Origin of the sequence: Corynebacterium sp. J010B-136 (assembly GCF_002967075.1) — a bacterium.
Classification (GTDB): Bacteria; Actinomycetota; Actinomycetes; order Mycobacteriales; family Mycobacteriaceae; genus Corynebacterium.
Genome location: NZ_PUGE01000008.1, coordinates 56852 through 105924 on the forward strand (window position 1 = coordinate 56852; position 49073 = coordinate 105924).

Here is a 49073-nt window from a genome sequence, read left to right on the forward strand (position 1 = left end):
CGAGGGTGCAGCCGATGCAGAAATCTCCGCGCTAAAAGACCAGGTCGCTGGCATGGCAAAGGGCTACAAGGCATTCGGCCCAGTCCTTTCTGCACAGGTCGCAGAATCCTTGCGTTGTATTACCGGTCCTGCTGGTAAGAAGCCTGCGTACATCGCACAGCGCGTATCCGAGACCTGGGGTCTGGGTGCGGGTTGGGTCGACCGCGTCACCGCGGAGCTGGTGTTGGGTGCGCGCGAGGGAGCATCGCTACGCGGCGGCGACTTGGCGCTGCTTTCGCCGGCAAATCCGGCATCGACAGCTGAGCTCGACGCATTAATTGACGCCGCAGTGGATGCTGCGGGCGCAAAGGTCGGCATTGTTATCTCGAAGCCATCGGCAGGCGGCGGCGCTGGCGGTGGGGTAGTGGACTCCGCGGCCTTGGATGCTTACTCCGAGAAGATGAACTCGGCGCTAGCGACTACCGCGCGTACTTTGCTGGCGCAGTTGGGCCAGCAGGCACCAACCACCGAGTTCGCTGAGGCTGATGACAACGCAGCCATCGTTGACCTAGTTACCGCTGAGCTAGGCTCTGACTGGCCACGTCTGGTTGCGCCTAGCTTTGACGCGGATAAGGCCGTGCAGCTCGATGACCGCTGGGCATCCGCGCGTGAAGACCTCGTGCGTTTGGCACACGGTGAAATCGACTCACTCGACATCACCGGCGCGGGTGAAGAAGCAGCCGTGATGGCCGAGTACTTGGGCTTGGATGCACAGGCAGCGCAAGCGCGTATCGATGCCTCCACCCTGGAACACAACGGCGAAGTCGCTGTTGTTACCGGTGGCTCTCCTGGCTCGATTGCGGCTGAGGTTGTCGCGAACCTGCTGCGCGAAGGCGCAACCGTTATCGCAACCACCTCACGCCTGGGTCACGACCGTCTGGAGTTCTACAAGCACCTCTACCGCACCTCCGCGCGCGGTAATGCACAGCTGTGGGTTGTGCCGGCAAACCTCAACTCCTTTGCTGACCTCGACAACCTGATTGACTGGATTGGCACCGAGCAAACCGCCACCGTCGGCGGTTCTTCCAAGCTGGTCAAGCCAGCGATGGTTGCCAACCTGCTCTTCCCATTCGCCGCACCTCGCGTGCAAGGCACCCTGGCTGATGCCGGCGCACCAGCTGAAGCACAAATGCGTCTATTGCTGTGGAGCGTGGAAAAGCTGATTGCGGGCCTGAGCCAACTTGGCACCGGCACGCATGTGGGCCAGCGCCTGCACATTGTTCTTCCGGGCAGCCCAAACCGCGGCCGTTTCGGTGGCGATGGTGCTTACGGCGAATCCAAGGCAGCACTCGATGCGCTGGTCACGCGCTGGCACGCAGAGCCTGTTTGGGGCGACCGTACCTCGATTGTTCACGCACACATCGGTTGGGTTCGCGGCACCGGTCTGATGGGCGGCAATGACCCGCTTGTCGATGCCGTTGAAGCCAAGGGCGTCACCACCTACTCCACCGAGGAGATGGCGGAGAAATTGGTGAGCGAGGGGGCATCGACAAGCAAGCGCGAAGCCGCAGCGCAAGCTCCTGTGACCCTGGACTTTACTGGCGGCCTGGGCGAAGCCGATATCAACCTGCCGGAGCTGGCGCGTTCCCTATCTTCTCAGCTTGTGACCGAGGAAGCTTCCGAGGTCATCAAGCTGCGCGCTTTGCCGAATATCCGCGAGCGCATCGAGTGGACCGCCCCAGACTTTGCTGGCGTGAGCCAGAAGCTTGATGACATGGTGGTCATCGTCGGTGCTGGCGAAATCGGACCTGTTGGTTCCTCGCGTACCCGCTTTGAAGTGGAAATGACTGGCGACCTTAGCGCTGCTGGTGTCATCGAACTGGCGTGGACCACCGGTCTGATTGCCTGGGACGATGCTGCTGGCGCCTGGTTCGATGCTGACGGCGAGGAAATCGCCGAAGAAGACATCTACGACCGCTTCCACGACGAAGTTCTGGCGAATGTTGGCGTGCGTAAATACCACGACGATTACGGCCCGAACATGCCAATGGTGGACAACCTCGCACCTGAGCTGACCACCATCTACCTTGAGCGCGACATGACTTTTGCCGTGCAAGATGAAGAAACCGCACGCACCTTCGTGGCTGATGTGGAGGGCGCAACTGCGCACTTCGACGGTGAGGAATGGCAAGTTACCCGCCCGGCTGGTTCCGAGGTTCGCGTACCGCGCCGCGTAGCGATGACCCGCTTTGTCGGCGGCCAGGTACCGAAGGGCTTTGACCCAGGTGTCTACGGCATTCCGGCTGACATGATTGACAACCTCGACCGTGTTGCATTGTGGAACCTGGTTTGTACCGTCGATGCTTTCTTGGCTGCGGGCTTTAGCCCAGCTGAGCTGCTCAGCCACGTGCACCCCGCCCGCGTTAGCTCCACCCAGGGCACCGGTATGGGCGGCATGCAGTCGATGCGCTCGCTGTACCTGGATAAGTTGCTTGCGCAGCCACGTCCGAATGACATTTTGCAGGAAGCACTGCCAAACGTTGTGGCAGCGCACGTCATGCAATCTTATGTCGGCGGCTACGGCCAGATGGTACACCCGGTTGCGGCGTGTGCGACCGCGGCTGTTTCTGTCGAAGAGGGCATGGATAAGCTGCGTTTGCGCAAGGCCGACTTCGTGGTTGCCGGCGGTATTGATGACCTGTCTATCGAGGGTATTACTGGCTTCGGTGACATGGCTGCTACGGCGGATTCTTCCGAGATGGAAGAAAAGGGCATTGACCACAAGTACTTCTCGCGTGCTAATGACCGCCGTCGTGGTGGCTTCATTGAGTCTGAAGGCGGCGGCACCATCTTGATGGCGCGCGGTAGCCTCGCTGCTGAGTTGGGCTTGCCAGTGTTGGGCGTTGTGGGCTTTGCGGAGTCCTTCGCCGATGGTGCTCACACCTCTATCCCTGCTCCGGGCTTGGGCGCGCTATCTGCTGCCCGTGGTGGTGCGGATTCGCGTCTGGCACAGGGCTTGGATGAGCTTGGTGTGGGCGTGAATGAAATCGCTGTGATTTCTAAGCACGACACCTCCACCAACGCCAATGACCCGAATGAGTCGGACCTGCATGAGCGTATTGCAGCGTCTATGGGCCGCGATGCTGGTAACCCGCTGTTTATCATTTCGCAGAAGACTTTGACCGGTCACGCTAAGGGTGGTGCCGCCGCATTCCAGCTGGTTGGTCTGACCCAGGTGCTGCGCAATGGTGTGCTGCCTCCGAACCGTTCTTTGGACTGTGTGGATCCGGTGCTGCGCCGTCACTCGCACCTGACCTGGTTGCGTGAGCAGCTCGACCTGCGTGCGACCCCGCCAAAGGCTGGTCTGGTGACCTCCCTCGGCTTCGGTCACGTATCCGCTTTGGTTGCTGTGGTGCACCCAGGTGCATTCCTTGCGGCTCTGCGCGCTGAGCGTGGCGAGCAAGCGGCTACACAGTGGCAAGAAGCAGCTGCTGCACGTGAGGCTGCTGGTCTGCAGCGCCTGACCGCTGCCATCTCCGGTGGCGCGGCGTTGTACGAGCGTCCTGTTGACCGCAACCTCGGCGGCACCGGTGACGCAGTCAAGGAACGCGAAGCCGCAGTCCTGCTTGACGATGACGCTCGTCTGCGCGGCAACCTGCTGGAGCCAAGCGCTAGCGCTGGAAAGCACGCGAAGAAGTAGCGATGGATAAACGCGACGCAATGACCGTGGGAGTGGACTTGGTCCATATCCCCGGCTTTGCCGAGCAGCTTGCTCGGCCGGGTTCTACCTTTGAGCAAGTCTTCTCGCCGTTGGAACGCCGTCATGCCCAGCAGCGCCGCGATGCCGGAGGTTCAGATGGGGTGGCGAATGCCAGCCTTGCGGGCTCGCGCACTGAGCACCTTGCTGGTCGCTGGGCAGCCAAAGAGGCTTTCATCAAGGCGTGGTCGCAGGCTATCTACGGCAACCCGCCGGTTATTGAACCAGACCTAGTGAGCTTCGCTGAGATTGAAGTCTTGCCGGATCGCTGGGGACGGGTGGCTTTGCAATTGAAAGGTGAAGTGGCTGCGAAACTCCAGGAATCCATCGGTGACGTGGAGTTGAGTTTGAGCATCAGCCACGATGGCGACTACGCCACCGCGCAGTGCTTGATGCGCTACCAGCGTTAGGGCATCAATGACATGAAGGGCCTTTCCTGTTAAAGGGAAGGCCCTTTTGGCGCGTTAGTTCTCTTCCTGGAGTGCTGTGTCGAGCTGCTGTTGACTGCGCAGATACGGCTTTATTGAAAAGGGATCGCCGAATTGGCTAACCAGCCTAGTTGACTAGTTAGCTTTTGCTAGCTGCGGGGAGCACCCCGGCTTTAGATGAGGTTCATTGCCCCCATGCTGCTCAAGTCATGCGTGTTGCCCACAAGTTTTCCGCTTGGGGTATGCAGGCGGACTTTGCCGCGGTGGCGTCGCATCCGACCGCGCTTGGGTTTACCCGGACTCGGCTTCCCTTTTCCTCGCTTATTTTTTCTCTTCTGTGACCCGGGATTAGCCGGGTCACCGTCGTCGTTGACGCCGTTGTGGTACTTGCATAACATGGTCAGGTTGGAGGGTTTGGTATGCCCGCCGTGTTTGTGGGCGTCGATGTGGTGGACCTGGCATCTATCCGCAGGCACATTGCAGTCCGGCCACGGGCATACCAGGTTCTCTGCCATGGCTAAGGTACGCAGCTTGTCGGAGGCGAAGCGGGCTTCGTAGAGATTGACTGGTCCGGCGGTGGGGTGGAAGAGACCGACGTAGAGTTTGTCGCCGAGTGCTCCTTCCATCGCAGCGTTGATGAACTCGGCGCCAGTCATCGTGGTGCCATCGGAGAGGCCGATGATAACCTCGTCGCCTTTGCCGCAGGAGACTTTGGCGAAATCGTTAAGACCGATAGCGATGACGGTGCGGTACTCAGGCTTGATGAGCCCGGTGTCGTTTCCTTCGACGAGGTCCCAGAATGGTTCGAGCAATGCTTCGGAGCGTGGCTGGTCATCGTCTTTGATAGTTGCGTCGAGGGTTTTCTCGAGGTCGGTGATGCGGCGTTGGGTATCGGTGATACTGATAGTGCGTAGGCCGTCTATGACGCGGCCGAGACGCACACCGGGTTTCTTTTTGGTGTCGCCGCCTTCTTCGGTCACGCGCTTTTTGGCGTAGGCTTCGACTTCTTCTAAAGAGCCTTCAAGGGCTATGAGCTCTGCACGCAGTTTCCAGGCCGCGCCGCGGGCTTTGAGCTTCCTCGCGTGCTTATTGACCATCAGCAAGTGGTTGGCGCTGAGCTGTCGCTCTTCGGCGAGGGCGATAGTTTCTTGCTGCACACGTGGGGAGTCGCAGGGGCTAAAAAGTTCGGTGGCGAGGCGGGCGTAATTTTTGGCGAGAGAAACTTCTATGCCTTCGTCGGATAGGTCGTGAGGTGAAAGCTCATCGAAAAGCCGCAAAAAGCCTATGCCGTGGCTGGTGAGGAGCTTGAATGCTTGCCATATGTCGTTCATAACTTTGACACTAAAACGGTTATGCAAGTGTGCGCTAGTGCAAGCTCGAAAATCTGTGGATAACTACGTTGACACGTCACGCAACGGCCGAAGTTATCCACAAGCGCTGCGACCGGAGCGATGCGGGAGTGAGTCCTATAAACACGAAAAGGTCTTCCCAAGCTGGGAAGACCTTTATCAAGGGCGGAGTTCTTTGAAAGTTAAAGCTCCGGATCTGAAGTAAGTTGCTGAACGGGGATTTGTTGTCCCTGGGCAACGCTGAAGAGATACGCGATGAGCATACGCTTGATTTCAGTGATGACGCGGTCAATCGCCTTTGGATCGTCACTGCGGATAGCGTAATTGAGCAAAGAGACAACCGTATGGACCAAGAAACCAGCGAGCTCCATGCGTTCTTCCTCAGACATCCATTGCGCCAAAGGTCGAAGAATCTCTGAGAGCGGTTCGAGCATCTCGCGCTCTGTCGCAGCTGCTGTATAGCGAGTAGCAGGAGTAGATTGCACGGCATGCCACACCGCGCGTCGGGACGGGTCTTGCCGCCACATACGCGCTAGGTGGTCAATAAATTCATCCAGTAGGTCCGGCCACTGCAAGGCAGGGACGCGTTGGGAGAACTTATTGAGCTCTTCGACATTGGCTGCTGTGTCTTCTCTGTCCAGCTCGCAAATCAGAACGTATTTATTAGCAAAGAACTGATAGAGCGTACCGATGGGAACCTCAGCACGCTTTGAGACTTCATCGAAAGTAAAAGACTCAAAGCCAAGGTCTACCAGTACGTCACGAGCTGCTTTCAAGATACGTTCGAAACGTACCCGGCTGCGCGCCTGTGCAGGGCGCCGCCGGGGGACAAGCAACTGTGGGTTCTTCTCGGTCATCTGTGAAAATGCAGACTCTTCTTAGTCGAGCTCTTTGATGATGCGGGCAACGTGGCCAGTGGCCTTAACGTTGTACTTAGCAACACCAATTTTGCCATCTGGTTCAACCACAAAGGTAGAGCGAATTACGCCTTGGACCTTCTTGCCGTAGTTATTCTTTTCACCGAAAGCGCCGTAGGCGGTCAGCGTTTCTTTTTCGGGGTCAGACAACAGTGGGAAGTTCAGATCGTGGTCTTCGCGGAACTTCGCCAAAGACTCTGGCTTATCAGGGGAGATGCCCAGGACTGCAACCTCGGAGCCGTTGAGCTGTTCCATAGCATCACGGAAGTCACAGGCTTCGGTGGTGCACCCAGGGGTGTTTGCGCGAGGGTAGAAGTAGACTACAACGCGCTTTCCAGCGTAATCGGACAAAGAGACCGTGTTTCCAGCATCATCTTTCAAAGAAAATGCAGGTGCCGTGTCTCCAACTTCTAATCTAATCTGCTCAGTCATGCCTTTTACTCTATCGTAAGTTAAGTCGCGCTAGACTAGGTGCGAACCTAATATCCAATGTAACTTTTCAGGAGACAATAAACGTGGCACGCAATATTGATGACATTCAGCGAGACATCGAGCGCACCCGTCGCCAGCTCGCAAGCACTTTGGATGAGCTAGCGGATCGCTCCAAGCCAGCTAATTTGGCCAATGATGCTAAGGCAGCGGCAACTGAAAAGCTTTCACAGCAGAACGTGCAAATCGCTTTAGCTTCTGTTGCGGCACTGGTCGTTGGTGCAATTGCATTTAGCGTTGTTCGTTCTCGTCGCAAGAGCAACGATTTGAAGGAACTGCAGCGCCTGCTCTCCGAGCGCTAATTTTTCGCACAATCAACCGGGGCTCACATCGTGGGTGCCCGGCTTTTGGCGATCTGTGAAGCCTGCAAGATTCCAAAAACGCCGCACATGGCAATAATCCATTAGCTAGGCTGGTGAAGGTGCAAACTCCTATTCCTTTTTATCTCGATGAAATCTTGGAGAAAGTTCGTTACCAAGATGGCGGCGCGGTTGCGGATTACATTCCGCAGTTAGCAGCCGCTAACCCGTCCTATCTTGGTGCTGCCCTGTGCACGACCACGGGCCACCTGTATAGCGCTGGTGATGATGAGGAAGAATTCACCATGCAGTCGATTTCTAAGCCTTTTGTGTACGCTTTGGCGCTGCAGGAACTGGGCTTGGATGCGGTTCGCTCCGTGGTGGGTATGGAACCTTCCGGAGAAGCGTTCAATGAGTTATCGCTCAACCGCGATGATCACCGCCCGGTTAATCCCATGATTAATGCTGGTGCGATGACGGTGACGCAGCTGATTAACGGTGTGGATTCTGGTGTTGAAGAACGCGTAGAACACATCCGTAAGTATCTCTCGCGCCTTGCGGGGCGTGAACTGAGCATTGACTATCAAACCTGTGACTCTGAGCTAGAGCATGCTGAGCGCAATCTTTCTCTGGCTCACATGCTGCGCAACTACGACATTATCCAAGATGATGCACACGATGCAGTAATGACCTATACCTTGCAGTGCTCAACGAAAGTCAACGTCAAAGACCTCGCGGTTATCTCCGCGACGCTGGCTAATGGCGGTACTCAGCCGGTAACGGGCGAGAGGATTCTAGACCCAGATGTATGTCGCTTGACCCAGGCGGTGATGAGCTCTGCCGGCATGTATGACGGGGCTGGGCGCTGGATGGCTGAGGTCGGAATCCCGGCGAAATCGGGAGTCTCCGGGGGATTGTTGGGGACATTGCCGGGGCAGTTGGGGATTGCGACTTTTTCCCCGCGCCTTAACTCAGAAGGCAATTCAGTCCGCGGAGTGGAGGCGTTTAAGCGCCTGAGCCAAGATATGGGCCTGCACTTGATGTCAACGGACCAACGCTACGGCATTCACCCCATCCGTGAGGTGGAAGTCATCAACGACGCTTGGGTCGTGCGCCTGCAGGGCGTGATGAACTTCTCGGCGGCAGAATCCATTCTGTACCGGTTGGAAGACTATGACATCACTGCCGATGAAGTGCTGTTGGACTTTAGCCAAGTCACCACCGTTAACCGCATCGGACGAATCATGCTTAAAGAAGGTTTACGGCGCATGCGCGAGGCAGGCTACAAGATCGGCGTTATCGACCCAGAAGAGCTGATTAAAGACCGCACCATGCGGGATGGAACGAAGGTTCGCCGTGATGAAAATGAGGATTACATGATCAACGGGGAAGAACTCTGGTAACTGCGGGCGCGAGCAAGGAGTCCTGCCCACGCCCGCTGGTTAATACCTAGTAGTCGTTCTCGCCAGGTCGTCCGCCTTCATCTTCCCAGCGCTTGAGTTGACGGGCCTTGGAGGCGTTGTAGCGTTTGCGCACTCCATGGCCGATCTGGTCCTCTTCAGCGATGAAAACTACGCCGTAGCTCTCAAGAGTTTTTTGGAGCCGAGTTTTCTCATCAAGGGTGAGGCTTCCCACGCGCTTTTCAAAGTCCCTGACTTGCTGTCTGGTCAGGCCAGCTTCTTCGGAGATGATAAGAGAATTAATTTGAGCTAAGGCACGTCCGGCGCGAGCGAGCCCGGGGGTCAAATCTTGAGGAAGTACACGCACGATCTCATCCTTTCTAGATGTGATTCGAAACACTATGTACCTGTGATTGTACACTTAAACGCCGTGGTCGGAGCGGCGTTGATTGAACCCTCAGTTGGGTGACACTTGGCGGGAGCGCTTCGCCCCCGAATGTGGTTAGGTAAAAACCAAGAAGACCAGGGAAGAAACTTGTGAAAGCTTCCCACCTGGTCTTTAGTGTGCGCCATCAGGGTTTCGAACCCCGGACCCACTGATTAAGAGTCAGTTGCTCTACCAACTGAGCTAATGGCGCGTTGTTGTTTCATGCAGGGCGGTTAAAAGCTGTGCTTTAGCAACTGCCTCGCTGTTCAACGAGAATTAACTCTAACATCAGATTCTGTTTTTTAAAAAATCGGCAGGTAGACCCCAATTCTGGCCGTGTTTAGAGGGTTCGGGGAATCATCGTAAAGCGGCGAATGTGGCGCCGTGTGTGGGTCAGGCGGAAACAGGGTAGTTTTCGCATAAAATATTATTAGAAATAAACCTATTACCTGGGAGTTTCTCGTTGATATTAATTTGGTAACGAAGCGAGAGTCGCGGCGTGGTCTGGCTAGTGTTTTAGCCCATGTACCGATAAGTTGGAGGAGTTGTTTTGAAATGAGGAAGATAGGTCTTGTCCGTTGCTCGGTCTAGGTAAAGTACATGCTCAGCGTTTTAATCGCTCGCTGGTAGCGCTCACAGTCGTTGCAGCTTTGGGATTAGCCGGTTGCACCATCGAAGGCGGAACAGATAATCCGGATGCGCAGTCCGTGGATGCCGCATCTTCTGATGGGGCAGGGCAAGTAAAAGACAAGGTGGAAAAGCTGGCGCCGGAAATTTCTGTGGCTGACGGCGTCGAGGACCACAATCCTTATGAACCGGTCACGGTTACTTCGTTGGGCTCAGGCTTGGATGAGGTCACCATGACCAACGAAGAAGGTTATGTCGTCATGGAAGAGCTTTCCGATGACGGCATGGAGTGGACTTCGGCTGAGACCTTAGGCTTCAACCGCACCTATACGGTGGAAGCGAAAGATGAAAACGGCAAGTCCACCTCGGTCACCTTCAAGACCCCAGAGATGGTTAACACCACGGCGGCGTCTCTTTCTCCGCTGCCAGATTCCGAGGTCGGAGTCGGACAAACCATCGGTGTGCGTTTCGGCGTTGCCATTCCGGACCGCGAAAAGGCGCAGGAAGCAATCACTGTCACCACCGCGCCTGAGGTAGAAGGTGCGTTTTACTGGCTCAATGATTATGAAGTGCGCTGGCGCCCGAAGGAATACTGGAAGCCAGGCACTGAGGTCAACGTTGATGTTGATATCCAAGGCGTGGACCTGGGCGATGGCATCTACGGCAGTGATAATAATGAAACCAACTTCACCATCGGTGACCGAGTGACGGCCATTGTTGATGACGCTACGAAGATGATGACCGTCTACAAAAACGGTGAAGTCTTGCGTGAGATTCCAGTCTCCTTAGGCCGGGATGGCGGACGCTGGGCGACGCCAAACGGCCGGTACATGATTGGTGACAGCCACGAATCTCTGTTGATGAATTCGGAGACATTCGGTTATTCCATCGAAGACGGCGGCTATAAGACGATGGTCAATTACGCGACACAGATGTCTTATTCCGGCATTTATGTCCACGGCGCACCTTGGTCAGAATGGGCGCAGGGCAATACCAATACCTCCCATGGCTGCATCAACGTCACGGAAGAAGCCGCGCAGTGGTTTATGAACAACACCAAACGTGGTGACATCGTGGTGGTTAAAAACACCACGGCGGGCACCTTGCCTGTTTATGACGGTCTGGGTGACTGGAACATGTCCTGGGAAGAGTGGTCCGCCGGCAACGCTTAAGCTGGTAGCGAACTTTTTACCAGGACAATGAGCGCATGAGTACAGTCGTACTTATGCGCTTTTCTGTTCTTGACCGGGCAGCCGGAACCCACAGTGAGACCCCAGATGAGACATTGCGAGGCGTGGCAACGCACGCGCAGCACGTGGAGAAGCTCGGGTTTAGCCGTTTCCTCGTCGCTGAGCACCACGGTGTGCCGGGGGTTCCAGGTTCGCAGCCGGCGCAGCTGGCAACCTATGTTGCGGCAAATACCAGCACTATCCGAGTGGGCACAGGTGGGATTATGGTGCCGAACCATCCGCCGTATCTCATCGCGGAGCAGATTGGTTTGTTGCAGTCGCTGTTTCCAGATCGCATTGATATCGGGTTAGGTTCGTCGGTGGGCTTTACCAAGCCGGTACGCAAGGCACTGCGCCAAGGTGATCCGCACGAATTGAAAGCACGGCTGGAAGAAGACGTCGAAGAGCTCATGGACTACCTTTCAGGCAGTGGTGCGGTGAGTTCGTACCCGGCAGATAATGCGCGCACACCCATCTATATGCTCGCTGGGTTCCGCTCAGCGCTCACGGCGGCAAGGCTGGGCATTGGAGTGATTACGGGTGGGCCTTTGTCCACGCAGGCAGATGCTATAAAGGCCTATCGGGAGAACTTCCAGCCTTCCCAGGTCTTGGATAGCCCGCACGTGATTGCGTCGATGAATATCGCCGCAGCAGATACCACAGAGGCTGCACGGAACTTGCTGTTGCCAGAGGCTTATTCGCAGGTGCTTTCGCGTTCCACGGGTGTGTTTGAGCAGCTCAGGACAGCCTCGGAGTTGGACATTGATTCCTTGACCTCGCAGCAAAAGAAGCGCATTGATGAATCGCTGGTCAATGCGATCTATGGCACAGCGGCAGAGGTGGGAGCATTGCTTGCCGATGCCACCGCGCAGCTATCCGTCGATGAATTCCTCATCACAGGCGACATTCCAGACCGTGAGGGTCGAAGCCGCAGCGAAGAGCTGCTGGCTGGCATCTTGTAGTTCTTACGTGCGCTGCTCTTCGGTCGCAGTCGACATCTGCTCGATGAGTACGAAAATATTGCGAGTGGAAGAGATAAGCGCACCATAAAGTGGCCAGCTTGTTTCAGAAAGCTGATTTTCGGCCACCATTTCTCGCGCCAGTCGGTCTAATTCGTCAACAGAGGGTTCGACATCGGCGTTGGGATCACTGATTCGCTTAGCAATTGTTTTGAGGATCTCCGACCAGCGCTCACGGAAACGCTGGCCTCCGGCTGATTCTGAAGAATTTGTAGTTTCCAGCGTGCGTGTGAGGTTACGAAGGTGTGCGACGGCTTCATCGAGTCCGGTCAAAACCTGTTCGTATTTCTCCCTGCTGGTTCCTTGGAAAAGGAGACGTGGATTTCGTCGCCTGCTGTCTCTTGCAAACTGAACGGTTGACCAGGACTGGTCCAAATCATTACGTAATTGCTGGACAGCTTTTGAAGATTCCCGTGCTTTGTCGCGGTCCCATTCTTCTCTGAAATCATCGCTGATTTCGACCAATATCTCGCCCATACGAACCCGGAGGGATTCCACGGTCTGTGCGGCTTGTTTTTCTCGAAGGGGAGGAACAATAAGTATGTTGACCCCGACACCTATGACCACTCCGATGCTGATTTCTATCATGCGGTCGAGCAATGCCGGGCCATCTTCGGTAAACCCAGTAGAAAGAAGAAACACCGCGGTCGTAGCAATAGTCGCGCCTTCTTGCCGTAGCCCTGGGATCCGTGAGCCCAGCATTCCCAGTACTAATGCCAATGCATAGCTCCATACTTCGACACCTATGTATGCTCCAATCGCATAGGAGAGAAGAACTCCTAACCCTGATGCAATGACTGTTTGCAACCCACTGGTGATAGAACCAGAGACGGTCGGTTGCAATACAAGGAATGCGATCCATGGTGCCAAGAACGGCATCTGTGAATCTAAAAGGTTTACGCAGATCCACCAGGTTCCGGTGGTGGCAATGACCGTTTTGAAGATCTGCAGGGCATCCAGAGTTAAATCGGTTTCTCGCATCTATTTCCTAGCGTCGTGTGCAGATTTTTCTGCGGTGTTGAGAATACTGCGCATCATTGCGGGGAAAATGAATGCATGGAATGGTGCCATTGACCGCCAGTATATTCTTCCTGATAAGCCAGTTGGTGAATAGTAAGCTCGCTGGGTATAAGTGCAACCATTGTCGTTGGCTTGGACATCGAATGTCAGCCATGCTTCACCATCGATTTTCATTTCAGCTTTCAAAATTAGACGATGAGGCCGTTCTAATTGTGCAACGCGCCACCAGTCAACACGGTCTCCGATTTCCAGACGATGAGGGTCACGGCGTCCCCCTAAGCCAGGACCGCCGAAAACTTTGTCCATGAACCCACGGATTCCCCACAGCAACGGCGCCGAATACCAACCATTGTCCCCGCCTATTCCCTCGACGACCTGCCATATATCTTCTGGTGAAAGGCTACTGTCTGCCGAACGGATATCCTCGTAATAAGAATCACCGGACCAATCGGGATCGGTGGCCAGATCATTGGCAGAGTTACCAAATTTCGTCCAGCTTTGGTCCCACGAGGTGGGCACGCCACGGGAATCGTTAGCCTGCACGGCAAGTTTCACGGCGTGCGGGTAGTCAATTAATCCGCCAGGAGGATCAGGAATGATTTCTGCAATGCCGTGTTCCTCTGTGATGGCGTTTTCTGCCATGGATTGTGCAAGTGGAACCGCCAGTCGTGACGGGACCGGGGTGACCAGGCCAATCCACCCACCTGACAATTTATCCATGGGAAGCGGAATGGGGAGAGAATAGATGCGCCGCTTTAGCCCCTGAGAGTTTCCGTAGATGTGTAGGAGGTCGGCAAATTTATACGTGGTTCCGCAGCCAATATCGCATTGTTGATTCACCGCTTTATCTAAGTCTGCCGCGCAAACCAAGTAGTACAGGGCGTCACGAATAGCAATCGGCTCAATGGAATTACTAATCCAGCCCGGTGCCACCATAACCGGAAGCCTTTGGGTTAAATGCCTAATAATCTCAAACGACGCCGAGCCGGAACCGATGAGAGTTGCCGCTCGAAAAACTAGAGCTGGGGTTTGAGCGGCAAGAAAGGTGCGAGCCACGCGTTCTCTAGAGCGCATATGCTTGGACAAGTCTTCTAATGGTTTTCGGCGGGGATGGAGACCGGAGAGGTAGATAATCTGAGCGACATGCGCGCTATCTGCTGCGTTGGCGAAAATCTCAGCCGACTTCTGTTCGGTTTCTTCGAAGTCTTCACCTTTGTCGCCCATGGAGTGGACCAAGTAAAAAGCGATGTCGACGCCCTGCATGACACGCGCTACGTCATCGGCTTTACCCAGATCAGCCTCGGCGAGCTCCACGTCGTCTTTCCACGGAAAGCGGTCAAAGCGTTTGATGTTGCGTGATGTCGCACGGACGCTAAAACCGGCGGCTAAGAGCTCAGGAATTAAACGGCCCCCTACATAGCCGGAGGCACCGGTAACCAAAACGGTCCTGTTGGGATTCTTGGCCAGATAGTCCAGAGTAGGTGTTGGTGAGGAGTTCATTTCACCAGCATAATTAAGTTTTCTTCACTGGGGCAGGAATTATAATTCGACCGTGTTTATGCAGGGCTTTCTCGCAGAGATTTAATTCTGTCGTATTGCTCGAGCGCTGCAGCACGGCTTTCCTTCAAGTCAACCAAGGGCTGCGGGTAATTAGGAGAATTTAGTTCTGGTATCCAGCTCGAAACATATATGCCATCGGGATCAAACTTTTTGGCCTGCAGTTCAGGATTGAATACTCTGAAATACGGGGAAGCGTCGTCTCCACAACCTGCTGCCCACTGCCAGTTGAATGCGTTGCTGGCCGGGTCTGCATCGACAAGTGTTTGCCAAAACCACTCTTCTCCATGGCGCCAATGGATACCAAAATTTTTAGTCAGGAAAGAGGCTACGATCATCCGCACGCGGTTGTGCATGTGCCCAGTCGCCCACAGCTCTCTCATTCCGGCATCGACCAGGCGGATTCCGGTTGTTCCTGAACGCCACGCGATTAGTGCTTTCTCGAACTGGTCTGCTTCCGTTATAGGAAGTTGATGCCTGGCTTTCTTACTCAGAGGGCGGGTTCTTGGATCTGTCAAGTCGTGATGGGTAGTAGCTACATCATTTTCGGAATCCCACAACCAATCGAAGTGATCGAATTCGCTGCGAACGTTAACTTCAGCGAGATTCGGACGATGAAAAAGCCGGTGCCAGGCGAAGTCTCGCCACATGAGCTCACTGAGAAATGACTTTGAATCCTGCGGGGCAAGCGAAGACCGAGTGATACTGTGCCAGATGAACCTCGGACTGATCTCTCCGAATCTCAGGTGAGGGGAGAGTTCACTGGTAACTTTGAGCGCGGGGATATCGCGGCCCTCAGCATAACCTTTACCTTCAGAGTTGTTGAGAAGGGTTGTGATGAAACGCTGGAATCGCTCCTGCGCACCCACTTCTCCGGGTGCCCAACGCGATTGAAGTCCTTCGGTCCACTGAGAACCGGACGGGACAAGGTTTAGGGCATCGATGTTGCTGAGACTGTCGTCGAGTGACGAGCCTGTCCCCGAGAGCGGGAAGTCAGGACCAATCTGCGTAGGAACTGCCGGGTCAGCTGGTTCATCTAGTAATTCCTTCAACTTCTTGCCGAAAGGCGTAAATACTTTATAGGGATTTCCCTGACCATTGGTGATATTCCACGGTTGTAGCAAAAGATGGCCCGGAAATTCATGAACTGGGATTCCTGAAGTCTCAAGCTTTTCCTTCACCGCAGCATCAATGCTGCGCTGGGGCTCATGGTAGCGCTCACTCCAAGCGACAAACGTTGCATTGAGGTCGTTGGCCAGCTGCGGGAGCGCTAGGCGCGGGTCACCATGCTCTGTTAATAGTGGGATGCCAAATGTGTCTAGGCGCTTGGCCAAGTCTCTTAGACTTTGATCCAACCACCAGTTGGATGCACCACCCAGAGCCCTGACGCCCGTGAGATTCGGGTCTTCCACGACATACAGTGCGACGACATTACCTTCAGCTGCCGCAGCGGCAAGGGCGCTATTGTCAGTGAGCCGAAGGTCATCTCTAAACCACATAATTGAGGTGGTATTAGCCGAACTGGTTTGAGTATCCGGGGTTTCTATCTGTTGTGTGCCACATGAATTGTTCATTTCACGAGCATAGTTTCCCTAGAGCTTCTTTGGGGATTCACTTTCTGAGAGAAGTAATTTTTCCAAGCTATTTCTGCGTTGCAGATATTGGTATAACCTGAAAACTACAGCTCAAGCTCGGGCTGACCGACACTCCTTGGAGGAAACATGAGGCGCAGAATCGTTGCAGTACTAGTTGCATTGGCAGTAGGAATAGGCGGGGTGACACCTGCGGTTGCTGCCGCAGATGTGTTTGATGGCGGCCGATTAGGTGGTGCATCCTCCCAGCTTGTACCTCAGGGATCATCGTCCTCAGGCAACGAACTTCCAGAGAACTCTGAACCGGTAGACCTTGAGCGCTATCAGGGAACCTGGTACCAAGTAGCTGCCGTTCCGCAGCCTTTTAGCGTGCAGTGTGCTCATGACACTAAAGCTGAATACAAGGTTATTGATGACACCAAGATTTCGGTGAAGAACTCCTGTGGCACCTTAGTTGGTCCGGATTCCAGTATTGCAGGCACCGCGTCAGTGCGTTCCGATGCCTCACTGAGGGTTAATTTCTCGGGCATTCCATACCAGGACCCAAATGGTCCTGTGAACTACCGGGTAACCTACCTGGACTCTGACTACTCCCTGGCGATTGTGGGAGACCCGCAGCGTCGATCCGGATTTGTACTGTCACGTACTCCGAACCTGGATGCCAACAAGTGGTCTCAAGTCCGCGAAATTGTTGAGCAGCGCGGCTGGTGGTCTTGTTCGTTCCTCACCGTACCTATGGCTAATGGCCGCGGGGATGTAGTACCGCTGTGTACGCAGTAGAGTCCTTGAGCCAATGAGCTAAAGGGGCGACTTCTGGTTCATCGGAAACCTGAACACGGTTTCCGATGGCGTGAGGAAGCACAAAGGGATAATTTCTTGATGCTCAGCAATCTATAAGAATACCCAAGCGAGCGAAATAGTAACCGCCGCTCCGGAGAGGTAATTAAGCAATAAAAACATTCGCCATGAGGAATTGGCTTGTTCGCAAGTTTCGTCAGTAATACTCCAGTAACGAACCGTGATGAGCACGTAGCCAAGGGAAAACAGCGCTACAATTTGGCTCGGAAACGGAAGAAAAAACAGCAGGATTGTGGTTAAAAGATAAAGAGCTGCTGATGCTCTGGTTGTCCAACGCGCTCCAAGGACGGTCGCGACAGAGGATAACCCTGCCTCTCGATCAGCTTTGACATCTTGTACCGCGCCGAATGCGTGACTAGCAACACCCCAAATGAAAAAAGCTACTAGGCCAAGGACAAACCAACTATTAGTGTCTCCAACCGTGATGGTAGAGCCAACTAGCGCTGGTCCGGTGAAGTGTGCTGATGACGTAACAGAATCTAGGATCGGTCTTTCCTTAAACCGCAAGCGGGGGGCGGAATAAGCAATCACTGAGAATATTGTTAACGCGAGCCACAACGCGGATGCTGCAGTGCCGTTCCAGAAAAGATAGGCGAGAAACGGAACTGTTGTCAGTATTGAAGCCCACAGCAGTGGAGCATGCATTTGCTTGGGTAGGACTGCTCCTTCTATACCTCCTTTTCGTGGGTTTCGGATATCTGATTCGTAATCGAATACATCATTAATTCCGTAGAGCGCTATGTTGTACGGAATAAGAAAAAATACGGTGCCAAGGATAAGGATCGAATCAACTTTTCCACCGCTAAGTAGATAAGCAGCTGCGAATGGAAAAGCCGTATTAACCCAGCTAATAGGGCGAGAAGCAGCTAAGATACCAGGAATCAGGGTAGTCATTTGCGCCCTCCTGCGTGCGGCCAGAGTGCGGAGATCACGAGTACAACGAAAAGTGGGTAAAAGAAATCCTCGATGGGCACTAGCCCTATTTTGAGTCCCAGGTTTTGCGAGCTTCCATATTCAATTAGTTGAGCGTGAATCATTAAATTGTCAAAAATGGCCGTCAAAACCAAGAGGACAGCAGCGGAAATTAGCGTGACTAGAACTTGATTACCGGAAAGTTTGCGATTCCGCGCCCAAATCAGTGCAGCCAGCCCTAAGAACGGGATACTTATTAGCAAATAAGTCATTTCGATTGAATCCTCTCCACGAGTCCGCGGACCCCTGAAACGAGATTAATCGTTAAGTATGTAAGGAAAAAGAGGAAAAATGGTTCCTCGATCGGTAATTCGGGAGCAATCTCGATTCCGGTCATATACGGGGAGCTACCGCGGGAAAAGGTGCCAGTTACGATCCCGGAAATATCCCAGATTATGAAGGCAATGACCATCGACAAGCAAAGCAAAGATGCACGCTTAAAATCTCGAAAGAATGCTAGGTTCCAGCGCCAATCACATAGGACCATGCAGCAGATTAAGACTATTAAAATCGATAAATATAGAAGGGTCATGCTGTCGCTCTATTCACAATAGACTCGATCCACAATGCGACTTCGGTCAGCCCAATTGCAACTTCTGTGGGCAAGTCCGCGCGTTCGATGTGTTCGATTGCAGATCGTATGTGGTTTCGAGTTTCATCGGCAACTTGGGGAACAGTTTGAATTGATGCAAGGGTGGCTCGATTGACGGCAGAGTCCAATGCAACGCCGGCGATGTCATTGGCCGCCTGGAACGCTGCACCCAGTTCTCGGGCAATCGGCACTGTTGGTCTTGGATCTCTACCCGCGGCCAACGAACCCAGATGCAATGGGCATGCAAAGCTGTAATCAGAAGTCTTCAATGCGTTTGCCCGTCGAATGCTATCGGGGTCGGGATCAAGCTGATTTCCATTTTCGATATCTAGAATTTCTCCTCGAACGGTTATTTCAGAGGAATGTGCTAATCGATTCATCGCTGATCGCACTAGGGAATCGCTGAGTTGGGAATTGCTAAGCAATTGGAATGAGCTGATGATCCCTAAATCCCCGGCGAGAAGTGCAAGAGAACTGCCTAAATGATTGTTATCGAATTTCACAGCGAAATCTTTGTGAAGCGTTGGGGAGCCTCGGCGGGTGGAATCCCTGTCAATGAAATCATCATGAATCAAGAAAGCGCCGTGCACTAGATCAACACACGCACCAAACACGGTGGCGGCTTCCCGCGCCGTTCCTTCGACACGCCCTGCTGCTATGTGCACCAGCCGTGCCCTGAGATGTTTTCCGGACATTGTGTAACGAGATAGCCCAGAAACAGCTTGCTCAACCATTGGGGAGGTTGCATCTGCGTGCGTTCGAAGATGCCGTGAGAGGAGCGACAGGGATTCACTCACGCGGTTGTCAATCCAGTTGCGGTTCATGAATTTTTCCGTTCCTGTAGTCGGCGGTGCGGCGGACTCGTCTTCCAGTTCACGAAGATTGTGTGAAATCCGCGATGAAACCTTGTGAAGAGTTGTCTAAGCCCGAAGAGCGGACGTGGATCTGTGTCCAAACTTAGATCGTCCTGAAGCCAGATGGTTTCGTTCGCTCGAACCGCAAAGGATATGTGCATATCGTCGTGTACAAGGGGATCGGACAAATCGAGGTGTGAGCGCACCTCGTGCCACCAACTTGTAAGAATTGAGCAGTTGGTCCCGAATAAGGGGACGTGACCTAAGGTTGAACCTACGGCTTTTTGATAGGCCCTTAAGTAGATCCGGCTAATTAGATCCCCCTTCCAGCCCGGAAGTTCGAATCTTGCAGAGCCGGTAATACCTATGACCGACTTCCCAGAGGCTAGTTCTGCTAAGGTCCAAGCTCGATGAACCTGCTCAATGAAGTCACTTGGAATGATTACATCTGCATCGGTTCGAAGAATTACATCAGAACGCGCTGCATCGAATCCTGCGGCTGTTGCACGGAGGACACTTGGCTGGCTTTCGTAGATAATCCGGGCACCATATTTTTTAGCGACCTCCTGAGTCTTGTCTGTGGAGGCATTATCCACGACAATAATCTCATTAGGAGCTAGAGTTTGCAGGCCCAAACTTTCGAGAGTTCTCTCCAGTAATGCTCCGTCATTTCTGCACGGGATAACGACGCTAATAGTTCGGGACACGTCTGAAGTTGGCTGGCTAGAAGTTTCTGGGGCGGTGGTTTCTCTCCCTGAGTGGCAGTTTTTAGAGATCATCATCATCAAGCCGCTCTAAAACGTTTTCTGCAGAAATTAAACAAAGCGGTATCCCAACTCCGGGAACAGTTGTTGCCCCAGCGTAATAAAGACGTTCTACCTTCTTGGACTTGTTTCTCCCTCGGAAAAATGCTGACTGTTTCAAAGAATGGCCAGGCCCAATAGAGCCCCCAGACCAAGCATTGTAGTCTGCTGCGAAATCTGCGGGCCCAATCTCATTCCTAGCAACAATTCGTGCTTGGAGATCATCGATTCCTGCGCGCAACGCTAACAGCTCGAGAGCCGAATCTGACACTTCTTTAACCTTATCGAAACTGGAATCGGCTGCGACAGGAATCAGTAGAAAAAGGTTCTCACAGCCTGTCGGTGCGACCTCAGGATCGGTTGCAGAAGGCTTGCAAACATAAATAGATCGTGACCAGTCGCCCTTGTCTGAAATCGCATCGAAATCTTTTATCCAATCGTCGCTGAAGAACAAATTGTGATGTGCGAGTTCAGGGAGCAAGCCACGGATACCTAACATCACAAGAACTGTGCCAATTCCTGGATCTCGGCGACTGAACCAATCAGCTGGATAAGTCCTGAATTCTTCAGGCAGCAACTGAGTTTCAGTATGGTGCAAGTCTGCACAGCTAACAACGACATCGGCGTGGATGTATTCGCCGTCGACTACTACACCAGTGGCTTGACCGTTTTCGACCGTAATATTTGTAACTTGGGATGAAAAACGGAACTCAACTCCTTCCTTGACTGCTAAGCGGTGGAGCGACTGAATAACGGCGTGGAAACCACCCATCGGGTATCCAACGCCCAGCGTAAGGTCAGTGTGGCTCATAAGGTGGTAGAGCGCAGGAACTTTATCAGGCCGAGAAGATAAGAATACTGCTGGGTAAGACAATATTTGGCGAAGCCTTATGTCTTTGAAACGCCTATTTACATAGTTTTCTAGCGGGGTTAGTAGCAAAGTCGCTAAAAGTGAAAAGTTGGATAGTATTTTGCGCTGCAGGAATACGGAAAATTTAGAGAAAGTGGTGTACAGAAAATTGTCGAATGCCGTGTTATATGCAAACTCTGCACTGGCTAGATATTTTTCCAGCTCTAGTCCGGCACCAGGTTCAATTGATTCGAAAAGCTCCACGACATTTTGCTTTCCAGCAGGAACGTCGATAGGCGAATATCGCTCGGGAAAGACCCGATATGCGGGATTAGAAAGCGGAACAATCGTTAGCTCTTCATCGACTGAGGTGCCCATCTGGGAAAAATATCGTTCAAAAGCATCGGGCATTAGGTACCATGATGGCCCGGTGTCCCACCTGAAACCCGCTTCTACGAGACTCCCAGCGCGACCGCCGAAATCTTGGTTCTTTTCTAAGACAGTCACCCGGTACCCTTTACGCGCCAGTAAACCGGCCGTTGCAAGTCCTGCAGCTCCAGCTCCAATGATTATCGCGGTGTTAGTCATTGCTTCCTTCTTAAAGCTGTGCCGGCGGCTTGAATTGAAATAGCGAGCTTCTTGGCACCAGAAACTCGTATACGCTCGCGAGTTGGCCCGGATTGGGCCAACCGACTTGTCAATTCTTCGAAAATCCCGGTGGCGGCTAAGACGCCAGCTCGAGCAGTCAACGGCAAGGAGGGAATGACTTCTTTTGCCAACTTCAAGTCCATCTCTATTTCTTTGATTATCTTTGATCGCTCAGAATCTGGTGGGAAATACTCCCGACCGAGCATTTCAGCGTCTTCATTTTGGTCTCTTAGAAAGTTAATCTTTTGAAATGCAGCGCCCAGGCTCTTGGCGCCAGCTTGTAGCCGCTGTTTTTCAGAAGCACTGGTTGGGTGATCGGTGAGGAAGATATCAAGGCACAACAGGCCAATCACTTCGGCAGAGCCGTAAACATAGTCTTTCAAACTGGCGTCGTCGTGCTGTTTGATATCGAGATCGCTTCTCATTGAGGTGAAGAATGCTTCTAAGTGCTCATCTTCTAACTCGCACCTTCGAGCGGTATTGGAGAACGCTTGAAGGATAGGGTCAGTATGGAACCGTTCACGGCTAGCCGAACGCACCTGTTGTTCGTATTCGTCGAGTAATGCGGGGGGATTGCCGCCAGCCAAAAGTGCTGTGCCGTCCACGATTTCGTCTGCAATTCTTACAACTGCATAAAGATTTCTAATGTCCGTTCTCGTGGGCTCTGAAAGTAACCGAGTCGCTAGTGCGAAGCTAGATGAATACCGAGCAATGATTTGGTTTGCGGCCCGCGAGGCGCTTTCGTTGTAAACCTTGATAATGGTGTTTGTCGAACTCGGCATTGGGTGCCTCTCGTCGGCTGGGGCGATGTAGACACTTTAGATTGTGTCATCCTACAGACGCCCAGCGGTTGTTGTTTGGGGAGCGAAAATGTTTTGTAGCTCTTGGATAATATACAAGAACGCAGCTATCATTCCTCGGAATGAAAGCTGCGTTCTTGTCAACCTTTGTTTGGCGCGTTGTGCCAACTATGTGCCAAATTACTTTGGGGTGGCTGACGGGGCTCGAACCCGCGACACCCAGGGACATGAGTTTGTTCCGTTTGCCGCTCATGCCGCCGCCCAATTCCCTCTGTTGTTGCAGTTAGATGGGCTATTCGCGGGAGGGTCATTTACGATGAACTACGACGCTCTGCGACCGATTACGCGTAACATAAGCGTAGGTTAAAGCGTAACTGAGCGTAGGACGGCCTCAATGTTTTCCCGGTCTGTGTAGTACTGCTCGGTATGGCCGAAGATAGTCGCCCTCGTGGCGGGGTCTATCTTGTCGGCGTACACCCCATGCAGTGTGGCGCGCCATGAGTGGCTGCGCAGGTCGGCCAACAGGGCGACGTCGGTGGCCTCGGCAACCTGGCGGTAGAGCTCCGGAACGACGTCATCAGCGTTCGTCGGATTCCACGGCTTGGTGGTGGAGGAGGGGGACCCGATCACGTAGTGGTCATCATCCTCCCGGTGCGAGCGGAGATAATCGGCCACGTCCTCGCGCAGGATAGGGATGTGTCTGCCCTTCTCCTTACCCTTGCGGCCCTTGACGATGTCTCTTGTGGCATCGATGAGCAGGTGGTCCCCGTGTTCAATGACGTGCTTCCATTGCACGTTGTTGGCTTCACTGATGCGCAGGCCGGTTACGGCCTGCAGGAGGGTCATCCTGACTACTCGGCCGTGAACTGCCCGCGTGCTCTTCCTGATGTTCTTGTGTTTGGACGGGATAAGCAGCGGGCTCACGTCTCGGGTCAGCAGATGCTCCACCACAGTGTCCCATTCGGTTCTGGTGAGCGTACGTCGGCCCCGAGACCCCTTCCCCCCCGGGGACCTCGAGGTCAAGACTCACACCACTGAGCGGGTTCCCGTCGAGGAGGCCGTCACGGATGAGCTGGGTGATCAGGTACTTGGACAGCACGGTGCGTGCCGACGATACCGACCCTGTCTTCTTCTGTGCGATAGCCTGCAGTGACTTCTCCAGGACACGGAACCGAGTGCCGTCGTGGATGGAGTAACCCTTAAGTTCGTGGCGTACCAGCTTCAGTGACGCTAGATAACGGCTGCGGCTCAACTCTTTGAGTGTGCTCGCGTTCTCGATGCTTGGCTGCACGACCTGGTCGAGGTAGTCGGTCAAGGGTGATGACGGGGCCCAGGCGCCGCCGCTTGTGGTGAGGAGGTCTGCAGCCTTGGTGCGCGCCCTGGCCCGGGCCTCGCCCTTGGTTCTGCCCTGTGATCTGCGGCGGAGAAGTTTTCCCCCGTGGGTGCGCACGCTCCAATCGAGGACGTAGGCGCCCTCGTCCGTCTTCCGCGGGTTAACACGGTCGATGCTGTGGGTGCCCGGTAAAAGCTTGGTTTTGGCCGCTGCAGTCATAGGAATCGATTATTCCATGAAGCAGGTAGAAGCGTTGTTGACGCGTAGATTGTCGTATATAATCGTAGGCATCAGCACGAGATGCTGACCACCCGTCTGGGGCAACAGGGTTGGACTCCTGCCAGACGAGAGATGAGTTCCAATCTCACGGTATATGTGCGGCCGCCTGCGCGTGATGACCCCGGGGGAAAACGACAGGCGATGTGGGCGCTCACGGCCCCGGACAACCGTGATAGCAGGTGGACGATCCCCGGCAGGGGCCACGCGAAAAGTGCAGGTGGAAATTCGATCAAAGGATTTCCTGTGCGCTTTTCGCATACTATTTCGTCGCCTGTAACTGATACCGCAGGCGCTGCTGCCCATCTGGGGCTTTCTCCTCGTACGCTCGAAAAGTGGCGCACGCAGGGGAGGGGCCCCCGCTACAGCCGCCCCGGCCGTCGCATTGTTTACCGCGTAGCGGACCTGAATCACTTTCTCGAGGCGACTGCCGTGGGCGGTGGTCGTTAATTATGGCTGAATGGGAAAACCTCGCCGTGCTGGAACACGGCGAGGCTGAGGGTGAAGCTGCTTCGACCACTAGTTTAGCACTGGTTGAAGGTGAGTACGACAGCATCGTCGCTGATGTTGACGGCACCGCCTGGGTCCCTCAGATGGTTGATGTGGCTGCAGACCACCGATCCCGGACCCCCTCGTGGTTTGCCGTCCTGACCCGCCGCGTGGCTCGAGGCGCCGACATCGGCGATCTCGACAGCGACGCCGGAGAAGTGGGCTCGAGTGCGGGCACGTCAGGGGAAAAAACTGGGCACATCTTAGAAACGTGCCCACCTGTTAATTCGAACAACGACCATATTCCCGCTGGTCAAACTATTCGAACAGTTTCAGGCCATAATCCCCTATGGGAGAGGGGAATGGCTTGGCCTGAAGGGGCAAGCCATCGCGCCGGCCGCGACGGCGTCAGCCGGCGCCTGAAGGGGGTGGGGGGACCTGCTGCTGCCCCGATCGACTTCAGTTCGCTGCCCACTGTTGAGGCTATGGGTACGGGTCGTCGCACCTGGGTCATCGGGTTCGACACTGAGTTCACCAACGAGCCGGATGGCACCCGCACCATCGACAGCTACCAGTTCAGCACTCTTGACCCTGAAGACACGACTCAGCGCGTTGATGTTGTGATCTTGCCGTTGCAGGGGCAGCGCATCTTCGTCGAGGACGCGCTGTATCTCGTGGTTCGGGAGGCTGGTCTCTGGGCTGTTTCCAAGAATCCTGAAGCCATGACCGACAAGGGCGTGGCACGCCGTCACTTCAGGCAGGACGATGACGACTACAAGAAGGTCATGGATGCGCTGTACAGCAGCTTCGCCATCCAGTTGACGTTGGCGTGTCACTACGGAAACGCTGACTTGACCGCCTTCGCCCAGCCGACTCCCCGGAAGAACGGCTCCGAGAAATACGCCGACATCATGCGGCACGTCACTAGTGCCAGCGGTGGTCTGGTGAGCCTGCGGCCGGTGCGCATCACCCGCTCTGACGGTCGGGGGCGGTGGTGGGTGCCGATGAGTGTCACGGTGCGTGACACCATGGGGCACGCACCGCCGGGGTCTAAAGGCTTAGATGTTCTCGGGGAGAGCTGCGGTATTCCCAAGATCGAGGTTTCTGAAGGTCGTAAGAAGTTCATGACGGGCTTTCGTCATGACCGTCTGGTCGAATTCCTCGAATACGGGGTCAATGACGCACTGATCGTGGTGGAGTACTTGGCACGGATCTGGGGTGACAACGTTTTGCCGCCGGTGACCTTTATCCGGTGGTGGTGCGAGCGCCATGCGTGCGGGCGTCATGAAGTACTGGTCGTCGCATGGGCTTCTCACTGACTCGACTGCATCCTTTCGTGCACGCTTTCAGGGGCTTTACAAGGCTAAGGACTCCGAGGTCGAGGTCGATTCCGCTGAGGGACTGTCGTACTACATGGTTCATGAAATGGTGCCTGTCGATGGGGACGCGACCGTCATGCACGCAGCGTGTGCGAAGGCGTTCCACGGCGGTCTGAATACGTGTCCGCAGCCTGGGTACTACGCGTTCCGGACCTACGACCTCGATCTGCAGTCGGCCTACCCGACGGCCATGGCCAGCATCATCGATATCGACTACGAAGCCGGGTGTGTCCATGACGTCATCAAGGATCGCGCTTTGTCGGAAGATGATTTTGCGTTGGGCTACGTGACCCCGCTGGTCGCGTTCGTCTCATGGGACTTCCCTGAGGAGGTAGAACCGACGATTCCCGTGGTAGTAGACGGGTCGATCGTCTACCCACGGACTTCCCAGGGGTGTGGTGCTGCTCAGGGGGACGGGATGAACGGTTCCTACAGCGGTGTTCACGGAGCATGGGCTGCGGGACCGGAGATTCTTCTCGCCTTGAAGCTGGGCGCAACCGTGCATTGCCAGATGGGCTACCTCGGGCGTGTGCTGACCGTCGATGCCGAGAGCGAGGCTGATGACGATGTGGAGCAGATCCCTTCCCGGTCAATGCGGTCAGCGGTTCAGATGATGGTTAAGGACCGGGCTACTGCGAAGCGGGTCTACGGCAAGAAGAGTATCCAGGAACTGGTCATCAAGATTGCCACCAACTCGTGTTATGGGAAGCTGGCGCAGGATTTGGATCCGCAGAACGCCTGGCAGAGTTTCGTCCAGGAGATGAATGACATCGGGGGGTCGGCGGTGACTAGTCCGTACCATGCCATGATGATTACCTCGCTGGTGCGGGCGATGCTGCTGGCGGTCATGAATGACCTTCGTGGCCGGGTCTACTCAGTGACCACGGACGGATGCATTGCCGACGTCGATGCTGACGTTATCGAGGCTATGGATTTCCACGGCCTTTCTGAGCTTTTCCAGGACGCGCGTACGGCGCTGGTCGGTGATTCCACGGTCTGGGAGGTTAAGCACTCCCAGACTGATCTGGTCAACGTCACCACTCGTGGTAACTCCTCTATGCAGGAGGATGGCGTACTGGCCAAGGACGGGCTGAAAGCCCCAAAAGCGTGAAGCGCGACAGTCCTGACGAGCGGGCATGGTACCGCCGTCACGTGCTGTCGCGCACCGGAAAAGTAACCTACGGCTACACACGTTTTCCGAGTTTTCGGGAGTTATCGCACGCCACTGACCGGGTGGATTTCATGCCGGTCTATACCCAGATTGACCGGAGCCTGGACTACGACCTGAAGCGACAGCCCGTGTGGTCGTCGATGACCGCGGAGACGGTGCCATTCGAGGGTGAGCAGTATGAGTTTGCCTCGTTCGCCACCACGGCATGGGACACGGTGGGTGATTACACCCGGGCCAAGGAGAAGGCTCGACACATTGCCGCCAATCGTCCGGGGACCACAGGGGATGACCGCCCCACAGGGTGTCTGCGCACCATCAAGCAATGGCGGACCCTGCAGCGTCGAATCGGCCACGACGGTGAGCGACGCGTGCGCACCGACGACAGTGCCACGCTGACCGAGTTGGTCGCCGGCCACAAGGAAGGTTTGTGGTCATTGCCGGTACTGGCCTCGAAGCAGCCTGTGACTGACAAACTCACGTGGTTGTCGAGTCTCGGATACGGAGATTTTACCCGTGCTCAGTGGGAGCACATGAGCAAGCGGGATCGGCGGGCCCGGGTGCTCAAGAGCGCCGACATCGACGTGATCAAGTGCGTGGTCGAAGACGTGCTGGATGCGGCTGGTGAGGCTGCATGATCTCGCTTCCAAGCCTTGGGCGGCCACGGTCCCCACCGGCGGGCTGCACGCCACCTGCCCAGGAATATAACTCGCAACAACCCCCAAAAGGACACCAAACACTATGGCTACCGCCACCGAAATTCAGGCCCAGATCGACGCCGAGAAGCAGGCCCACGCCCGTCGCCTGGCCGAACTGGAACAGAAGAAGCTCGGCGCTGAACACAACGAGTTGACCGAGCTGATCACCGCCCACGCCCGCACCCTGCCCGCCGACGAGGTCGAGGCCCTGGAACTGGCCCAGATCCGCCACGATGTGACCCGCCTCAAGGCTGACATTAAGGCCGCGAGGAAGCTCGCGACGAGGGTGTCTGAGGCTGGGAATCCAGGTCAGAACTGGGTCAGTTCTGGACCGGAAACCGGGTCGGAACTGACCCAGTAAACCAGTCAGCGCGGCCCCGCGGCCACGCGGTGACGGCCCCCTGCAGATCATCTTCAGGAGGTCGTTGTCATGGCTGCGGACATGCCACCGGGACGGTGGCGATGATGGTGACCCCGGCGGTGCGAGAGCCGCAGCAACGACGGGATCACCATCTGCCCGGACCGACACAAACCGAGCGAGCGAGGGCTTGTGCTGGTCCTGGCCAGCCCCCGGCAGGGCGCCCGACAAACCGACGTAGGAGTGTTTGTCTTTAGGGCGCTAAAGACAATCACGTTCCTGGGGTAGGATGTGTGGGGAGGGGCGCAGCAGAGGCTCCCCACACATCCGAGGGGCCCCAGGAACGCGATTGTCGTCAGGGGTGGTGGCGAGCTGATCGCTTCGACCGTGCACAGGTGAGGTACGAACCGAAGCCGTGTCTAACGATCACGATGCCACCACCCCGGACAGCCGCCGGAAGGAACACAACGTGACAGACAAAGGCAGGGCGGCAGTCAACGTACGACACTTTCGCCACGGCGACGGACACGCCAAAGGCAAGTCCGGCACCACGGGCGACCGCCAGCGTCTGCTGGAGGAAATGATGCGCGAACTTGAAGAGAGGTGGGCGCAGCATCACGCGAAGAAAAACCCCAACATCGTATTGAGTGAAACCCACCTCAACGAAAGCTTCATGCTTGACCCAGACACCGGTGGGTGGAAAACCCCGAAGTGCGTCGAGGAGGTTGTCGCCTACGGTGATGACCGGGCCGCACGGGTGGGTCGGAAGATCGGAGCCACCTCATTTGAGACCACCACACTGGTGGTCCACCTACCTCGCACCCTGTGCATGGAGGTGCCGGAGTATTACCCGGTCTATGACGAGGACGGTCAGATCAAGCACGACAAGGACGGCAACGAGCTTCGTCGGTCGCGGTGGGTCGCCCGTGACCAAGCCGAGGCGAACCGGTACCTGATCCAGGCCACGGAGTGGCTCGCCGACAACGTGCTGCCCGGCGGACGGGAGGCCGTGCACGGGTTCAACGTTCAGCATGACGAATCGACCCCACACGTGCAGATCATGGCCGACACATTCGCCGAGCACCCCCACAAGCCCGGGGTGCTCCGGGTCGAGGCGTCACGGGCATGGGGGTCACACCGGGATGTGCGCTATCCTGAGGGGCATCCTCAGGCCGGCCAGCAGATGGGCGGTAATCAGAAGATGCGCATGTATCAGCAAGGCTTACGTCAGTACATGCACGGCTTGGGTTATGAGGTGGAGCTTAATGTGTCTGAACGAGCCCACGAGAGTCTGGACAAAGATCGCTATGCCGCCGAGGACAATGCGCGGCGGGCGTTGGAAGCCGACCAGCAGGCACTGGCGGCCGACCGTGAGAAGTACACGGCCGATGCCGCAGTGCTGGGTATGGCGCAACGGAACTTCGACAATGATGTCGCCCTGTTCAAGGCTGACATTGAGAAACTCCGGTTCGCCAGGGAGGAGGTGGACGTCGACATGAGCAACGTTCTCGCCTTCTCCGACAAGTTGGATGAGGTGAAAGAAGAGCTCGATGACCGCGAAAACGCCGTAACCGCTCGTGAAGAGACCGTGGAGACCCGGGAGAGGGCCGTGGAGGCCAAAGAAGCCTCACTGCCGGAGCTGAAGCGTAAAGCCCGTGAGGAAGGGCATGTGGCCGGCAAGGCTGAAGGCCTGCAGGCCGCCCAAGAAGCTGCCCAGGAGGCCGCGGCCAAGATCAAGGCCCAAGCGGCCACCGAGGCCCAGCGGGTGGCGCAGCAGGCTGCTGAGGCCGCCCAGCGGGTTCGCCACGACGCTGAGGCCGCGGCCGCGGAGAAGCGCGCACAGGCCGACCAGGCGGTGGCTGACGCCGCCGCCTACCGAGCTCGGGCTCAAGACGCTCTGGCCGAGGCCGAACAGAAACTCACCGCCGCGGCCGAGGAGGCGGCAATCATGCGCCAGGATGCCCAGAACGCCAAGGAAACCGCCCACGCCGACGGTTTCACACAGGGATTCCGGCAGGGCCAGGGCAAGTTCAACGAGTCCGTGGCCGATCTGCTGACCCGTGACGGCGGCGAGAAGCGCATCACCATGGAGCTGATCAAGGCCTTGTCGGGTGGGAGCCAGGACCGCATTGACCAGGGCCGCACGCAGGTGATGAGCAAGCTGCGCCGCGAGGCAGAGAGCACCCTGATGATCGGTACGCCGGTACGCCCCACGGAGCAGCAGATTCACGCGAAAACCCGACAGGCGGCCGCGACCCCGGTTACCGATCCCGAGCAGGTGCGACGGATTATGGCAGCCAGCCCTGCCACTGGGCGCGGCTCCAGCCACGGCCTGAGCAAGGGGAAGGACACGGGACCCCAGTTCGGCGGGTAAGCAGCAGGAGGCTCCACGGCGGTGTGGCGGGGTGGGAATACACGCATCCCCGCCACAGGCGCAGCGTTCGGGGGGATTGCTACGAGGGCGGGGATACGTCAGTGACCATATCTCCGACACTGAGGTCGCGCATTCCCGGGGCTTCGTCGTGTCTTACACGTGGGTGAAACGTAAGCTTTCGGTCGAATTACACGAACCTGCTCGCCAGGCATACAGAATGCCCTGCATCCGGTCACCCTCATGGCACGGTTGCAGGGCTGTGACTCCTTTGGTCGCGGCTACCTGAGCAGAGTCCTGGCGGAGTCGTCGACAGCCTGGAACACCGTCTCCCAGCTCTCCCGGATGACCTTGGCTGGAGTGTTGCCCAGTCGCCGTGCCGTGGCCAGGCGTTGCGGGGTGATCTCCATGGTGTCGACTCTCCTTCGTCGCGCTCGCCGGGCCGCTGAATCGTTGGGGTACACGGTGACACCGACCTCCGTTCATGATGATGAGTGGTCACTTCAGACTATCGCCCATCGGCGGTGAAGCACCCCACCCGAGGGAAGATCTCACCGGTCCACACCGCTTTGGTGGTGCGAACGATATCAGTAATCCCAGGGCACCCTCGTTATCACTCGTTCACCTGGCGAGCGCTCTTGCTTAACTGCACAGCAGCAGTTGACATCGCCACCTCACTCTTCTGACGGTGAAGCTTATAAATGAAATCGGGCACTGCGGGCGTATCGCGGCGAAGTTCAAACAGCGCTTCTTGCCAAATGCGCAAGTTCTCGCCGGTGATCCCGTCGTCCTTGTTTGCGATCTTGCTCTCAATCTCTTGGTAAAGCGCCTTACGGTCGCTGGTCGAACGCATAATTCCGATGATGTAATCAGTTACGTCGAGGAATGCGGGGAGCAGTGGAAGTACGACCCCGAGCAGAAATATCGCGAGCGTCAGACCCGTAACGATGCAGATTACGATGAGCGCCGCTACCCAAAGCGCAGCAACCGTCGCCCAGATGCCTCCCGTAATCTTCAGGAGGCGGTAGCTATAGGCAGCGTTCGAGCGCTGTGCGGTTGCAACCGCGACTTCCCCCAGATCATCCTTAGCGACCTCATACCAATTGAGCAGTTCCTCCTGCTTCGCAACGGTGACTAGCTCACTGTCTGGACCAGCCACGAGAGAAATGTCCTCCAGTGGAGGCAGCTTTGGGCGAGAAGTGCCCGCGGGCATGTCGTAGACATAGAGATCGAACTGTTCTTGCACGGCAGCCGCCTGTTCCGTGTTCTCCGTCTGAAGGTGCAGCAGCAGGGTGCGTCCGAGGAAGAGCCAGGCTCCCGCGATGCTTCCTATCATCACACTGCTCTGCGGGCAGATCACTGCGACTATGGGTGCAGCGAGGCCGATAATGAGCATCCCGCACCAGCGAAGTGCGACGCACCGCTTTGCGCGTGAGTACAGGCGCCTCTGGGCGATCAGGAGGCGCAAGGCAACAAGTTCATTCTGACGCCTCAGGAGGGTAGCTCCAGTTTTTGGTGGAGTGTAATTACCGGTAACAACCATCGCTGACCACTATCTATTGAAGAGCAACTTCAACTGCTCTATTGCTTGGGCGTGCTCCCCGGCCGACTCAAACTCTCGAGCCTTGCGTGCGCGTACAACGGCTGTGCCAAGTTTAGAGAGCGCTTCGGCTCGTTTCGCCTCTGAGGAGCATGCTCCGAACCGTGAACCTAGTCCGGTCGGATCGTTCATCGCCGCCAGGCTCGCGTTGTGCATTTTCTTGAGTGCAACGTGGAGGTCCCAGAACGCTAAGTATGCTGGTTCATCTGCCAGATGTTGGGCGGCCCGCATCTCGAGGTAGCAAGAGGAGACTGGGACGCTGCGAAGATACTTCCAGATTTTCAGCTGACGAGCGAGTGTCTTTGCGCCACCGTTATGTTTTTTATTGACGCTGTTGACATATTCGTTGTGTTCTTCCGGATGGCTCTTCATCCAACCACCGGCGGGGTTCGGGATCCAATAACCACTACTGCTGATGTATCCGGGAACAACCTCAACCACCCCATCAGAGAATTCGCAGACGACAGCAGGTTGGCGGATAGCAATGTGAGTGCCCGGAAAGCGCTGCTGAAGCCCCTCTTTGACTTTGATCAGGGTTGTCCACGGCGATGATGGCCTGTCGCCTTTGAGAGAGACAAGATAGTCGGCGTCGCTAAAGGTCCAGATGCCCGTGCCGTGCCGCAAAGAACCGATCTCAGACATTCGGTAGATGCCGATGGTGTCATTCAAGCGCGCCTCGATCGAGGAACGGTGACTCTTAGCCGCATCGAACTGCGTGGAGGTGGGGGTGTAGAGACTGGTGAGGTTGTTTAGCCAAGTTCCTGCGGTCTCACTCATTGCGAAAGTCTCCAAACACTCTTTTTGCTCGATACATACTCGTCATGCACACCGCACTCCTCACCTGCCCGTATAGCATCCTCGAGAATCGATGCGCGGAGTGAAAACTTAATGATACCGCTTCGCCCTACTAAGCCGACTCGGTTCTGCTGAGGGCTCACATTTTGGTCCGGGCAAGGCAGGGGCCACCTCCGGCGCTGGCAACCACGCCACTGAGCATTAACAAGGGGTTGCTATTTGCTGTAGGAGCGTCCCTGAACATAACTCAAGTGACGCTAACCATTTTCACATCTCTTAATGAAGGGCCTGTAAATGCCAGGAGGGAGTGAGGGGCTGTTTGGGTATACCCCAGAGCAACAGGTGAGACGAGTCCCAAAACCCCTGTTGCGGTAAGTCCAAAAACAGTATTTCTCAACACACCTGTGCAACACTCTTAAACATGGTGCAACACACTTCGTGCCCCGGCGGCCTCCTGATCGGCTACTGCCGCGTCTCCACCATCGACCAGAACCTGGACCGCCAACTCGAGACCATCGGAGAAGTCGACCGCGTCTTCACCGATCACGCCTCCGGCAAAACCGGCGCACCCCGTCAGGGACTCGAGGACTGCATCGACTACCTCCGCGACGGCGACGAGCTCCGGGTCGCCTCGATGGACCGACTCGCCCGCTCCCTGATCGACCTCCGCCAGCTAGTCGACCGGATCCTCGCCAAGGGCGCGTCCGTGAACTTCATCAAGGAACGAGCCATCTACCGCCCCGACGCCACCGACCCACGGGATCAGCTGACCCTCAACCTCCTCGGGTCGTTCGCCGAGTTCGAGCGCTCCTTGATTCGTGAGCGCCAGGCCGAGGGTATCGCTCTGGCCAAGGCCGCCGGCAAGTACAAGGGGAGAGCGAAAAAGCTCACCGACGAGGACCTCCAGGAGATTCGAGAGAAGATCGCCGCTGGTGTGCCTAAGGCCAAGCTCGCCCGCGAATACAACGTCAACCGCACCACGCTTTACCGCGCACTCGAACGAGGGTAATTAATCGAGTCCGAAGTTCCCCAGTTTCTTGTTGAGGTCCAACAGATACACCAGTTCATGTTTCTTCTTGGCCGCTCTCGCCTCGACTGCTTCCCTCGCCCCAGCAGCTGCAATCCGCAATGAAGCCGCCATCGCCGCGGCTGCGGTAGGGAGGAGGTCGACAACGCTGCTCAGGCTGGTGAGGGTGACTGCGATGGTCGGAATGCCGTACCCCTCAGTGGCTAGGCGGAGACCAGTTTCTTTGGCGATCCGGGAGCCCTTCACTGTTTTCCGTAGATCCACAAGAGTAGGACGCACTTCGTCTCGCCATAGCTCTTCAATGTCACTGGGCAGCGTGTCATCGAGGGCGGAGGACTGAAGCTCAGCAGCTAGAGCCTTCACCGAAGCCCGGTACTTAGCGCGGCCGTCCGCGAGCTCCTCCCGCGCTTCGAGGACGGACGACATGGGAGCGTCAGGGAAAACCGGCAACCACTCCACCAACCCGGTTCCGGTCGCTGCCCGACGAGACCGGTCCCTTCCCACCGGTGAAAACTTCTCCCGCAGGGAATCGTCCTCCCGAACTATCGACGTGGTGAGCTGATCAAATAAGACCGTACCGCTGGGATTGTCCAGAGCCTCGGCAATCCGGTGTCGAAACCCTGCCACCTGCTGATCGACAGGGTCCTCTAGCTGCTTACCCGTGTCGAGAAGGCGGACATCCCCGGTGTCCAGGGCCAGTTCAAGTTCGGGTGCTTCCGCCCCGCCAAAAGTCTCTTCGACATCCCGGAGTATCTCCTGGATGGCCGGCCGCCACAGCCTTTCGCCTTCCACACGCTCCGGGTCCATCGCCGAGCGTTTCCCCAGGCTGCGCATCATCTGGCGAAAGACCGGCAACGGCACCGCAGATTCTTCCACTCCCAGACGCTGCAATGCCTCTGGCGGAAGATCCGCGACTGTTTCCCACACATCGTCTGGATCTAATCCACGCAGAGGGGCAAACGTCCACAGCAAAGACGCGGCAGGCGCGATCAGGTCAACCCGATCGGCATACAACAACGAGCTCCGAACAAGGCGGAGTTCGTTGTGCAAGGCAACCGCACCACTAGCACTTCGACTGGTGGGAGCGGCCCCCACCGTGAGCGTAAAACCGCGGTCTAACCGCTGCTGTTTCCGGCGAGTATGGCGCGAGGGCCGACCTGGCTTCTTTCCCATGGAATCATTATCTCACCGGTAGCCCCCCACCCGTCCTCGCTTCGAAAACAACAGGGCCGCTTTGCTTGGTGCCATCTCGTCACGGGACGGCTACAGCCGAAAAGCGGCTAGAGCCTGTCCTGGGACCAGGATTTTCCAAGTAGCTCTGCTCGGAGTGTTCCACTTCTAGGGAAGCGAGATACCAGGTTCACACCAGGGTGGTCCAGTAGTCCCAGAACCGGTGGGCGATCAAGATGATGATGCCCAGGACCCAGACGGTGAGCACCACACCGTGATAACTGGTGAGAGTGTCAATGATCCTGCGGGCCCACTGCGGCCCCGCCTGACGGAACGGCTGGAGGTTAGCCAGGGTGGTGTACCAGAACAGCGGGATCGTCACCGCCCACACGACCATGCAGTACGGGCACAGGGCACCGATGACGTACAGGCTCTGGTAGATCAACCAGTGAACGAACACCACCGCGAAGGTGACCCCTGCCTGGGTGGCCACCCGGAACCAAGGGTGAAAACGTCCCCCGGCCAGGATCGCCGCCCCGATGACCGCGACCGCGGCGAACCCAGCGATCCCGATCACCGGGTTGGGGACACCGAACGCCTCGGCCTGTGGGGTGGTCATGACCGAGCCGCACGACAGGATGGGATTGATATTGCAGGTGGGGATGTAGTCGGGGTTGCCCAGCAGGGCGATTTTCTCGATCAACAACACGGTCGCCGCGATCAACCCGATCACTCCACCGACCAGCAGCAGGACCCCCAGCCGCCGACCGGCCACCGGGGCGGTCGGGGTGGCCGGGGCCGCCGTGTCAGAGCGGGTCTGGAGGTCAGTCATTGAGCACTGCCTCAACACTGGCGTGCAGATCATCGACGCTGGTGGGGTCCAGGCGCTGCCCGTCGAGGAAGAACGTCGGGGTGCCGGTCACGCCCACGGCCTGGGCGTCGCGCTGGCTTTGCTCGATCCGGGCCAGGGTGGCCGGGTCGTGGAAGTCGGCTTCGAAGCGGTCCATGTCGAGCCCGAGATCCGCGGCGTAGCCGAAGAAGGTCTCCTGCTGGGAGGTGGGCTGATGCCCCCACTCGTGGTCGGTTTCGAACAGGCGCTGGTACATCGCCTCGAACTGGCCCTGCTCACCGGCGGCCTCGGCGGCCAGGGCTGCATCGACGGAGTTGGCGTGCAACGGCATATGCCGCACCACGAAGCTGACCCGATCGCCGTACTCGGCCCGCAGGTCCTCGATGACGGGGTAGAGGGCGATGCAGCTTTCACACTCGAAGTCGAGGAACTCGACAAAGACCGTCTCCTCCCCCTCAGACAGCCGGGGGCTGTCCTCGCGGACCAGCAGTTCGGTCGGGGCCATCTCCCCGGTCAGGCCCTCCGGCTCGGGGGTCTCGGGGCCGGTAAAGGCCAGCAGGGCGACCAGGAGGATCGGGACGAGGGCGATCAGGGACAGCGAGAGGATCGCGTTTTTGCTCACGGCAGTGTTCTACTTTCAGAAAAATCGGACACGGTCAGATCAAAAGGGGGTCAGGGGTGCGACCCGGCGGGGCTGGGCACCGGCGTAGACAGTGTGCCAGTGGCCCGTGGGGTCGTGATAGTTGCGGTGCGGGCGGCGCGCAGGCCGTTGGCGATGACAATGACCTCGGCGACCTCGTGGACCAGCACGACAGCCGCCAGACCCAGCACGCCGGTGATCGCCAACGGGAGGAGGACGATGATGATCGCCAGCGACAAGGCGATGTTCTGGTTGATAATGGCCCGTCCCCGGCGGGCATGGTGCAGGGCCCGGGGGATCAGGCGCAGGTCATCGCCGGTAAAGGCCACATCCGCGGATTCGATGGCAGCATCCGAGCCCTTGGCCCCCATGGCGATGCCGATATCGGCCCGTGCCAGGGCGGGGGCGTCGTTGATGCCGTCACCGATCATCGCCACCGGACCCCGACCGGCCAGCCCCGCCACCGCCTGAGCCTTGTCCTCCGGGTGCAGCTGCGCCCGCACATCCTCAATACCGGCCTCGTGGGCCAGGGCGGTGGCGGTACGCCGGTTGTCACCGGTAAGCATGGTGATCCCCACCTCCTCGGCCGTCAGGGACGCGATGACCTCGGCCGCTTCGGGACGCAGTTCATCGCGTACCCCGATCGCCCCCACCGGCTGATGGTCGCGGTGGACGACGACGACGGTCATGCCCTGGTTTTCCAGGTTCTCGACCTCACCGGCCAGGGAGCCGGGGGTCAGCCAACGGGGGCTGCCGACCGCGAGCTGTGCCCCGTCGATGAGCCCGGTCATCCCCTGACCGGCGACCTCATCGACCTGCTGGGCGGACGGAACATGATCGGCGGCGGCGGTAATCGCCGCGGCCAACGGGTGGGTGGAGTGGGCCTCCAGCGCGCCCGCCCACCCGAGGATCTCTGCCCGGCTGGCGTCCTCGGTGGTCAGGACGGCCGTGACGGTGGGCTGGTTGCGGGTCAAGGTGCCCGTCTTATCGAGTGCCAGGTGGCGGATGCCGCCGAGGCGTTCAAACGCCGCCCCGGATTTGATGACCACACCGAATTTACTGGCCGCCCCAATCGCCGAGACCACCGTGACCGGCACCGAGATCGCCAACGCGCACGGCGAGGCCGCAACCAGCACCACCAGGGCACGTTCAATCCACACCCCCGGGTCCCCGACCAGGGAACCGACCACGGCCACCAGCACCGCCAGGACGAGCACCCCGGGTACCAGGGGGCGGGCCAGGCGGTCGGCGATCCGCGCCCGCTGCCCCTTATCGTTTTGGGCCTGCTCAACCAGGGCGACGACCGTGGTCAGGGAGTTGTCCGTGCCGGCGGCGGTTGCCTCGACCTCGAGGGTGCCGGAGGTGTTGATCGATCCGGCCAACACCGCATCCCCGGGGCCGACTTCCACGGGGATGGATTCCCCGGTGATCGCCGAGGTGTCTAGGCTGCTGCGCCCGGAGCGGACCACCCCGTCGGTAGCCAAACGCTCACCGGCGGACAGGCGCAGCACATCACCGGTGACGAGCTCCTCGACCGGCACCGTACGGGTGGCCCCGTGCGCGGTAATGATGGTCGCGGTTGAGGGAATCAGGGCCAGCAGGGCTCGCAGGCCCGAACGGGCCTTATCCATCGCCTTGTCCTCCAGGGCCTCGGCAATGGAATAGAGGAAGGCCAGGGCGGCGGCTTCCTCGATGAAACCGAGCACCACCGCGCCGATGGCGCTGATCGTCATCAACAACCCGATACCGAGCTTGCCCTTGGTGAACAACCCCTTGAGGGCCCCGGGGACGAACTGGGAGGCACCCAACAGCAGCGCCACCCAGAACAGCACGAGGGCTACTGCGTCGGATCCGGGGATAAACCACTCGAGGATCAGCCCAATGAGCAGGGCCGCACCGGAGGCCATCGGGATGAGGATGGACCTGTCCTGCCACCAGGGGCGGGACTCCTCGTGGTCGGTCATCGGCTCGGCCGGTTCACAGCCGCACGCGGAGCTCACTGCCGGTCACCTCCTTCTGTGTCGCAGCAGCCCTCAACCGAACACTGCGGGGCCAGGCAGGGGACATTCTCATCGACGGCCAGGGTGGTCTCCACCAGGGCGGTCAGCGCCCGGGCCAGGTGGGCATCGGCCATCTCATAACGGGTGCGCCGGCCCTCGGGCTCGGCGACGACGATCCCGCACCCGCGCAGACACGCCAGGTGGTTGGAGACATTCGTCCGCGATAGATCCAGGTCGCGGGCCAGCTGGGCCGGATACCCCGGTCCCTCCAGCAGGGACAGCAGAATCCGGGAGCGGGTGGGATCGGCCATGGCCCGGCCCAATCGGTTCATCACATCAACACGGGAAGCTATAGTCAGCATGTACTGACCATACATCACATGATGACCAGTGGATGGGGGTCCCCACCCGAGGCTCCTCCGTGTGGGTGAGCAAACGTGCAGACCACTTCTGACACCTGTGCAAACGTCCTTTGATGCCGACACCAAGGCCAAGCTCGCCCGCGAGTACAACGTCAACCGCACCACCCTCTACCGCGCACTAGAACGAGAAGACTGACCGCTCGACTAACCCTGCCCCCGCGTAAAACCACCGGAAGGAAATCATGCCCAACCCCCGCAAGCACCCCGCACTGTCAAAGCGTCAGCAACATCGGCTCGACAACATTGTGGCCTCAGCCCACATCGAGGACGCCGATCTTGACCAGGACGCGGTTAGCCGAATGACCCGCGTGATGGCCGGGGTCACGACCGCTGACCAAGCTCGGGCGGACGTGCTGCGAAAGTATGGGCTGAAAATGAGTCAGGATGATGCAGGAGAGCCGTCATGGGAACGCACGCACCGACAGCGGTGGGATGACTACCTCTATCCCGACACTGGCGTGCTGCGCAACAAATTCGACCTCACCGACCCGTCCTGGTCGCGTGTCGAGGCCGAGCTGGTCTCACTGCGAGAAGTCGATCTTCCCGAGTTCGGGTTCGACGCCGGCCACCTTGCCGACGAGCTCCGCCAGATCCACCACACGATCTTTCAGGACTGCTACGAGTGGGCCGGTGAGTGGCGCGACGTGGACATCAGCAAAGAGCATCCGGTGCTCGCTGACTCCGCGGTGACCTTCACATCATGGGAGGCCATCGAGGACAATCTTGACGTGATCCAAAGCCGCATGGAAGCAACGCCGTGGGACGACCTCGGCACGATCGAGAAGATCAAGGCACTGGCCAAGGTTCACGCTCAGCTCAACGCTGTCCACCCATTGCGGGAGGGCAACGGGCGCACGACGCGGGCGTACATGGAAACGCTCGCCGCTCGTCATGACATCGAGCTGGATTGGACCGATGCAAAGCACGGTCTCCATCTCGCCAGTGCCGCGTCGATGATGCACGAGTCAGGTTTGTCTTTTGAGCCGTGGATCACGCTCTATGGCCAGATTGCTCAGCAGGCGACGTGGGACTCACAGCCGATCCCTGACATTGATGATCTGCTGGCCCGCATGGGAGTTATTGACCTGGAGGCACACCGGCAGGCAACCGGCGAGCGCAGCGAGCGCCCGTTACTTTGATGGTATCCCCGATAATGGGGATAGTCGCTGGGCCCGGTATGGCTTATTGCCCCTGTAGTTACAATGATCCGGGGGGTGTTGCCCCCGGGACTCCAGGACAACCGTTGACTGCTAATAGGGACACGGCCAAGCAACTTGTCTTAGGTCTCTTTGTAACGTGGGTGCCAGCACCGGATGTCAAGACACCAGCGACGTAGTTTGACCCGTCACTGTTGCTACGACATTCAAGGAGGCCGGAACATGACCACCGGCACCGTCGACGTCTACATCGGATTAGACGTCGGCAAAACTAATCATCACGCCTGCGCCATGCTGGAAACAGGCGAAATCATCTACGACAAACCCCTGCCCCAGGACGAAAACCAACTCCGGAAAGTCTTCACCGAACTCCAGACCCATGGCACCGTCCTGGTGGTTGTCGATCAACCCAACACCATCGGTGCCTTGCCCATCGCAGTGGCCAGAGATGCCGGCTGTCTGGTGGGTTCCTGCCCGGATTAGCGATGCGCAAGGCCGCTGATCTTTATCCAGGGCGGTCTAAAACCGACCGTCGGGACGCCTTCATCATCGCCGATACCGCACGGACCATGCCACACACCCTGCGGGCAGTAGACCGGGATAACGAAATCCTGTCGGCGTTGAAGATGCTATCCGGATTCGATGATGACATCGCCAAGGATTGCACTCGCACGATTAACCGACTGCGCAGCGTGCTCACCCAGATCTACCCCAGCTTCGAACGAGCCCTGGCTGGCGACATCATCACCAGGCCCTTGGTCCTGGACATGCTCATCCACTACGGCGGACCGACGAAGATGAAGAAGGCCGGTTACCACCGGGTTTTAGCCTGGATGAGTAAACGCGCCAAGAAGGATCCCACCACACTCGTGGATGCGATCTTTGATGGTCTGAAAGCCCAGACCGTGACAGTGCCTGGCACGACAGCTGCGGAAATCGTCATCCCGCAGTTGGCTACCAACATCAAAGCCCTGCTGGAACAACGCAAGACCATCGCGGAACAAGTTGAGGAGCTACTCGAAGAATTCCCTCTTCACCAGGTCTTGATGTCCATGCCGGGAGTTGGCATCAAGACTGCAGCCAACATCCTCCTGGCCGTCGGTGATTGTTCTGACTTCCGGTCCGCCGGCCACCTGGCTGCCTATGCGGGAATCGCCCCGGTGACCCGAAGGTCCGGCACATCCATTCGAGGTGAATTCCCGGCTAGATCAGGTAACAAAAGACTCAAGAATGCGTTGTTCTACTCGGCATTCGCATCAATTCGGTTTCACGAGCCATCCAAGACCTACTACGAGCGAAAACGGGCCGAGGGTAAGCGACACAACGCTGCGGTGATGTGTTTGGCTAGACGCAGGTGCAATGTCATCTACGCCATGCTGACTAGAGCTGAGTTCTTTCGGGAAGTTCCAGCCAGAGTGGCCGCCTAGTCCAACTTCAGCACGATCAGCTGGTCGACGGTGACCATGTCGACCAGTCGATCAGTCATGCCCACCACGAGAATCACGAACTACCCCCGAAACACTTCAGTGAGTACAACGCTTGCCTCTTGACAAAAACATAGGGACACCCCCTAGGACACGTATAGGTAATGGTCAGAGCACTTTGACCTTGATCACTGCAGGGCCCTTCCAGATTTTATAACACCACCGCCCTTCGCCTTCCCGACGCACTGTGGGCCGCCCGCCAGGGATAAATATTCGAAGAGAGAGCTCTACAGAGGAAGCGGTGATCAGGAATAAAGCTAGAAGAAACACAGCCTTATCGACAGATCGACCCATTCTCCGGACGTGCCCTAGGGCTTCTGGAAGGATGAGGATACTTGCTGGAGGAAGGAATATGGATGTCGCTTACCAACCAGGGCATGCCCACTCATCAGCACTTGGTACTGCCGGCTATTCGCGCTGTTGCAGAGCTGGGCGGGTCAGCGAAAGCGAAGGAGATCATTGACCATATCGTCGAGAATTATCCCGATGCGGACGACCTCCTCCAGGTGACCTACCCCAACCGCCCGGACGTGGCTGTCTTCCCCGAACGCGCCTCCTGGGGACGGTCCACCGCCAAACTCATCGGCGCTCTCGAGCAACCTTCCCGGGGAATGTATCTGACCACAGACCTGGGAGAAGAACTACTATCCCTGCCGGAGGTGGAAGCCTTCGAGAAGATCCGCGAGCTAGACCGCGAGTACTACCGAGAGCAGCGCAGAAAGAAACTGGAAGACCCCTTCACTGCAGGTGTCGAGGGTCGGGACGAGGATGAGCCTTCCGCAGAGGTATTGGCCGTCTCAGAAGCCGACGACGATAGTTCCGCCTCGGGGTGGAAGATCCAGCTGCTGGAGCGCCTGCACCGGCTTTCCCCGGAGGGGTTTGAGAAGTTCGTGCTCTACCTACTGCGTCGCTACGGCCTCCAGCTAACCCATATCGGTGGAAGTGGAGACGAGGGCATTGACGGGATCGGCACCGCGCCTTTGAGTCCGGTGCTCTCCTCACGGGTAGCGGTCCAGGTTAAACGCTACGATCCGAACGGAAAACCCATTGGGAGGGACACCGTAGCCTTGTTCCAGCGCGATGCCCAAACCAAGGGGGCAGAACGGGCGATTCTGGTGACACTTAGCCGGTTCACCGAGCCTGCCCGCAAAGCCGCCACGACCACCATCCCGACTGTTGATCTCATCGACGGGGACCGCCTGGCGGATTTGATCCGTGAAGACGGGGAATCCGGAGTTAGTTTCCAGCCGACCGTCAATGAGGGCTGGTTCGACAAGTTTGCCTAAACGCCAGATTCACTTTCCTGCAGGAAGGACGGCAAAAGAGCCCGTCTGGGGGAACTAAGTAGAGGTCTGGGAACCGGACTTTTATACGCTAAATCGATATGACGCTACAACGTTAAAACATACGTATGTTTAGCTTCGCCAGTGTCTGTCACCTTGAAAGCATGCCCATCACGGGGATAACCGCTGGGCCCGGCATGGCTTAATCGCCCTGTAGTTCATATGATCCGGAAGTGGAGCCGACCTTGGGAATTTTGCATCACCTTTAGCCTCCCAAGCATCTGGTCGCGCTGCCTGGGGGCCTTCCTCCGTGCGCTGGCATGAGCCAAACTGTTGATCCTTAGAACACCCAGTGCGCTGCCCGAAATACGCAAGCGTTTACTGTGACGGGTGTGAACGAAACGCAACGGCTTAACAGCCTCTTAAGAACCCACTTCGGCTCCTTAATCATCGAGGACTTCATCTCCCCGGCGGGAGTGAAACGGGTATCGGAGAATGCCTACAGCAAGCTGAGCAGTGCAATGAAGGGCATCAAAGAGCATCCGGCCAAGGATACCATTAAGGAGGAAACCCACGCCTCCTTGTACGAGTTCATCACCAATCTCAAGAACGACCCCCTGCCCGTCCAGTACTCGAAGGCCGCTCAAGAAAACTTCGATGCCCGCCATCACGCGTGGTGCGTAAACAGGATGACGGCGTTCAACGAGCATTCTCAGGCTCCTGATGAGAAGGACTTCACCCTCACCTACGGCCGAGCGCAGATGTGGATCAGCCTGAAACTCAAGTACCTCACGCTCCTCGGTCATCCCACCGCGGTCGCTAACTACCGCTACTTCCATATCCCTGTCGACTACGCCGATACCGTACACCCCGCCGATGCTCTCGGGATTACCCGTCCTCTCGGGATTACCCGTCCTCTCGGGGGTGTCCGTTCGTCGAAGCTGGAACGTGCCCAGTACTGGGACTACCAACAGCAATTCCGGGCCGCCGGCATCAACCTGCTTGATTTCTAGGACGTGGCGGCACCGGCATGAAGTGCCAGGGCAAGTCCTGAGAAAATACACCCACTAGGGACACGTGTTCGATGCTGCACCAGATGATGCCCAGGCCAGCCGATAAGCTGGTTGAAGTTATTGATCAAGCACTGATGGAGGACAGCATGGGCCGACGGCCGCAGAAGCTGGAGCTGACCTGGTTCAACAAGGACCAGGCACTGATTCCGACTGAGGAAGGCAAGTACGGCTACACCTGGGTCGATCCTAAGGATCCCCGCTACTGTGAGGTCCACACCCTGGTCGCTGAGGGCGTAGTTCGTGGTGAGCAATCCCCGAAGGAAGAGGGAGTGACGTACTCCGAGCGTGCAGACCTGGAACCCACCGAGGACAACCTGCTCATCCTCGGCGAATCTGGTGACGTGCTCGAAGCGCTGACCCAGGTGCCGGAACTCGCCGATAAGTACGTCGGCCAGGTCAAATGCGTCTACATCGATCCGCCGTTCAACACCGCACAGACGTTTGCCAACTACGAGGACAACCTCGAACACTCCATCTGGCTGACCATGATGCGTGACCGCCTCATCCACCTGCGCCAGCTGCTCTCCGATGACGGTTCCATTTGGGTGCACCTCGATGATGTTGAAAATCACCGGATGCGCATGCTAATGGATGAAGTATTCGGTTCCTCAAATTACGTTGCGGAAATGCAATGGGAAAAAACATATTCCCCTAGAAATGACTCCAAAGGCATTCCGATGGTTACTGATGTCATTCTGGTCTACCGAAAGTCCAAGTCTTTCTCGGTAAATTCGCTCTCTCGAAACTCTGAGATGGACTCAAGGTATAAGAACCCGGATCATGACCCTAAGGGCCCCTGGAAACCAGCTGATACAACGGCGCCTGGTTCGGCAACTCACCAAGGCATGGTTTATGCGATCCAGCACCCAATTACCGGCGACTTAGTTTATCCACCTAGTGGTCGACATTGGAGCCTCGCACAAGAATCTCTATTGCGGGTTATGGGTGAATGAGCGGACTATGAGCTCGCCGATATCGGTGATGAACAGGAGAGGGCCGACCTCGCAGGGTTACCTGTCGAGGAAGTTAGACCAGATGTTAAGGCCCTGGTCCTTGCGGAGAGCAGAGAAAGCGCCGCTAGAAAAGCCTTGCAGCGTATCTCCAAGATGAACTGGCCGTACTTCGTCGTTCGAAAATCGGGGGGTTTTCAGAGGAAGGGATGGTTGTCGGAAAGGGAGGGTTCCGCTCCTCGAAATCTGCTGAAGTGGAAAGATGTTGGACACAACGACACAGCTGCTAAAGAAATTCGCGCCCTCTTTCCGGGCCAGTCTGCTTTCTCAACTCCTAAGCCTGGGCGTCTCCTGGAGCGCATTATCCACATTGCTACCAACCCGAGTGACATTGTTCTGGATATTTTTGGGGGGTCCGGTACGACTGCTGCAGCTGCCCAGAAGATGGGGCGCCGCTGGGTGACGATTGAGCTCGTTGAGGATACATTCAATCGTTTCACGCTCCCGCGTCTCTCCAAGGTGATTAATGGCGAGGACATGGGCGGAATCTCACTAACTACGGGCGAGCGTGTCGACAACACAGACGAAGGCTTGCCAGAGGGAATGACCCCGGACGAAGCACAAAAGCTCACCTCATTGCTTAACAAGGCTATTAGAGAGCAGCCAGAGTTGAAGAAGAATTCGGCTATCAAGGCTGTTAAAGACCTGGTCAAGACCAAGAAGACGAAGGATGTCATCAACTGGCGCGGTGGTGGTGGTTTCAGGGTAGCGCGGTTGTCGCCGTCGTGTTTCGACTACGACCCCGACTTAAACTTGACCACCCTGACGGAGGCGGCGACCGGGTCGACGCTGGTGGCGTCCGTGGCGGCGAATCTGGGTTTCTACCTCACCCCGGAGGACCGCCACTTCGACGGGATCCTGGGCCGGCAGCATCTCGCGGTCGTCGAGGGGATCCTCGACGACGCCAAGGTCGACGACCTGATGGCGCATCTGCCCGAGGGGCACACATTGCTGCTCGCGGCGACGATTGTCCCGGAGGGCGTGCGCGATCATGTCCGACGCTTCAAGAACGGCTCCCGGGTGCTCCACGTCCCGCTGGACCTGTTCACCTACACCACGGCCCAGGAGGAGAAGTAGACCATGGCTCTGCATATCAGCTACGACGAAAACCTCGTCGAGGAGTTGTCCTCCCGATTCGACCTGCGCACCCCCAACCGTGAGGCCCTGACCGAGCTGGTCAGGCGCCTGGACGTCGGCGAGTACACGCCCCTGGGCCAGCTCACGCTGGACCTGGCCACCGGAGTGGGCAAGACCTTCGTCATGGCGGCGTTCATCGAGTACCTCAACCGCCAGGGCCACCGCAACGTCATGGTCGTCACCCCCAATACGGTGGTCCAGGACAAGACTGTCCGGGACTTCTCCCACGGCTCCGAGCGCTACATTGACGGGTTCACCCGGCCCCCGGTCATGGTGACCCCTGACAACGCCCAGGGATTCGCCCTGGCTGAGAGCACCCGCAGCCTCTTCACCACGGATGAGGCGTCCATGCTCTACGTCTTCAACGTCCAGCAGCTGTTCCCGCCCAAGGACGGCGGCAAGTCCCAGGCCACCGGTCAGGAGGCGCAGCGGCGCAAGACCTGGCGCTGGCAGGAGGAGTACGGCTCGCTGATGGATCACCTGCGCTCCCTGGACGACCTGGTGGTCATCGTCGACGAGGCGCACCTGTTCGGGTCCACAGCCAAGGTCTACCGCTCGGCGCTGGAGGAGCTGCTGCCACAGGCGACCGTGGGCCTGACCGCCTCACCGGGCAAGAAGGACGACATTGTCTACCGGTATCCGCTGTGGCGGGCGATCAGCGACGGCTACGTCAAACAGCCGGTGCTGGTCTACCGCAACTCCGGCTACGACTCCGAGGAGCGTCAGCTTCAGGACGCGATGAGCCTGCTGGCTTTGAAGGAGAAGGCCTATGCCGGGTGGCGGGCGGCCCATCCTGGAAGCAAGAAGACTAAACCGCTGCTGTTCGTCGTCTGCTCCGATGTCGCCCATGCCAGCGAGACCGCCGCGCGCTTGCGCACCGCGACGTTTACCGGCAGTGACGTGGCTGTTCTGCAGGTCGACAATGAACATGATGATGCTGCCACCCAGAACTTCCTACGGTATCTCGATACCGGGGATTCCCCGGTACGGGTGATTGTCTCGGTCAACAAGCTTCGCGAGGGGTGGGATACCAAGCGTATTGCGGTGATGTGCACCCTGCGGGCCATGGGCTCGGAGGTATTGACCCAGCAGGTCATGGGCCGTGGTCTGCGGTTGCCCTTCGGGAAGTTGACCGGGGTAGGAGCCATCGACGAGCTGGACATCATCTCGCATAAGTCATTTGTCTCCCTGCTCAAGACTGAGAACGTCCTGCGCGAGTTCGGCATCGACTCTGAGGAAAAGGTGGCCCCGGAGGACGTACTGCCTCGGCCGGGCACCAGGCATGTTCCCCACCCGCAGGCGGGCACGGGGCCACAGATTCCTGGCCCGGCCGCTGGCGAGGAACAGACATCGGGGGTCGCCGCCGCGAGCTCGCCGGCCCAGTCGGTGGCTGACGCTCTCGGCGCCCGTGCTCTGACCGACGATGAGGACATCGTGGACGACGCTGACCTCTTTGAGCAGGTGACGATCTCCATCAACCCTGAGTTCGCGGGCACCACCTTCCTTTTCCCGGCGACGGCGATGGAGAAGACCATCGCTCCCTTCGAGCTGGCTGATATCTCGACCGAGGCGGTCGCGGCCGCGGCCAGGCGCACCCGGAACACCTCCGAGTATCTCGAGCGCACAAAGATCGTTGCTGACGCAGACCAGGCCGGCGAAGGGGCAATTACCGCCCAGGACGCTGACCGGGTGGCGGTGGAGAGCCTGTGGCAGTCGGAGGCGGAGGTGCGCACCGAACTCATCCGCCGCGTGCTCACCACGGGAATCGTGTCCACGGATCCGGAGAACCGCAATCAGCTCACCCACCGTATTGTGCCGACATTCATGGAGCACGCGGGCATCGAGGCGTGGACGGAGAAGGCGAAGTTTTCCGCAGCCGAGGAACTGCGTGGCCTTGTCGTCGCCGAGATGAAGAAGGCCGCCAGCCAGGCCAAGACCAGGACAACAATCACCCCGGTTGAGCTGCCGATTGATGACTCCTTCACCCTTGATTTCGGAAGGAAAGTTCTCGAGCGTCTGACGGTGACCCAGAACTCGAGGAAGTCGACCACCGGCTTCCGGGAGCGTGAGTACTACGGCCCCTGGACCAAGGGACTGTTCGAGGCCGCGGCCTTCGACTCCTTCTCCGGCGAGTACCGCCTAGCGGAGATCTTCAACTTCGACCCGGACGTGGTGTGGTGGAAGCGTCTCTACCCGCACGAGGGCGCTGTCGTCGCCTACACACCACAGAATGACTACCACCCGGATTTCGTGGTCCTGGCCACCGACGGCACCCACTGGATCATCGAGGGTAAGTCGAAGCGGGGACGCGACGACGAAACTGTCCAGCGCAAGAAGGACGCCGCCGAGAAGGCCATTCGCCTGCTTGCCGGCAAACCGGACTACGTAGGCCAGTCGTGGGGCTATCTCATCGCCTTCGAGGACGACATCGCCACCGCCGACTCCCTGGCTGACCTCTTGGCGACTGGAGCCACAGAGCGGACCCGGTAGAGCTCTTCTCGGTGTTATCGGTCAGTGCGCCCACGCGGTCTGTGGGGCGTGCTGACCGATCTTCCTTGTCTCGGGTGGGGTGATGGTCGTTGGTGGGGGAGGGAAGCGCACAGGCGGCTGCTGAGGTCGGTGTAGCCGTGGACGGTCTGCGGGGCTGGGCCCCTTCGGGGAGAGAGGTAGTCATCCGTGCCGTCGATGTAGTTGTGCTACTTGGCATGAACCTGAACGCTTAAGCGTAGTTTGAAGCTGAATTGGCTCAGACATGAAAAGTACCCTTACCTGTTTGTGCAGGTAAGGGTACTTCTTGGGGGTGGCTGACGGTGTCGTACTTCAAGACATAATTGACACGCCTGTTCTGCAGCGGGGCTAATCTAGGGCCGAGATCAGCCGCGAGATC

At 57.5% G+C, this 49073-nt stretch carries 41 protein-coding genes, 1 tRNA gene and 2 pseudogenes (1 of these 44 cut by a window edge); 21 read left to right on the forward strand and 23 right to left on the reverse strand.

From position 1 onward, the window contains the following. Together C5Y44_RS11720 and C5Y44_RS11725 are read left to right on the forward strand one after the other, a co-directional pair. Positions 1-3679 carry the end of a type I polyketide synthase gene (locus tag C5Y44_RS11720; RefSeq protein ID WP_105325100.1) on the forward strand. Its footprint begins 5375 nt before the window's first position, so 3679 of the gene's 9054 nt are visible here — the last part of the coding sequence; the start codon falls outside the window, past its left edge; the stop codon is at positions 3677-3679. A 2-nt stretch (positions 3680-3681) separates the two neighbouring features. Further along, positions 3682-4146, forward strand: coding sequence for a holo-ACP synthase (locus tag C5Y44_RS11725; RefSeq protein ID WP_105325101.1), 465 nt, complete (start codon positions 3682-3684; stop codon positions 4144-4146). Between the two features lie 191 nt (positions 4147-4337). Here the strand turns inward: C5Y44_RS11725 and C5Y44_RS11730 are convergent, their stop codons facing one another. The 3 genes from C5Y44_RS11730 to bcp form a co-directional block, all read right to left on the reverse strand. Beyond that, positions 4338-5495 (reverse strand): HNH endonuclease signature motif containing protein, encoded by a 1158-nt coding sequence (locus C5Y44_RS11730; RefSeq protein WP_105325102.1) that lies wholly within the window; start codon positions 5493-5495, stop codon positions 4338-4340. Positions 5496-5695: 200 nt separating this feature from the next. Continuing rightward, the gene (locus tag C5Y44_RS11735) at positions 5696-6370 is read right to left on the reverse strand and encodes a TetR family transcriptional regulator (RefSeq protein WP_066795995.1); all 675 of its coding nucleotides are present in this window, start codon (positions 6368-6370) and stop codon (positions 5696-5698) included. 21 nt (positions 6371-6391) lie between these two features. Further along, positions 6392-6862, reverse strand: coding sequence for a thioredoxin-dependent thiol peroxidase (bcp, locus tag C5Y44_RS11740; RefSeq protein WP_066795993.1), 471 nt, complete (start codon positions 6860-6862; stop codon positions 6392-6394). 83 nt (positions 6863-6945) lie between these two features. On the opposite strand from bcp, the gene C5Y44_RS11745 reads away from it, so the two are divergent. Beyond that, on the forward strand, positions 6946-7221 hold the full coding sequence (locus C5Y44_RS11745) for a DUF3618 domain-containing protein (RefSeq protein WP_066795992.1): 276 nt from the start codon (positions 6946-6948) through the stop codon (positions 7219-7221). A 119-nt stretch (positions 7222-7340) separates the two neighbouring features. Next, positions 7341-8621: a glutaminase gene (locus C5Y44_RS11750; RefSeq protein ID WP_105325134.1), complete on the forward strand. Its 1281-nt coding sequence runs from the start codon at positions 7341-7343 to the stop codon at positions 8619-8621. Between the two features lie 46 nt (positions 8622-8667). On the opposite strand, the gene C5Y44_RS11755 is transcribed toward C5Y44_RS11750, so the two are convergent. Together C5Y44_RS11755 and C5Y44_RS11760 are read right to left on the reverse strand one after the other, a co-directional pair. After that, positions 8668-8985, reverse strand: coding sequence for a hypothetical protein (locus C5Y44_RS11755; protein ID WP_105325103.1), 318 nt, complete (start codon positions 8983-8985; stop codon positions 8668-8670). Positions 8986-9183: 198 nt separating this feature from the next. Beyond that, positions 9184-9256: transfer RNA gene (locus C5Y44_RS11760), tRNA-Lys, on the reverse strand. Between the two features lie 367 nt (positions 9257-9623). Here C5Y44_RS11760 and C5Y44_RS11765 point away from each other — a divergent pair. Both C5Y44_RS11765 and C5Y44_RS11770 read left to right on the forward strand, forming a co-directional pair. Continuing rightward, positions 9624-10844 carry an Ig-like domain-containing protein gene (locus C5Y44_RS11765; protein ID WP_105325104.1) on the forward strand — a complete coding sequence of 407 codons (1221 nt, stop codon included), beginning with the start codon at positions 9624-9626 and terminating at the stop codon, positions 10842-10844. Positions 10845-10879: 35 nt separating this feature from the next. Continuing rightward, the gene (locus C5Y44_RS11770) at positions 10880-11863 is read left to right on the forward strand and encodes an MsnO8 family LLM class oxidoreductase (RefSeq protein ID WP_105325105.1); all 984 of its coding nucleotides are present in this window, start codon (positions 10880-10882) and stop codon (positions 11861-11863) included. 3 nt (positions 11864-11866) lie between these two features. On the opposite strand, the gene C5Y44_RS11775 is transcribed toward C5Y44_RS11770, so the two are convergent. From C5Y44_RS11775 to C5Y44_RS11785, 3 genes are read right to left on the reverse strand one after another with little or no spacing between them, the layout of a single operon-like run. Continuing rightward, the gene (locus C5Y44_RS11775; protein ID WP_105325106.1) at positions 11867-12901 is read right to left on the reverse strand and encodes an aromatic acid exporter family protein; all 1035 of its coding nucleotides are present in this window, start codon (positions 12899-12901) and stop codon (positions 11867-11869) included. Next, positions 12902-14440, reverse strand: coding sequence for an SDR family oxidoreductase (locus C5Y44_RS11780; protein WP_105325107.1), 1539 nt, complete (start codon positions 14438-14440; stop codon positions 12902-12904). Between the two features lie 56 nt (positions 14441-14496). Beyond that, a complete protein-coding gene (locus C5Y44_RS11785) occupies positions 14497-16071 on the reverse strand; it encodes a deoxyribodipyrimidine photo-lyase (protein ID WP_105325108.1) in 1575 nt (524 codons plus the stop codon). Positions 16072-16218: 147 nt separating this feature from the next. Here C5Y44_RS11785 and C5Y44_RS11790 point away from each other — a divergent pair, with 147 nt between their 5' ends. Next, complete coding sequence (locus C5Y44_RS11790) at positions 16219-16869, forward strand: lipocalin family protein (RefSeq protein ID WP_105325109.1); 651 nt, start codon at positions 16219-16221, stop codon at positions 16867-16869. Between the two features lie 111 nt (positions 16870-16980). Here C5Y44_RS11790 and C5Y44_RS11795 read toward each other — a convergent pair whose 3' ends face one another. The 8 genes from C5Y44_RS11795 to C5Y44_RS11830 form a co-directional block, all read right to left on the reverse strand. Then, the gene (locus C5Y44_RS11795; protein ID WP_105325110.1) at positions 16981-17841 is read right to left on the reverse strand and encodes a prenyltransferase; all 861 of its coding nucleotides are present in this window, start codon (positions 17839-17841) and stop codon (positions 16981-16983) included. Then, entirely contained in the window at positions 17838-18131 is a 294-nt protein-coding gene (locus tag C5Y44_RS11800; protein ID WP_105325111.1) for a lycopene cyclase domain-containing protein, read from the reverse strand. The genes C5Y44_RS11795 and C5Y44_RS11800 overlap by 4 nt, the downstream gene beginning before the upstream one ends. Further along, positions 18128-18451: a lycopene cyclase domain-containing protein gene (locus tag C5Y44_RS11805; protein WP_105325112.1), complete on the reverse strand. Its 324-nt coding sequence runs from the start codon at positions 18449-18451 to the stop codon at positions 18128-18130. The genes C5Y44_RS11800 and C5Y44_RS11805 overlap by 4 nt, the downstream gene beginning before the upstream one ends. Next, positions 18448-19335, reverse strand: coding sequence for a polyprenyl synthetase family protein (locus C5Y44_RS11810; RefSeq protein ID WP_105325113.1), 888 nt, complete (start codon positions 19333-19335; stop codon positions 18448-18450). Before C5Y44_RS11810 ends, C5Y44_RS11805 begins: the two co-directional genes overlap by 4 nt. After that, positions 19332-20150 (reverse strand): glycosyltransferase family 2 protein, encoded by an 819-nt coding sequence (locus C5Y44_RS11815; RefSeq protein ID WP_369831090.1) that lies wholly within the window; start codon positions 20148-20150, stop codon positions 19332-19334. Before C5Y44_RS11815 ends, C5Y44_RS11810 begins: the two co-directional genes overlap by 4 nt. After that, on the reverse strand, positions 20134-21606 hold the full coding sequence (gene crtI / locus C5Y44_RS11820) for a phytoene desaturase family protein (RefSeq protein WP_105325114.1): 1473 nt from the start codon (positions 21604-21606) through the stop codon (positions 20134-20136). Before crtI ends, C5Y44_RS11815 begins: the two co-directional genes overlap by 17 nt. After that, complete coding sequence (locus C5Y44_RS11825) at positions 21603-22448, reverse strand: phytoene/squalene synthase family protein (RefSeq protein WP_105325115.1); 846 nt, start codon at positions 22446-22448, stop codon at positions 21603-21605. The genes crtI and C5Y44_RS11825 overlap by 4 nt, the downstream gene beginning before the upstream one ends. A 381-nt stretch (positions 22449-22829) precedes the next feature. Next, positions 22830-23312, reverse strand: a complete 483-nt coding sequence (locus C5Y44_RS11830) for a hypothetical protein (RefSeq protein WP_233189967.1) — start codon at positions 23310-23312, stop codon at positions 22830-22832. Between the two features lie 907 nt (positions 23313-24219). Here C5Y44_RS11830 and C5Y44_RS13625 point away from each other — a divergent pair. The 6 genes from C5Y44_RS13625 (at position 24220) to C5Y44_RS11865 (ending at position 30541) form a co-directional block, all read left to right on the forward strand. Beyond that, the gene (locus C5Y44_RS13625) at positions 24220-24525 is read left to right on the forward strand and encodes a helix-turn-helix domain-containing protein (RefSeq protein ID WP_105325136.1); all 306 of its coding nucleotides are present in this window, start codon (positions 24220-24222) and stop codon (positions 24523-24525) included. 2 nt (positions 24526-24527) lie between these two features. Then, on the forward strand, positions 24528-25883 hold the full coding sequence (locus tag C5Y44_RS11840) for a hypothetical protein (RefSeq protein WP_105325117.1): 1356 nt from the start codon (positions 24528-24530) through the stop codon (positions 25881-25883). Between the two features lie 94 nt (positions 25884-25977). After that, positions 25978-27054 (forward strand): hypothetical protein, encoded by a 1077-nt coding sequence (locus C5Y44_RS13515; RefSeq protein ID WP_233189968.1) that lies wholly within the window; start codon positions 25978-25980, stop codon positions 27052-27054. After that, a complete protein-coding gene (locus tag C5Y44_RS11855; protein ID WP_105325118.1) occupies positions 27051-27749 on the forward strand; it encodes a hypothetical protein in 699 nt (232 codons plus the stop codon). The genes C5Y44_RS13515 and C5Y44_RS11855 overlap by 4 nt, the downstream gene beginning before the upstream one ends. Before the next feature lie 103 nt (positions 27750-27852). Next, positions 27853-28170 (forward strand): hypothetical protein, encoded by a 318-nt coding sequence (locus C5Y44_RS11860; protein ID WP_105325119.1) that lies wholly within the window; start codon positions 27853-27855, stop codon positions 28168-28170. A 412-nt stretch (positions 28171-28582) separates the two neighbouring features. Further along, the gene (locus tag C5Y44_RS11865) at positions 28583-30541 is read left to right on the forward strand and encodes a hypothetical protein (protein ID WP_146108499.1); all 1959 of its coding nucleotides are present in this window, start codon (positions 28583-28585) and stop codon (positions 30539-30541) included. Between the two features lie 610 nt (positions 30542-31151). Here the strand turns inward: C5Y44_RS11865 and C5Y44_RS11870 are convergent. Further along, positions 31152-32081, reverse strand: coding sequence for an S-4TM family putative pore-forming effector (locus C5Y44_RS11870; protein WP_105325121.1), 930 nt, complete (start codon positions 32079-32081; stop codon positions 31152-31154). A 9-nt stretch (positions 32082-32090) separates the two neighbouring features. Further along, positions 32091-32915, reverse strand: a complete 825-nt coding sequence (locus tag C5Y44_RS11875) for a nucleotidyltransferase (RefSeq protein WP_105325122.1) — start codon at positions 32913-32915, stop codon at positions 32091-32093. A gap of 439 nt (positions 32916-33354) precedes the next feature. Here C5Y44_RS11875 and C5Y44_RS11880 point away from each other — a divergent pair, with 439 nt between their 5' ends. Beyond that, the gene (locus C5Y44_RS11880; protein ID WP_105325123.1) at positions 33355-33942 is read left to right on the forward strand and encodes a recombinase family protein; all 588 of its coding nucleotides are present in this window, start codon (positions 33355-33357) and stop codon (positions 33940-33942) included. Here the strand turns inward: C5Y44_RS11880 and C5Y44_RS11885 are convergent, their stop codons facing one another. From C5Y44_RS11885 to C5Y44_RS11905, 5 genes are all read right to left on the reverse strand, one after another. After that, complete coding sequence (locus tag C5Y44_RS11885) at positions 33943-35133, reverse strand: hypothetical protein (protein ID WP_105325124.1); 1191 nt, start codon at positions 35131-35133, stop codon at positions 33943-33945. 187 nt (positions 35134-35320) lie between these two features. Next, on the reverse strand, positions 35321-35962 hold the full coding sequence (locus C5Y44_RS11890; RefSeq protein WP_105325125.1) for a vitamin K epoxide reductase family protein: 642 nt from the start codon (positions 35960-35962) through the stop codon (positions 35321-35323). Then, positions 35955-36602, reverse strand: a complete 648-nt coding sequence (locus tag C5Y44_RS11895; protein WP_199186049.1) for a thioredoxin domain-containing protein — start codon at positions 36600-36602, stop codon at positions 35955-35957. Before C5Y44_RS11895 ends, C5Y44_RS11890 begins: the two co-directional genes overlap by 8 nt. Positions 36603-36652: 50 nt before the next feature. Beyond that, complete coding sequence (locus C5Y44_RS11900) at positions 36653-38620, reverse strand: heavy metal translocating P-type ATPase (protein WP_369831091.1); 1968 nt, start codon at positions 38618-38620, stop codon at positions 36653-36655. Next, a complete protein-coding gene (locus tag C5Y44_RS11905; protein WP_105325139.1) occupies positions 38617-38982 on the reverse strand; it encodes a helix-turn-helix transcriptional regulator in 366 nt (121 codons plus the stop codon). The genes C5Y44_RS11900 and C5Y44_RS11905 overlap by 4 nt, the downstream gene beginning before the upstream one ends. Before the next feature lie 97 nt (positions 38983-39079). On the opposite strand from C5Y44_RS11905, the gene C5Y44_RS13330 reads away from it, so the two are divergent. The 7 genes and pseudogenes from C5Y44_RS13330 (at position 39080) to C5Y44_RS11935 (ending at position 48676) form a co-directional block, all read left to right on the forward strand. After that, positions 39080-39178 (forward strand): helix-turn-helix domain-containing protein, encoded by a 99-nt coding sequence (locus C5Y44_RS13330; protein ID WP_158255484.1) that lies wholly within the window; start codon positions 39080-39082, stop codon positions 39176-39178. A 46-nt stretch (positions 39179-39224) separates the two neighbouring features. After that, positions 39225-40181 carry a Fic family protein gene (locus tag C5Y44_RS11910; RefSeq protein WP_105325126.1) on the forward strand — a complete coding sequence of 319 codons (957 nt, stop codon included), beginning with the start codon at positions 39225-39227 and terminating at the stop codon, positions 40179-40181. A 240-nt stretch (positions 40182-40421) separates the two neighbouring features. Continuing rightward, positions 40422-41626 (forward strand): annotated as a pseudogene (locus C5Y44_RS11915) (IS110 family transposase). Positions 41627-42039: 413 nt separating this feature from the next. Continuing rightward, the gene (locus C5Y44_RS11920) at positions 42040-42969 is read left to right on the forward strand and encodes a restriction endonuclease (protein WP_369831092.1); all 930 of its coding nucleotides are present in this window, start codon (positions 42040-42042) and stop codon (positions 42967-42969) included. A 389-nt stretch (positions 42970-43358) separates the two neighbouring features. Next, positions 43359-43979, forward strand: a complete 621-nt coding sequence (locus C5Y44_RS11925) for a hypothetical protein (protein WP_146108502.1) — start codon at positions 43359-43361, stop codon at positions 43977-43979. A gap of 146 nt (positions 43980-44125) precedes the next feature. Next, positions 44126-46126: pseudogene (locus tag C5Y44_RS13520) on the forward strand (site-specific DNA-methyltransferase). 3 nt (positions 46127-46129) lie between these two features. Then, positions 46130-48676 (forward strand): DEAD/DEAH box helicase, encoded by a 2547-nt coding sequence (locus tag C5Y44_RS11935; RefSeq protein WP_105325128.1) that lies wholly within the window; start codon positions 46130-46132, stop codon positions 48674-48676. Positions 48677-49073: the final 397 nt, after the last annotated feature.

Excerpts from the sequence above, each read along its gene's own strand:
- C5Y44_RS13625 (WP_105325136.1), top strand. The coding sequence starts at position 24,220 with ATGTGGGCGCTCACGGCCCCGGACAACCGTGATAGCAGGTGGACGATC.
- C5Y44_RS11735 (WP_066795995.1), bottom strand. The coding sequence starts at position 6,370 with ATGACCGAGAAGAACCCACAGTTGCTTGTCCCCCGGCGGCGCCCTGCA.
- C5Y44_RS11935 (WP_105325128.1), top strand. The coding sequence starts at position 46,130 with ATGGCTCTGCATATCAGCTACGACGAAAACCTCGTCGAGGAGTTGTCC.
- C5Y44_RS11905 (WP_105325139.1), bottom strand. The coding sequence starts at position 38,982 with ATGCTGACTATAGCTTCCCGTGTTGATGTGATGAACCGATTGGGCCGG.
- C5Y44_RS11830 (WP_233189967.1), bottom strand. The coding sequence starts at position 23,312 with ATGACCCTCCTGCAGGCCGTAACCGGCCTGCGCATCAGTGAAGCCAAC.
- C5Y44_RS11875 (WP_105325122.1), bottom strand. The coding sequence starts at position 32,915 with ATGAGTGAGACCGCAGGAACTTGGCTAAACAACCTCACCAGTCTCTAC.
- C5Y44_RS11870 (WP_105325121.1), bottom strand. The coding sequence starts at position 32,081 with ATGGTTGTTACCGGTAATTACACTCCACCAAAAACTGGAGCTACCCTC.
- C5Y44_RS11725 (WP_105325101.1), top strand. The coding sequence starts at position 3,682 with ATGGATAAACGCGACGCAATGACCGTGGGAGTGGACTTGGTCCATATC.
- C5Y44_RS11805 (WP_105325112.1), bottom strand. The coding sequence starts at position 18,451 with ATGACCCTTCTATATTTATCGATTTTAATAGTCTTAATCTGCTGCATG.
- bcp (WP_066795993.1), bottom strand. The coding sequence starts at position 6,862 with ATGACTGAGCAGATTAGATTAGAAGTTGGAGACACGGCACCTGCATTT.
- C5Y44_RS11730 (WP_105325102.1), bottom strand. The coding sequence starts at position 5,495 with ATGAACGACATATGGCAAGCATTCAAGCTCCTCACCAGCCACGGCATA.
- C5Y44_RS11775 (WP_105325106.1), bottom strand. The coding sequence starts at position 12,901 with ATGCGAGAAACCGATTTAACTCTGGATGCCCTGCAGATCTTCAAAACG.
- C5Y44_RS11840 (WP_105325117.1), top strand. The coding sequence starts at position 24,528 with ATGGCTGAATGGGAAAACCTCGCCGTGCTGGAACACGGCGAGGCTGAG.
- C5Y44_RS13515 (WP_233189968.1), top strand. The coding sequence starts at position 25,978 with ATGGTTCATGAAATGGTGCCTGTCGATGGGGACGCGACCGTCATGCAC.
- C5Y44_RS11780 (WP_105325107.1), bottom strand. The coding sequence starts at position 14,440 with ATGAACTCCTCACCAACACCTACTCTGGACTATCTGGCCAAGAATCCC.
- C5Y44_RS11810 (WP_105325113.1), bottom strand. The coding sequence starts at position 19,335 with ATGAACCGCAACTGGATTGACAACCGCGTGAGTGAATCCCTGTCGCTC.
- C5Y44_RS11890 (WP_105325125.1), bottom strand. The coding sequence starts at position 35,962 with ATGACTGACCTCCAGACCCGCTCTGACACGGCGGCCCCGGCCACCCCG.
- crtI (WP_105325114.1), bottom strand. The coding sequence starts at position 21,606 with ATGACTAACACCGCGATAATCATTGGAGCTGGAGCTGCAGGACTTGCA.
- C5Y44_RS11910 (WP_105325126.1), top strand. The coding sequence starts at position 39,225 with ATGCCCAACCCCCGCAAGCACCCCGCACTGTCAAAGCGTCAGCAACAT.
- C5Y44_RS11770 (WP_105325105.1), top strand. The coding sequence starts at position 10,880 with ATGAGTACAGTCGTACTTATGCGCTTTTCTGTTCTTGACCGGGCAGCC.
- C5Y44_RS11860 (WP_105325119.1), top strand. The coding sequence starts at position 27,853 with ATGGCTACCGCCACCGAAATTCAGGCCCAGATCGACGCCGAGAAGCAG.
- C5Y44_RS11815 (WP_369831090.1), bottom strand. The coding sequence starts at position 20,150 with ATGATGATGATCTCTAAAAACTGCCACTCAGGGAGAGAAACCACCGCC.
- C5Y44_RS11880 (WP_105325123.1), top strand. The coding sequence starts at position 33,355 with ATGGTGCAACACACTTCGTGCCCCGGCGGCCTCCTGATCGGCTACTGC.
- C5Y44_RS11785 (WP_105325108.1), bottom strand. The coding sequence starts at position 16,071 with ATGAACAATTCATGTGGCACACAACAGATAGAAACCCCGGATACTCAA.
- C5Y44_RS11825 (WP_105325115.1), bottom strand. The coding sequence starts at position 22,448 with ATGCCGAGTTCGACAAACACCATTATCAAGGTTTACAACGAAAGCGCC.
- C5Y44_RS11790 (WP_105325109.1), top strand. The coding sequence starts at position 16,219 with ATGAGGCGCAGAATCGTTGCAGTACTAGTTGCATTGGCAGTAGGAATA.
- C5Y44_RS11800 (WP_105325111.1), bottom strand. The coding sequence starts at position 18,131 with ATGACTTATTTGCTAATAAGTATCCCGTTCTTAGGGCTGGCTGCACTG.
- C5Y44_RS11885 (WP_105325124.1), bottom strand. The coding sequence starts at position 35,133 with ATGGGAAAGAAGCCAGGTCGGCCCTCGCGCCATACTCGCCGGAAACAG.
- C5Y44_RS11795 (WP_105325110.1), bottom strand. The coding sequence starts at position 17,841 with ATGACTACCCTGATTCCTGGTATCTTAGCTGCTTCTCGCCCTATTAGC.
- C5Y44_RS11920 (WP_369831092.1), top strand. The coding sequence starts at position 42,040 with ATGTCGCTTACCAACCAGGGCATGCCCACTCATCAGCACTTGGTACTG.